The 57671-nt window shown below is 56.4% G+C and carries 46 protein-coding genes (1 of these 46 running past the window's edge); 28 read left to right on the top strand and 18 right to left on the bottom strand.

Features of this window, described 5'->3' with window-relative positions:
* On the bottom strand, window positions 1-747 hold the 5' portion of the coding sequence (locus ABLQ08_RS24685; protein ID WP_352947804.1) for a PhzF family phenazine biosynthesis protein. The gene continues 93 nt to the left of window position 1, outside the view; the window shows 747 of its 840 coding nt (coding positions 1-747); the start codon lies at window positions 745-747; its stop codon lies beyond the left edge, outside the window.
* Between the two features lie 148 nt (window positions 748-895).
* Window positions 896-1753 (bottom strand): LysR family transcriptional regulator, encoded by an 858-nt coding sequence (locus ABLQ08_RS24680; protein WP_352947801.1) that lies wholly within the window; start codon window positions 1751-1753, stop codon window positions 896-898.
* Between the two features lie 96 nt (window positions 1754-1849).
* On the opposite strand from ABLQ08_RS24680, the gene ABLQ08_RS24675 reads away from it, so the two are divergent.
* A complete protein-coding gene (locus tag ABLQ08_RS24675; RefSeq protein WP_352947798.1) occupies window positions 1850-2230 on the top strand; it encodes a tautomerase family protein in 381 nt (126 codons plus the stop codon).
* 27 nt (window positions 2231-2257) lie between these two features.
* Here ABLQ08_RS24675 and ABLQ08_RS24670 read toward each other — a convergent pair whose 3' ends face one another.
* Window positions 2258-3931, bottom strand: coding sequence for a carboxylesterase/lipase family protein (locus ABLQ08_RS24670; RefSeq protein ID WP_352947796.1), 1674 nt, complete (start codon window positions 3929-3931; stop codon window positions 2258-2260).
* Window positions 3932-4147: 216 nt separating this feature from the next.
* On the opposite strand from ABLQ08_RS24670, the gene ABLQ08_RS24665 reads away from it, so the two are divergent.
* Window positions 4148-5065 (top strand): complex I NDUFA9 subunit family protein, encoded by a 918-nt coding sequence (locus tag ABLQ08_RS24665; RefSeq protein ID WP_352947793.1) that lies wholly within the window; start codon window positions 4148-4150, stop codon window positions 5063-5065.
* Between the two features lie 126 nt (window positions 5066-5191).
* On the opposite strand, the gene ABLQ08_RS24660 is transcribed toward ABLQ08_RS24665, so the two are convergent.
* Window positions 5192-5644, bottom strand: a complete 453-nt coding sequence (locus tag ABLQ08_RS24660; RefSeq protein WP_352947791.1) for a GIY-YIG nuclease family protein — start codon at window positions 5642-5644, stop codon at window positions 5192-5194.
* Between the two features lie 140 nt (window positions 5645-5784).
* Complete coding sequence (locus ABLQ08_RS24655; protein ID WP_352947789.1) at window positions 5785-6033, bottom strand: DUF1127 domain-containing protein; 249 nt, start codon at window positions 6031-6033, stop codon at window positions 5785-5787.
* A 179-nt stretch (window positions 6034-6212) separates the two neighbouring features.
* Here ABLQ08_RS24655 and ABLQ08_RS24650 point away from each other — a divergent pair, with 179 nt between their 5' ends.
* Entirely contained in the window at window positions 6213-8195 is a 1983-nt protein-coding gene (locus tag ABLQ08_RS24650) for a BTAD domain-containing putative transcriptional regulator (RefSeq protein ID WP_352947786.1), read from the top strand.
* Between the two features lie 109 nt (window positions 8196-8304).
* Here the strand turns inward: ABLQ08_RS24650 and ABLQ08_RS24645 are convergent, their stop codons facing one another.
* Window positions 8305-9177 carry a LysR substrate-binding domain-containing protein gene (locus ABLQ08_RS24645; protein WP_352947783.1) on the bottom strand — a complete coding sequence of 291 codons (873 nt, stop codon included), beginning with the start codon at window positions 9175-9177 and terminating at the stop codon, window positions 8305-8307.
* 209 nt (window positions 9178-9386) lie between these two features.
* On the opposite strand from ABLQ08_RS24645, the gene ABLQ08_RS24640 reads away from it, so the two are divergent.
* Complete coding sequence (locus tag ABLQ08_RS24640) at window positions 9387-10226, top strand: isocitrate lyase/PEP mutase family protein (RefSeq protein ID WP_417714955.1); 840 nt, start codon at window positions 9387-9389, stop codon at window positions 10224-10226.
* A gap of 330 nt (window positions 10227-10556) precedes the next feature.
* On the opposite strand, the gene ABLQ08_RS24635 is transcribed toward ABLQ08_RS24640, so the two are convergent.
* Together ABLQ08_RS24635 and ABLQ08_RS24630 are read right to left on the bottom strand one after the other, a co-directional pair.
* A complete protein-coding gene (locus ABLQ08_RS24635) occupies window positions 10557-11297 on the bottom strand; it encodes a GNAT family N-acetyltransferase (RefSeq protein WP_352947780.1) in 741 nt (246 codons plus the stop codon).
* Window positions 11298-11440: 143 nt separating this feature from the next.
* Window positions 11441-12220: a DeoR/GlpR family DNA-binding transcription regulator gene (locus ABLQ08_RS24630; RefSeq protein ID WP_352947777.1), complete on the bottom strand. Its 780-nt coding sequence runs from the start codon at window positions 12218-12220 to the stop codon at window positions 11441-11443.
* Between the two features lie 221 nt (window positions 12221-12441).
* Here ABLQ08_RS24630 and ABLQ08_RS24625 point away from each other — a divergent pair, with 221 nt between their 5' ends.
* The 5 genes from ABLQ08_RS24625 (at window position 12442) to ABLQ08_RS24605 (ending at window position 19849) form a co-directional block, all read left to right on the top strand.
* On the top strand, window positions 12442-13383 hold the full coding sequence (locus ABLQ08_RS24625; RefSeq protein WP_417714950.1) for an ABC transporter substrate-binding protein: 942 nt from the start codon (window positions 12442-12444) through the stop codon (window positions 13381-13383).
* A gap of 111 nt (window positions 13384-13494) precedes the next feature.
* On the top strand, window positions 13495-14517 hold the full coding sequence (locus ABLQ08_RS24620; protein ID WP_352947771.1) for a quaternary amine ABC transporter ATP-binding protein: 1023 nt from the start codon (window positions 13495-13497) through the stop codon (window positions 14515-14517).
* Window positions 14514-16508, top strand: coding sequence for an ABC transporter permease (locus ABLQ08_RS24615; RefSeq protein ID WP_352947769.1), 1995 nt, complete (start codon window positions 14514-14516; stop codon window positions 16506-16508). Before ABLQ08_RS24620 ends, ABLQ08_RS24615 begins: the two co-directional genes overlap by 4 nt.
* A 3-nt stretch (window positions 16509-16511) precedes the next feature.
* Complete coding sequence (locus ABLQ08_RS24610; RefSeq protein ID WP_352947766.1) at window positions 16512-17393, top strand: choline/ethanolamine kinase family protein; 882 nt, start codon at window positions 16512-16514, stop codon at window positions 17391-17393.
* Between the two features lie 8 nt (window positions 17394-17401).
* Complete coding sequence (locus ABLQ08_RS24605; protein WP_352947763.1) at window positions 17402-19849, top strand: GcvT family protein; 2448 nt, start codon at window positions 17402-17404, stop codon at window positions 19847-19849.
* 177 nt (window positions 19850-20026) lie between these two features.
* Here ABLQ08_RS24605 and ABLQ08_RS24600 read toward each other — a convergent pair whose 3' ends face one another.
* From ABLQ08_RS24600 to ABLQ08_RS24575, 6 genes are all read right to left on the bottom strand, one after another.
* The gene (locus ABLQ08_RS24600) at window positions 20027-22048 is read right to left on the bottom strand and encodes a putative 2-aminoethylphosphonate ABC transporter permease subunit (RefSeq protein ID WP_352947761.1); all 2022 of its coding nucleotides are present in this window, start codon (window positions 22046-22048) and stop codon (window positions 20027-20029) included.
* Window positions 22045-23190 carry a putative 2-aminoethylphosphonate ABC transporter ATP-binding protein gene (locus ABLQ08_RS24595; RefSeq protein WP_417714949.1) on the bottom strand — a complete coding sequence of 382 codons (1146 nt, stop codon included), beginning with the start codon at window positions 23188-23190 and terminating at the stop codon, window positions 22045-22047. The genes ABLQ08_RS24600 and ABLQ08_RS24595 overlap by 4 nt, the downstream gene beginning before the upstream one ends.
* Before the next feature lie 81 nt (window positions 23191-23271).
* Window positions 23272-24291: a putative 2-aminoethylphosphonate ABC transporter substrate-binding protein gene (locus ABLQ08_RS24590; RefSeq protein WP_352947755.1), complete on the bottom strand. Its 1020-nt coding sequence runs from the start codon at window positions 24289-24291 to the stop codon at window positions 23272-23274.
* A gap of 282 nt (window positions 24292-24573) precedes the next feature.
* Complete coding sequence (locus ABLQ08_RS24585) at window positions 24574-27030, bottom strand: GcvT family protein (protein WP_352947752.1); 2457 nt, start codon at window positions 27028-27030, stop codon at window positions 24574-24576.
* 87 nt (window positions 27031-27117) lie between these two features.
* Window positions 27118-27870 carry a DeoR/GlpR family DNA-binding transcription regulator gene (locus ABLQ08_RS24580; RefSeq protein WP_352947750.1) on the bottom strand — a complete coding sequence of 251 codons (753 nt, stop codon included), beginning with the start codon at window positions 27868-27870 and terminating at the stop codon, window positions 27118-27120.
* Between the two features lie 126 nt (window positions 27871-27996).
* Window positions 27997-29010 carry a C-terminal binding protein gene (locus tag ABLQ08_RS24575; protein WP_352947748.1) on the bottom strand — a complete coding sequence of 338 codons (1014 nt, stop codon included), beginning with the start codon at window positions 29008-29010 and terminating at the stop codon, window positions 27997-27999.
* Window positions 29011-29530: 520 nt separating this feature from the next.
* On the opposite strand from ABLQ08_RS24575, the gene ABLQ08_RS24570 reads away from it, so the two are divergent.
* From ABLQ08_RS24570 to ABLQ08_RS24535, 8 genes are all read left to right on the top strand, one after another.
* Window positions 29531-30157 (top strand): LysE family translocator, encoded by a 627-nt coding sequence (locus ABLQ08_RS24570; protein ID WP_352947746.1) that lies wholly within the window; start codon window positions 29531-29533, stop codon window positions 30155-30157.
* A gap of 536 nt (window positions 30158-30693) precedes the next feature.
* Complete coding sequence (repA, locus tag ABLQ08_RS24565; protein ID WP_352947743.1) at window positions 30694-31935, top strand: plasmid partitioning protein RepA; 1242 nt, start codon at window positions 30694-30696, stop codon at window positions 31933-31935.
* Window positions 31935-32939 carry a plasmid partitioning protein RepB gene (repB, locus tag ABLQ08_RS24560; RefSeq protein WP_352947740.1) on the top strand — a complete coding sequence of 335 codons (1005 nt, stop codon included), beginning with the start codon at window positions 31935-31937 and terminating at the stop codon, window positions 32937-32939. The genes repA and repB overlap by 1 nt, the downstream gene beginning before the upstream one ends.
* Before the next feature lie 362 nt (window positions 32940-33301).
* Window positions 33302-34576 carry a plasmid replication protein RepC gene (repC, locus tag ABLQ08_RS24555; protein WP_352947739.1) on the top strand — a complete coding sequence of 425 codons (1275 nt, stop codon included), beginning with the start codon at window positions 33302-33304 and terminating at the stop codon, window positions 34574-34576.
* Between the two features lie 597 nt (window positions 34577-35173).
* Window positions 35174-36175 (top strand): Gfo/Idh/MocA family protein, encoded by a 1002-nt coding sequence (locus ABLQ08_RS24550; protein ID WP_352947736.1) that lies wholly within the window; start codon window positions 35174-35176, stop codon window positions 36173-36175.
* A gap of 3 nt (window positions 36176-36178) precedes the next feature.
* Window positions 36179-37753: an acyl CoA:acetate/3-ketoacid CoA transferase gene (locus ABLQ08_RS24545; RefSeq protein WP_352947734.1), complete on the top strand. Its 1575-nt coding sequence runs from the start codon at window positions 36179-36181 to the stop codon at window positions 37751-37753.
* The gene (locus ABLQ08_RS24540) at window positions 37750-38517 is read left to right on the top strand and encodes an enoyl-CoA hydratase/isomerase family protein (protein WP_352947731.1); all 768 of its coding nucleotides are present in this window, start codon (window positions 37750-37752) and stop codon (window positions 38515-38517) included. Before ABLQ08_RS24545 ends, ABLQ08_RS24540 begins: the two co-directional genes overlap by 4 nt.
* 2 nt (window positions 38518-38519) lie before the next feature.
* A complete protein-coding gene (locus ABLQ08_RS24535; RefSeq protein ID WP_417714948.1) occupies window positions 38520-40040 on the top strand; it encodes an aldehyde dehydrogenase family protein in 1521 nt (506 codons plus the stop codon).
* A gap of 8 nt (window positions 40041-40048) precedes the next feature.
* Here the strand turns inward: ABLQ08_RS24535 and ABLQ08_RS24530 are convergent, their stop codons facing one another.
* Window positions 40049-41098 carry a LacI family transcriptional regulator gene (locus ABLQ08_RS24530; protein ID WP_352947725.1) on the bottom strand — a complete coding sequence of 350 codons (1050 nt, stop codon included), beginning with the start codon at window positions 41096-41098 and terminating at the stop codon, window positions 40049-40051.
* A gap of 274 nt (window positions 41099-41372) precedes the next feature.
* On the opposite strand from ABLQ08_RS24530, the gene ABLQ08_RS24525 reads away from it, so the two are divergent.
* From ABLQ08_RS24525 to ABLQ08_RS24475, 11 genes are all read left to right on the top strand, one after another.
* The gene (locus tag ABLQ08_RS24525) at window positions 41373-42617 is read left to right on the top strand and encodes an ABC transporter substrate-binding protein (protein WP_417714947.1); all 1245 of its coding nucleotides are present in this window, start codon (window positions 41373-41375) and stop codon (window positions 42615-42617) included.
* Window positions 42618-42757: 140 nt separating this feature from the next.
* The gene (locus tag ABLQ08_RS24520) at window positions 42758-43663 is read left to right on the top strand and encodes a carbohydrate ABC transporter permease (RefSeq protein ID WP_352947722.1); all 906 of its coding nucleotides are present in this window, start codon (window positions 42758-42760) and stop codon (window positions 43661-43663) included.
* A 26-nt stretch (window positions 43664-43689) separates the two neighbouring features.
* Window positions 43690-44583 carry a carbohydrate ABC transporter permease gene (locus ABLQ08_RS24515; RefSeq protein WP_352948345.1) on the top strand — a complete coding sequence of 298 codons (894 nt, stop codon included), beginning with the start codon at window positions 43690-43692 and terminating at the stop codon, window positions 44581-44583.
* Window positions 44584-44587: 4 nt separating this feature from the next.
* On the top strand, window positions 44588-45697 hold the full coding sequence (locus ABLQ08_RS24510) for an ABC transporter ATP-binding protein (protein ID WP_352947720.1): 1110 nt from the start codon (window positions 44588-44590) through the stop codon (window positions 45695-45697).
* 3 nt (window positions 45698-45700) lie between these two features.
* On the top strand, window positions 45701-47185 hold the full coding sequence (locus ABLQ08_RS24505; RefSeq protein ID WP_352947717.1) for a GMC family oxidoreductase: 1485 nt from the start codon (window positions 45701-45703) through the stop codon (window positions 47183-47185).
* Window positions 47182-47940, top strand: a complete 759-nt coding sequence (locus ABLQ08_RS24500; protein WP_352947714.1) for a 3-ketoacyl-ACP reductase — start codon at window positions 47182-47184, stop codon at window positions 47938-47940. The genes ABLQ08_RS24505 and ABLQ08_RS24500 overlap by 4 nt, the downstream gene beginning before the upstream one ends.
* 19 nt (window positions 47941-47959) lie before the next feature.
* Complete coding sequence (locus tag ABLQ08_RS24495) at window positions 47960-49552, top strand: GMC family oxidoreductase (RefSeq protein WP_352947711.1); 1593 nt, start codon at window positions 47960-47962, stop codon at window positions 49550-49552.
* On the top strand, window positions 49549-49863 hold the full coding sequence (locus tag ABLQ08_RS24490; RefSeq protein ID WP_352947708.1) for a Dabb family protein: 315 nt from the start codon (window positions 49549-49551) through the stop codon (window positions 49861-49863). The genes ABLQ08_RS24495 and ABLQ08_RS24490 overlap by 4 nt, the downstream gene beginning before the upstream one ends.
* Window positions 49864-49895: 32 nt before the next feature.
* On the top strand, window positions 49896-51059 hold the full coding sequence (locus ABLQ08_RS24485; RefSeq protein ID WP_352947705.1) for a dihydrodipicolinate synthase family protein: 1164 nt from the start codon (window positions 49896-49898) through the stop codon (window positions 51057-51059).
* Window positions 51060-51061: 2 nt separating this feature from the next.
* Window positions 51062-52072 carry a LacI family DNA-binding transcriptional regulator gene (locus tag ABLQ08_RS24480; protein WP_352947702.1) on the top strand — a complete coding sequence of 337 codons (1011 nt, stop codon included), beginning with the start codon at window positions 51062-51064 and terminating at the stop codon, window positions 52070-52072.
* Window positions 52073-52209: 137 nt separating this feature from the next.
* A complete protein-coding gene (locus ABLQ08_RS24475) occupies window positions 52210-52818 on the top strand; it encodes an HAD family hydrolase (RefSeq protein WP_352947700.1) in 609 nt (202 codons plus the stop codon).
* A gap of 70 nt (window positions 52819-52888) precedes the next feature.
* Here ABLQ08_RS24475 and ABLQ08_RS24470 read toward each other — a convergent pair whose 3' ends face one another.
* The 3 genes from ABLQ08_RS24470 to ABLQ08_RS24460 all read right to left on the bottom strand — a co-directional run.
* A complete protein-coding gene (locus tag ABLQ08_RS24470) occupies window positions 52889-54580 on the bottom strand; it encodes a BCCT family transporter (RefSeq protein ID WP_352947697.1) in 1692 nt (563 codons plus the stop codon).
* Window positions 54581-54645: 65 nt separating this feature from the next.
* Window positions 54646-57114, bottom strand: coding sequence for a CoA transferase (locus ABLQ08_RS24465; protein WP_352947693.1), 2469 nt, complete (start codon window positions 57112-57114; stop codon window positions 54646-54648).
* 10 nt (window positions 57115-57124) lie between these two features.
* Window positions 57125-57671 (bottom strand): thioesterase family protein (locus ABLQ08_RS24460; protein WP_352947691.1); only part of this gene is annotated, 547 nt, incomplete at its 5' end.

Below are 57671 nucleotides of genomic sequence, written 5' to 3'. Positions count from 1 at the left end.
TCTTCCGATCTTTGTTCCCTGGGAAATCAAGAGCGATTTTTCCAGACGCCCGGTTTCCCTGAACCAACAGGCGATGGCTGCGTTCAGCGAGCCGGTGATCGGATCTTCGCTCATCCCGCTGGAGGGTGCCAGCATACGCACCTCATAGTCGGTTTCCCTGTCATCGTTGTTCTTCCCGATCAGGCCGATTGCCTTGTACTCCGGCCATCGGACGTTGCTGGAATCGACCGCCAGAACACTGTCGGCGCAATCCAGTTCAAAGACCTGCCAGACTGGGCCGTTTGTCAATTCAGCTGTGGTCAGGACCTGATCATCCTGCAAACCAAGGCGATCCATTATTCGCGCTTTCTCGCCGTCCCTCATGGATTTGATTTCTGTTGGCGGCGCTGCGAAAGCGGGAGCGGGTCCGGACATGTCTATCTCAACAATGCCAACGCCGCACTCCTGCCTGACGACGTTTGGATTGCCCGGAACACCACCCGCCTGAAGCCAGGTGATACAGCTGCCAAGGGTCGGGTGTCCTGCAAACGGCATTTCTCTCAAAGGTGTGAAAATTCGAACCCGGTAATCGGCCCTTTCGTCTGTCGGTTTCATCAGGAAAGTCGTCTCTGCCAGGTTTGTCCAGCGGGCGAAGCCTTGCATCTGCTCGTCAGTGAGACCGTCTCCATCGACAACAACAGCGAGAGCGTTTCCTTTTGTCGGCACGGATGTAAACACATCACATTGAACAAACCGGCGTGACTTCATCGTTTCCTATTTCCTCTGATTGTCTCTGGCAGAGCGTGTTCGATTTCCGAGTTAACAAGCCGCACGCGACCTGCGCGTCTGTCGCGTTCTCCGTCAACCTGTTGGACACCACAATGCCTGGCCTGGAACATGTCCCCGGAACAGCAAATTAATTCTGAACCGCGCCTTTGAATGCGGCTGAAAGTGCTTCAATGGCATCGCGTGGTCTTTGGTCTTTGACCCTTGTGTGAAGGACGATCGGCAAGGAGGGCAAGTCGGGAAGCCCAAGCCTTGGGCCAACGTCGACCGCTCCGAAAGGCAACATGCGGCGCGCCAAAGCCGAAACGCCGAGCCCTGCCATGACGGCGGCGGACACCGCCGCAACTCCGCCTCCTACAAAAACTTCGGTCCAGAGAATGCCGGCTTCATCAAGAAGGTCTCCTGACATGATGCGTACACCGCAAGGTGCCGGCATTGTCGCGACAGGCAGCGGTTCGTTTGCACGATGTTGCCAATTTCTCGAAGCAAACCAACTGAATTTTTCTTCAGCAAGATGTTCACCGTCGCTTCTTCCGTCATGAAGGCGCACGATAACGGTGTCCAGTTCGTGCCGGTCGAAGCTTTTCAGAAGATCACTGGAAGACCCGATCCTTATCTCAATCAGCAAATTGGGATCCTGCGCATTCATGCGCGCTATCAACACCGGAAGCTCAGGTCCAGCAACATGATCGCTGATGCCGATCGTCACCCGTTGCCGGGTGGCTGTCAGGGCGGACAGTGCACGATCGTGTTTTTTCAGGAGCTCACGGGCATGTTCCAGAAATGTTGCTCCTTGTGCCGAAAGCTGCACATAGCGAGGGGTGCGTTCAATCAGTTTGCAGCCAAGCCGGTCTTCGAGCCTCTTGAGTTTCAGACTGACCGTAGATTGGGTGGAGCGGGTCGCCTCGGCTGCACGCGTGAAGCTGCCCAGTTCGGCAATGCGAACAAAAGTTCGAACCGCATCAAGATCAAGAGGACGATTAGTCATTTAAAATCTCAATTTTTGATATCGAGATTCATTGCATATCAAAATGATAGCGCAGCATCTAGGGTCAATTCCGGACAAGCCAGAAAGGAACCCGCGATGCCACTCGTTCAAATCTCAATGTGTTCAGGAAAGTCTGACGCCTTTCGTCAGGCAATTTTCGACGGAATTTATCATGCGTTAAATCAGGAATTTGATGTGCCGGAGGATGATCAGTTCATGACGATTACCGAGCACTCTGCCGCAAACTTTCGTTACGGGGCGACCTATCTGGATATTGCCCGCAGTGATGATCTTGTCTTCATTCAGATATCAGCGAACAACACCCGCAGTACGGAGCAGAAAAAGGCGCTCTACAGACGCATCGCAGCCTTGCTCGGTGAAGATCCCGGTCTCAGACCACAAGACGTTTTTGTCAATCTGGTAGAGGTTAGCAAAGAGAACTGGTCGCTTGGACTGGGTGAGGCGCAATACGCATAACGCAAACCTGCTTGATCATCCGGGAAACTATTGCTTCGTCTTTTCGTGAAGACGGTCATAAAGGCCCGGCAGGTTGTAACCGAGCGTGTCCCAGAAGGCGCAATTGGCGTCCGTCGTTCTTCCACGACTGATCGGGTCGTTCAAGATCTGCACGCGCTTCGAGCCGGCTCTGTAACGCGGCCAGTCGGGCGTTCTGGTAGAGTTTGGCGTCCCGGTGGTGGCGAAATGCGTCCAGTAGTCCACCATGCGTTCAGAGAGGCGCTTTTCACCAGGCGAGAACTCTGCCTTAACCGGAGGACTTTCAACCGTCACAGTGGTTTGCGAGCCGAAAACGAAGGGAAGTTCCATCTCGTGACATACGCGGTCTTCGCCGGGGGCGCAGAGCTTGTCGCGCGGCATGATGTCGTAAGACGGAACATGGGTGAAGAAGTAACCGTAGACAGGCCGGTTCGACCGGTTCATCACATGCCGGTTGGCGCAGGTGAAAAGATAGTCCGTCAGCACATTGGAGAACTGCCAGGTATTGTCACCGTCGATCGGAGCGTAGCGGTCAATCGCTTCGACCTTTTCAGCCAGCGGCTTGGAGAACAGCAGGTCGAGCACCAGACGGTACTCGATCCGCGGGATTTGACGCCCCAGCAGGCCGAGCCTTGCTTCCTGGGCAAAAATCACGCCTTCATCGCGGTTGGTGCCGATGATCGTGGACTTGCCGATCCTGTCCTGGTTGGGCTGCTTTGTGAGGACCTTGCCGTCGAGTACCGGCGACCATGTCAGCTGGCCGCTGAATCCGGCCAGATAGGACGTCAGGCGCAGTCTGAGTGACGACTCGTGCTTGACGACTTCACTTGCAGGGCGTTGGCGCAGACAGTCCGTATCGCCTTCGCGGCAGCCGAGAGCGGACCGCAGGCGTTTGCCGAACCTGCCTGCTTCTGCGAGGGATTTATATGGCAGTCCGTATGGATTGCTCTCCATGATCGCAGTGCGGAAGTAACGCCGGCTGGTGGGAGACGTCAGATGCAGTGCGGTCGACATTGCGCCGGCACTTTCACCAAACAGGGTCACTTTGGAGGGATCACCACCGAAAGCGGCAATATTGTCGCGTACCCAACGCAGCGCCAGTTGCTGGTCGAGGAAACCGTAATTGCCTTCAAATCCATCGATCCCGGCCAAAAACCCGAGTGCGCCAAGCCGATAGTTCAAAGTGACGACGACGACATTGCCTTTCTCCGCCAGAACCTTGCCGTCGTAGACCGGATTGGCGCTTGATCCGAAAAAGAAGGCGCCGCCATGAATGAACACCATCACAGGCCGGCGTGCGCCGCTTCCGGCAGGTGTCCAGATGTTGAGGCTCAGACAATCCTCGCTTTGCGGAAAAGGTGTGCGTTTTGCAGGCTGCGGGCAGACCGGGCCGAAGCCGGTCGCCTGGTATATGCCCGGCATTTTCTCGGCGGGTGTGGGCGGTGTCCAGCGCTTGTCGCCGGAAACCGGGCCTGCGTAAGGAATGCCGAGGTAACTGCGTAGGCGTTTGTTGCCGTCCACAAACAGTCCGCAGACATTGCCGCTGGTCGTTGCGATCTCCGGTGCTGTGCAATCCGGTTTGGGATTTGTGGTGGCCTGACTTTGTAGAAGGTCGGTATTGACGCAGCCGGACACGGAGATGAGAGCCGCCGCAACAGCACCTGAAATCCTCAACCATCGCATGTGCAATCCCCCACCGACCGAGTTGCAACTCAAGGCAGTATGGCATCATTCGTTGGAAACTGAAATCGGGCGGTGCTGACAGCTCAACCGAGAGGGATTTCTCTTCAATGATTGTACCGCTTTCAGGCACAGGAAATTCAGGGGCAAATTGAGGCAACCTGCACGGCCGCTCGGCTTTATTTCGTTTTGGATGCATAATGACTGGCAACGCAGAAGGTGCGGAGGTTGGTCGCTTTGACGGCTGAACGCGAAGTAATTGTCCTGGGTGGGACAGGGTTCCTCGGGAGGCGAGTTGTCCGGAGGTTGCTGGACCACGGGCATCGCGTCGGTGTTGGAACACGCTTTCCCGAAAAACTGGCCCGGATTTCTGCGCGTTGGGAACAAGAGGTCCGCCCGATTGAAATCAACCTTTCGGATACAGATTCAATCTGGAACGCTCTCAGTGGAGCAGGGGCCGTGATCAATTGCATTGGGCTCTATGTCGAAACGAGAGCGGACACCTTCCAAAGTGTTCACGTGGACGCGGCGAGAACTGTTGCAAGGTGCGTCAGGGAGACAGAAAATTGTAAATTGGTCCACGTGTCAGGGATCGGTGCCAGGCGAGATTCCCCTTCCGACTATATCCGCGCGCGCGCCGAGGGAGAGGAGGAGGTTCGCAGTGTTTGCCCCGCGGCAATCATCCTGCGCCCGAGTGCCATGTTCAGCAGGGACGGCGCTTTTTTTGGTGACCTGGACGCGATCATTCGGCGCCTTCCTGTTGTGCCGCTCTTTGGTGATGGAGCCACGCGGCTTCAGCCTGTTTTTGTCGGCGATGTCGCCGAAGCTGCCTGTCGTGTTCTGGATTCAGACGCGGCCACCGGAACAGTTTTTGAGTTAGGCGGACCCGAAATAATCTCCTATCGAGAGATCGTGAAGAGGCTCGCCGCACGTGCCGGCCGACGTCGACTGCTCCTGCCTGTGCCTTTCGCGATTTGGCGCGTCCTCGCGGTGCTGGCAAACCAGTTGCCAAATCCTCCTTTGACCCCTGCGCAGGTCGCGCTGATGGAAAAAGACAATGTTGTTGGCGGAGATGTCGCAACATTTGCTGACTTGTCGCTCTTGCCGCGATCTGCCACCGCAATGGATCTGGTCTAGCCAACGGACTGAGCGGGTTTTCGCAACTCGAGCCTGCAGTCTCGGAGAAGAACCCCATTTTCATTTCTGTAAGTGTGTTTCTCGTTGAATTTGCGAAGGGGTGTGATCCGACAATCGGATGGGTGTTTAGTCCGGTGCTGCCATCAGCAGGTGACTGTCACAACGTCTGCAATCGGTGCTGCCGAAGCCTGCGAGGGCGATCTTGAACCAAGGCGTTGCAAGAAGCCCATCTGCCAGCTCGCACTCGTTTCCGTCTGGAACGGCCAATGCCGCCATGGCGATGGTTTGCACTGTCAACCTGTCGACATGCCAATGGAGTTTCTTCTTCTCCCGAAAATGTCGCTTCAACCGTGCGGCAAGACCACCACTGCCGCGAGCGCTGCCCAGGTAGAAATACCAGCCAGGCATCAACCGCCCCCGACATGTCCGGTTGATCTCGAGATCAACCGGGCCGCCCAGACAAAGAGCCAATGCGTAGGCTCCCTTGTCCCGCGGAATTGCATCGGGATTGTCAGGGAAAGTCCAGACGCCATCAATTTCTGAAGCCGCGATATGTTCACGAAACTGGGTCGATATCATGAGGTTGATGCATGCTCCACTTCAGCGACTGGCTCCACCTGATGAAATTAGAATTTAGTCCCGTTTGCTGTCACTGTTGACGTGACCTGGCATTTCCGTCGCTGCGTGACCGATGAGCGGAATGCCTGAAAGTGAGCATTCTAGCGCATGGACATCAGGCTCGTCATGAGGGTCGTGCCTACTTGAACAGTCTTGCCTCCTTTGACATCTTCCGGATTGATCCCGATGTCCTTCAGCCGGTCTTCATCAAGTTTTTCCAGAATGTCGCGATTGGCTCGACGGCGAAGCGCTGTTCCGATCGCTCCGATCAGCTTTCGGGCAAAGAGCTGTTCTTTCACGTTCTTGTTGAGAGTTCCGGACTCGGTTGAACGGATCACGGTGATACTCATTGTTTTGCTCCATCTATGGCTACTGACCCGGGTGATGGAACAAGCATCGCTCGCTGCCGTTTGCGGAGCGGGCTGGCAAATGCAAAAGCACAATAAAAAGAATGGCCTCGGCGTGAAATTTACGTAAAATCCGGTCTTCCAAGCTGTCGGAGGCGTGGTGGCGATGGTAGGGATTATCAATGAGTGTAGACCTGCTTGGCGGTATCCAGCTGAAGGACGGGAACGGTTGCGAGTGCCAACTGCCGACAAAGAAGGCAGCTTTGGTTCTGGCCGTTCTTTGTCTGAAGGGAGCATCCGGCGTCACGCGCACATTGCTTGCAGAACTGATTTGGCCGGACCGGTCCGAGGGGCAAGCCAAGTCCTCCCTGCGACAGGCACTAACTGCGATCAGGAAAATATTGGCGCATTGCCTGCCGGAGTTTTCGTTGGAGCCGTCTCTCGACAAACTGCGTCTTGTTGGGCCGGATGATCTGATCGACATCCGCAGCTTTTCCAGGAATGCGAACTCAATTGATCCCGACGATCTTGCTGTGGCTGCTGTGCGCTATGGCGGTGATCTTCTGGAAAATGCCGATTTACCGGTGCCGCTCGCCGAGATGGTAACTCCGTTGCGCGTGCAATTGAGGCATCAGGCGTTGGTGCTGGTTGAAACACTGAGCAGGCAGGCTGCTCCCGGCACCGAACAGTTTACTGCATGCGAAGCGCTCGCAAACCGGCTTGTTGCGAGCGACCCGGCGGCCGAGGAGGCTCACCGTGCGCTGATCCGCTTGCGCTTGTCTGAAGGACAGACCAACGCTGCACGGCGCCAGCTCGAGCAATGCAGCGAGGCAGTCAGGCAGCAATTAGGGGCTGAACCGGAAGAAAGCACGCTGGCATTGTTGCGGATGGCGCAAAGAACGGGAGCCGACACTGATCAGCTCTTTCAATCGACGTCGGCGCAAGCGAGCGTGCATCTGCCCCAGGGGCGACCCGGCCCGTCTCTCGTCGTAATGCCATTCGATACACTTGGTCCCGAGGAAGACGATTTCTTTGCAGATGGTGTGGTTGATGAAATTACGTCGGCGCTCTCGCGCATTCGCGAATTCTTTGTCATCGCCCGGCAGACCGCTTACACCTACAAGGACCGCTTTGTAGATGCGCGGCAAGTTGGGCAGGAACTTGGTGTGCGTTATCTCGTCGAAGGCACTGTGCGCCGAGGTGGCGACCGGCTTCGCATAACGGTTCAACTTGTCGAGACCGAAAATGGCACCCAACTTTGGTCAGACCGTTTTGAAGGCGACCTTTCGGAACAGTTCGAGTTGCAGGATCACATTGCATCTCGTGTCGCGGGCGCCATTCATCCCAGCATCCGTGCGTCTGAGATCGATATCGCCCGTCGAACAAAGCCGGAAAATCAGCAGGCCTATGACTTCGTTATGCGTGCTCTGCCGCATTTCTGGGCTCATCGGGACGAGGGAAATCGTAAGGCACTTGCATTGCTCGACAAGGCTCTGGAACGGGATCCCGATTACGGAGTTGCCCTGGCCTACAAGGCTTGGTGTCATGCGCAGCAGGCCTGCTACCTGTGGTCCGAGAATCCGAAACGGGACAAGAGCCTGGCGATATCGACAGCAAATCAGGCCGCCTTGTGCGTCAGCGATCATGCCGCGGCTTTGACCGCGATTGGCGCTGCCTACACCATCGCGTCAACCGACAGGGAACTGGCAGAATCCTTCATCTTGCGGAGCCTTGACATGGACCCCAACAATGCCTGGGGTTGGATGCGTCTTGGGTGGCTCGGGGTCTTGTTCAACCGTACGGAAAACTCGCATGAGTGTTTCCGCAAGTCCATAGAGCTCAGTCCCCGCGACCCGTTTCTGTTCAATGTCTATTTCGGCATGTCGGCGGCACATGCGCGTGAGAATGACTTGCCAAAGGCGATAGAGCTTGCGGAAAAAGGTTTACGAGCCGGCCCTGGCGTCACGTGGGCCTACAGAATGCTGGCCGCATATTGCGCACGGCACGGGGACGAGAAGAAATCCAAATATGCTATCGAAAAACTGATTGAGCACAATCCGGGACTTACGATGGAACGGCTTCGCGCCGGATTGCCGCAAGGCTATGTTCTGAGCGACCCTGAATACTTCGAGATACTCAGCGGCATTGGGCTTCCGGAGAAGTGACGGCCCTGCTCCAAAGTGCGTACTTCAAGCCGAAAGTCCAGGGACGATATGGCTGGCGCAAAAGCGGTAGTTGGGAAGACTGCAAAACTTCTCAGGATAGGTCGCAATTTCACGACGCGCGACGAAGCGCTACTTTGCCGAGTTTCTCGACCATGAGATCTGCAACAAGCGCCACATGGGCTTCCTCAGGACCTGACTTGTGTACGGAGATGGCCACCTCCGTGAGGGGGGGCAGCCCCGCTTGTCCATCGATGATTTTAAGAGAGCTTGGAATGACCGAAGCCTCCATCACAGAGACACCGGATCCTTCCAGCATCGCTTGTTCCATCAGGCCGATGCTACGGGTTGAGTAAGCGACACGCCAGCTACGGTCTGTCCCTTTGAGGGCATCCAGCGCAACGTCTCGGCAGACACAGCCGGATGGGAACAGGACAAGCGACAGTGGATCTTCGGGCTGATCTGTAAAAGTCGGAGAGGCCACCCAGTGAAGCGGCTCGTACCTTGCAATCTGCCCGGCAACCGCGCTCGGGTGATGGGTCGCGATGACAACATCGAGCTGCCCATGTTCAAGCATCGGCAAAAGATCACAGGCGTTGTCGCAGGTCACTTCGAACTGGAGGCGTGGATGATCTTTTGCCAACGCTGAAAGAATGGGAGGCAACAGATAGGTTGCGTAATCGTCCGGCGCACCGATCCGGACGAGACCTTCAGCCTCCGGCCTTTGAATATGCGACAGCGCGGCATCGTTCGCAGACAGGATGCGCTTGGCGTAGACCAGCAGGGTTTCACCTGCATGCGTGATGGAAACCGACTGGCGGCTGCGCTCGAACAGGCGCTTCCCGGCGATCTCTTCAAGCCGCTTGATTTGCAAGCTGACGGCCGACTGAGTACGGCCGACGGACTGACCGGCCTGCGTGAAATTTCGATGTGCCGCAACGGCAACGAAAGACCGGAGCAGTTCGATTTCGAGATCGCGTTTCATGAACCTATCATTTCATAAACTCATCACGATTAGCAATATTATTCGTTTTTCTTATCTGGTGCCGAGAGATACGTTTGCTGCAGGAGGAAGGTGAAATGCTTGATCTGATCGCTCAGTGTCTGTTCGAAGCAACGCGCATCACCCCTGTCGGCAATGCTGTTCCAACAGGTGCCACTGGTGAAAATCGACGGGACAAGATGGTGGATCCCATCGACCTCGTGCGGCACAAAAGGGCGGAATTTGCAAAACTCCACACGATTAAAGGCGCGTTTCTGATGCCGAACGCGTGGGATGCCGGATCGGCGCGTCTGCTTGAAAAGCTAGGGTTTCAGGCTCTGGCAACCACAAGCGCAGGATTGGCGTTTTCATTGGGGTTGCGAGATTCCAGCGGTAGCCTGTCGCGCGGACAGGTGATCGATAATGCCGGTGCCATTGTCGAAGCGACGAACATTCCGGTTTCGGCGGACCTGGAAGACGGATTTGGCGCTTCACCGGAAGATTGTGCGCTGACCATTCGCGAGGCCGGGCAAGTCGGTCTGTGCGGTGGAGCAATTGAAGATGCAACCGGCAATCCAGACCAGCCGATTTACGAGTTCGGTCTGGCTGTGGACCGGATCCGGGCTGCGGTTGAAGCCAAGCCTCATTCCGACTTCCTCGTAACGGCACGGGCCGAAAACTTCCTGTACAACCGACCAGATCTTGAGGATACAATTCAACGATTGCTGGCGTTTGAGGAAGTTGGTGCGGATGTGGTCTATGCACCGGGTCTTCCCGACATCGAAACCGTCAGGGCGATCTGTAGCGCCGTTTCCGTTCCGGTGAATGTTGTAGTCGGGCTAAGCACCGCGAATTTCACGGTGGGCGATCTCTCCGCGGTGGGTGTACGGCGCATCAGCACCGGCGGGTCACTCGCCCGGGCAGCTCTCGGCGAAATGATCAGGGCTGCCTCCGAGCTCAGGGAAACGGGAACGTGCGAGTACGCAGCAAACGCGATCTCGGACGCTGATGCCTCTGCTCAGATGCGCCGAATATCTCGAATGGTGATGTAGTTATCATTGAACGCGTCAACTGGCTGGCTTGCGTCGTTGCAAGGACGACAATTTCTCCACTCAATGGGCTGGAGGCGTTTCGGTTCTGTGAAACCCCGCTTGAAATGAAGGGAAAACAGCTTCTGATGGCGCGGAGCACAAATGAACAAGGCGCCTCGCAAATCCGGATTCTGGAAGACCTGCGAGGCCAGTTAGGTTGCAAAGGCTATCCAACCATGGACGCGCATAACCTTGAGGAAGGGGGTTGTAAATGACGGTTCTGGCGACAGCGGTACGGCTGAAAAAATTCGCCGGCAAAAATAATAATTTCGATGACAGAAGTGCGGAGGGTTACCGCTTGGGAGGCAATCTGTAGTGGTAGCTGTAGACTTCCTCGAAGCCCAGGCTGGCGTATAGAGAGCGTGCTACCGAATTCTGCGCATGGACTTGCAAATAGGCTTGTGTTGCTCCCCCGGCTTGCCCCCAGTTCATCAACGCTTGCGTGACAGCTCGTCCGTGGCCTTTTCCCCGGGCCCGGGGTGATACAACAATGTCGAACAACCCGACCATGCCACGTTCACGCACGGCCAGTCCAAAGCCGACTGCTGTGCCGTTCTGGTAGACGGTTGCGAACGCTGCCGGCATCTTGATGGCGTGGACGATTTCTTCATGTACAGGTCGAAGATCCACCGAGATCTGATTGGCGTCGGCAACGCTGCTGAGCCAATCTGATGAAGGGCTTTTCCTGATCTCTATCTGCTCCGGCAATCTTGCGTTTTCGATCGGTGCGAGCAGGACCAGAGACTGGTCGAAAAAAGTGTATCCGCGGTCCTGAAGCAACGCGTCGCATTCAGGTGGCGCCAGTGGGGACAGGCGAAAGATCGGCGGCAAGTCGCATCTGGCGTAAAAGGACTCTGCTTCGCAGACAATCTCTTCGAATTTCGACCAGGGAGCGAGCGCGTTGACCGAATTCGAACGCTTGGTGCAGCCGCCGGAGATACGAAACACCCATCCGCCCACCGAAACAGTCTGCAAAGCTGGCCAGGCGTTTAGCGCGACTTCTTCGAGTGTTCTAACATCAAGTGTCGTCATTTACGCGGTTCCACAAGTCCATCAAATGCTAGTTATGGCAGCACTTTGGAAATGCCGCACGCACGAACTTCATCGCTTCCAGCTTGGGATCGAGAGAAGATTGGTGGAAGTAAAGCGGGGAAGCCCGGGAGGAACCTCTTATTTCAGCTTTCGTCGACCACGATCAGATCAATATCGTTCTCGTCCAGCATCTGGCAAATATCGTCTGCGGGCTGAACATCTGTGAAAAGAAGGTCGATCTGATCAGCTGTTTCCAGGGTAACCGGTGCGCGTTTGCCGAATTTCTCTCCATCTGCGACCACAATGCGGACTTGTGCATTTCCGATCGCGATGTTTGCAAGATTGGCTTCTTGCAGGTCGTGCAGCATGAAGCCCTGGTCTGCATTGATGGCACCAATCGAAAATACGGCGAAATTCACATTCAGACGGCGGACAAGGTCCTGCGCCTCAACGCCAAATGCCCCTCCGTCATGCGCGCGCAGTTCGCCACCGGCCATGAACACTCTGTTGCCGTTGCGCATGGACAGGGTCTGCGCCACGAAAACCGAGTTTGTCAGGACAAACAGGTTCTGATGGTTTTTAAGGGCAAGGGCGACGTAGGCGGTCGTAGAACCAATATCGAGGAAAATGGAATCGCCGTCGCTCACGGTCTTCGCCACCGCCCTGGCAAGAGCTTCCTTTGCATGGACCTTCTTGTCGAGACGGCTTTCGAAAGTCGGTTCCAGAATGTCCTCGATGAGATGGACGCCGCCATGCACCTTGCGGACGATTTTCCTGTCTTCAAGTGTTCTGAGATTCCGGCGGATCGTTTCGAGTGTGACGCCAAGCTCCTTGGCCAGAAAACTGACACGGCAAGAACCGCCCGCGCGCCGCAGTTCTCGCAAAATTTCTTCTTCTCGTTGGTTTGTCGTTTTCGGGGTCATAAGCCGCTGCTCAAAATCGAATTCCTCAGTCAGGTCCTTCGTTTACAAGGAATCTTGCACAAAGCAATCACATGGATGTCACATACCTATATGTGGCATTAGACCATTTTTTTATGGCTTTGTGTGGTTTTTTGTTGATCTGATTCACTTTAGAGAGTTCAATAACCACATTGAATGTGACATTTTAGAACAAAAAGCCACATTGGGAGGAGGAGATGAGGATGCAAACTGTAAGATTGGGCGCATTGGCGATGTCGCTGGTTACTTCGGTATCCATGGCTTGGGCGGTGGAATCGACTGATCCGATAAAGCTGACGCTGCACGACTGGTCGGGGCAATTGATCAACACCAAGATCATGGGAAGTATCCTCAAGGAGGCCGGATACAATGTGGAATATGTCCAGGCCGACTATATTGCCCAATTCGCGGGTCTGAAGAATGGTGACCTGCATCTGGCGATGGAAATCTGGGAGACCACGGGCCGTGAGGCACTGGATGAAGCCACGGGGACCGGCAAAGTCGTGAATGTGGGTGAAACCGGTCTGATGGCAATCGAAGAATGGTGGTATCCCACATATATGAAAGAGCGCTGCCCAGGGCTTCCGAACTGGGAAGCTCTGAAGGATTGCGCCGAGGAATTCTCCACTGCCGAAACCGCGCCTTCCGGACGTTATGTCGGCGGGCCGGTTACCTGGGGCGGATTTGACGAAGAGCGTGTCGAAGCGCTTGAGCTGGATTTTGAAGTCGTGCATGCGGGCACTGATGCAGCATTGTTTGCCGAACTGGAATCCGCCTATCAGCGCGAAGACCCGATCATGCTCTGGGTATATGTGCCTCACTGGGCACCGGCAAAATATGATGGTGAATTCGTTGAGTTCCCGCCCTATTCGGCGGAATGCTATGCTGATCCGTCCGTGGGTGTTAATCCGGATCTGGCCTATGATTGCGGCAAGCCGCGCGGACCGATCTGGAAAGCTGCCTGGTCGGGTCTGAAGGAAAAGTGGCCTGGGGCATATGATGTCATCGAGGCTTACAACATTTCCAATGACGAGATGAGCGCCATGGTCGGCAAGGCCGATCTTGAAGGTGTCGACATCGACACCGTAGTTGCGGACTGGATGACAGCCAATAAGGATCGTTGGTCCGGCTGGATCGCTCAATAGTCTGAATTAGCCAGGGCTCGCGAAGGGTCGCGCAGCCCTGGTTTCAGGGTTAAATTTCTCCATCTCAATGGTCGCGCCTCCTGAAACGGAGAGCGGATGCGGAGCTCGTCTATGAAGTCGAAGGCCAAGCTTTCCTGCCGCAATATCTGGAAATTGTACGGAGCAGATTCAGAGGCCTTTCTGAAGCAGCATGTCTCACCCAGTGGTGACGACCTAGAGCGCGCAGGCATGATCGGTGCCGTCCGCAACGTTTCCCTGGAGATCTCCGAAGGCGAGATCTTCGTGATCATGGGCCTTTCCGGTTCCGGTAAGTCGACGCTGGTTCGCTGCCTGTCGAGATTGATCGAGCCGACAGGCGGCGAGGTGTTGTTTGATGGCATTGATCTTCTGCGCGCCAATGAAAGGGAGTTGATCGAAATCCGTCGTCACAAGATGGGGATGGTTTTCCAGCACTTCGCGTTGTTGCCACACTTGAGCGTGCTGCAGAACGTCATGTTTCCCCTGACCGTTCAGGCGGTCGGCAAGGCGGAGGCCGAAGCGAAGGCGCGAGACGTTGTTGAGTTGGTCGGGCTCAAGGGACGCGAAGACAATTTTCCGCGAGAGCTGTCAGGCGGACAGCAGCAGCGGGTCGGTATCGCGCGGTCTCTGGTGACCGAACCTGACCTGTGGTTCCTTGATGAGCCATTTTCGGCGCTCGACCCGTTGATCCGGCGCGAGATGCAGGACGAGTTCCTGCGCCTGCAGGCGCGCCTTCACAAGACCATCGTCTTCATTACCCACGATTTTGACGAGGCGGTACGTCTTGCCGACCGCATCGCGATCATGAAAGACGGTGAAGTTATTCAGGTGGCAACGCCGGAAGAGCTGGTGATGAACCCGGCCACCGACTATGTGGCTGAATTTACCCGTCATATTCCACGCTCCAAGGTTCTGACAGTGGGCGGACTGATGAAACCCGAGCTGAGAGGCGAGGGAAATCCCGTCTCCGTTACTGATCGAATTTCCGATGTCGCAGAACGCATCATCGCCTCCGACAGGCCTTTGCCGGTAGCTGACGAAACCGGCCGTATCGTCGGATCTGTCGATCGTGTCACGGTTGCCAGCACTTTGTTCGACGGCGGAAGCTCGCAATGAAAAAGCGGCTCGAAACGCAAACGGTTGTCACCTGGACGCTGATCGTTGCAACGATCATCATCGGCTACTACGGACGCGATCTGGCAAAGTTGTTGGACGCGCGTTGGTTGATCAAGTTCCCCTCCGCCTGGGTCGTTCGTTTCAACGTGGAAATCTCCGCCGCCATGAAGTGGCTGGTCGAAGACGCAGCCATCGGGCCGGTCTCATTTACCGACGTGACACGCGGCATCGCCTGGTTGATCGAGCAACCTTATCACCTGAGCCTGGCACTGCTGGCCGACGGGTTTGTCGTTGGTCAGGGAGCTGAGGCCACGACCGTGCTTCCTGCCATAAGCTGGATCGTCGTAACGGCGGCGGTCATAGCATTAGGGCAGTATTGCCGTGACTGGGGATTGGCGGCCCTTGTTGGAGCCTGTTTTCTGTATCTCGCGGTCTTTGGTCAGTGGGACAGTGCAATGGTTACGCTGGCTTCCGTGATCATAGCCGTGCCGATCGGTGCCGGTGGTGGATTGCTCCTGGGTATCTGGGCCTATCGCCATCCATTGGGTGAGCGCATCCTGTCGCCAATCCTGGATTTGATGCAGACCATCCCAATCTTCGCCTACCTGGTGCCCATTCTGTTCATGTTCGGCTTCGGTCCGGTGTCTGCCCTGGTCGCCACGATCATCTACGCAACACCTCCCATGGTGCGCATCACCACTCTGGCGCTGAAATCCGTCGACCCGGAAATTCTGGACTTCGGCCGAATGGCGGGCACGACCCGGCGCCAGCTGACCTGGCGGGTTCTGGTGCCTTCCGCCTCCCAGACCCTGATGGTCGGCGTCAATCAGGTGATCATGCTGACCCTGAACATGGTCATCATCGCATCGATGATCGGGGCGGGCGGTCTCGGGTTCGATGTCTTGGCCGCCCTGCGGCGGCTCGACATCGGCGCCGGTTTTGAAGCGGGCATTGCCATTGTCGTTCTTGCAATTGCCGTTGATCGGCTCAGCCAGGCCTTTGCTGAACGCATCGGCCAGGTCGACAAGCCTGCACCCGGGTCCTGGGTGTCGCGTCACAAGCGCACGACGCTGGTCGGAGTTCTTCTCCTTCTGACCTGGGTCTTGGGCCAGTTTTCGCCGCTGCTCCTGAAATACCCGGAGAGCCAGACCATCACGACAGGTGCTTTCTGGAACGATACGGTCAAGTACCTTAATGTGAACTACTTCGACGCACTGGAAGCCGTGAAGATCTTCTTTCTGACCTGGTTCCTGCTGCCGATCAAAAAAGTCATGCTCGGAATTCCCTGGCCGATGGCAATTGCATTGCTGTCACTGCTTGGTTGGCGTGCAGGTGGCTGGAAGCTTGGAGTGCTCTGCCTCGCGTTGTCGGGATTGATTGCGATATCCGGGCTTTGGACCAAAGCCATGGTGACCGTCTATCTGTGTGGTGCATCCGTCATTCTCGCAACTGTGATCGGAATACCGCTTGGGGTTCTGGCTGCCTTGAACCGGCATGCCGGAACGGCGATCAACCTGTTTATCGATACGCTGCAAACGCTGCCTAGCTTCGTGTATCTGATCCCTGTGGTAATGCTGTTCCGCGTCGGCGATTTCACGGCGATGATCGCGATCGTACTTTATGCCTTGGCTCCAGCGGTCCGGTACGCAGCTCATGGCGTGCGCAGTGTCAGCAAGGATCTGATAGAAGCCGGGCAGGTTTCCGGTTGCACACGTTGGCAATTGCTGCGGCACATCCGTCTCCCCATGGCGCTTCCCGAAATCCTCCTGGGGCTGAACCAGACCATCATGCTGGCACTGTCCATGCTCGTGATCACCGCGCTGGTCGGCACCCGGGACCTTGGTCAGGAGGTCTACATTGCCCTGACCAAAGCCGACACTGGACGCGGTCTGGTTGCCGGCCTTGCTATCGCCTTCATCGCCATAATCGCCGATCGTCTTCTGAAAGCCGGAGCCCGCAATGCGCGCATCCGTTTCGGACTGGAGAGCTGAGCCATGAAACAATCCGAATTGATCTCCCAGATCCATGCGCTGCCCATTTGGCAGGGAGATGTCACGGCCAAACCGCTGGCTGGAGGCATAACCAACGTCAACTATCTCGTTGAAGACGGGAGCGGCAAATATGTCGTGCGCGCTGGTGATGACATTCCCCTGCACCAGGTGATGCGCTTCAACGAACTCGCGGCCGCGCGAGCAGCTCATGCAGCTGGCCTGTCCCCGGCGGTAGTTCATGCATCTGATAATCTGGTGGTGCTGGAATACATCGAAAGCCGGACGTTGACCGAAGCCGATGTGCGCAATCCGGAAATGCTGCCGCGTGTCCTCAATCTCGTCAAAGCCTGCCATCGGAAGGTACCCGAGTTCCTTCGCGGTCCGGCATTGGTTTTCTGGGTTTTTCACGTCATCCGCGATTACGGAGCAACGCTTGTCGACCGCAAGTCAAGTTACAGCCAGATGCTGCCGGAACTTCTTGAAATGGCAAGCAAGCTGGAACAGGCCGCAGGACCGTTCGACATTGTCTTTGGCCACAATGATCTCCTGTGCGGAAACCTGTTGGATGATGGCCAACGGCTCTGGCTGATCGATTTTGACTATGCCGGGTTCAACACGCCTCTCTTTGATCTCGGCGGTCTTGCTTCCAACAACGGCCTGAGCGCTGAGCAGGAAGACTGGATGCTGGCAACCTACTTCGAATGCCAGGTCACCGACGACCTGCGCCACAGGTACCAAGCCATGAAATGCGCATCGCTGCTGCGGGAGACCATGTGGAGCATGGTTTCGGAAATAACCTCCGCCATCGATTTCGACTACGAGGCCTATACGGCCGAAAACCTCGCACGCTTTCGTGCGGCGTATGAAGACTTTCAAGTGAGTTGAGGACTGACATGACCAAACTTCCCTCTACCGCCAAAGCCGTCATCATTGGCGGCGGCATTATCGGTTGCTCAACCGCCTACCATCTCGCCAAGCTCGGCTGGACGGACACGGTTCTTCTCGAGCGGAAGAAACTGACATCTGGCACGACCTTTCACGCAGCCGGGCTGGTTGGACAATTGCGTTCGAATGCCAACATCACGCAGCTTCTCGGATATTCCGTCGACCTCTACAACAAGATCGAAGAGGAAACCGGTCTTGGCACGGGCTGGAAAATGAATGGCGGTCTGCGGTTGGCGTGTAACGAAGAACGCTGGACCGAAGTGAAACGTCAGGCAACCACAGCGCACAGTTTCGGTCTGCCGATGGAGCTGCTGACGCCGAAGGAAGCGCAGGACCTGTGGCCGCTTATGGATATTTCCGATGTGGTCGGCGCAGCCTTTCTGCCGACAGACGGTCAGGCCAATCCGTCCGACATCACCCAGGCGCTTGCCAAGGGCGCGCGCATGGCCGGTGCCAAGATTTTCGAAGACACCAAGGTCACCGATATCGAGATCGAAAAGGGCAAGATCCGGGCTGTCATAACCGAACACGGCCGTATCGAGTGTGAAAAAGTGATCTGCTGTGCCGGGCAATGGACGCGTGATTTTGCCAAACGTTTCGGCGTGAATGTGCCTCTGGTGCCGATGGAACACCAGTTCATGGTGACGGAGCCTTTCGAAGGTGTGCCCTCCAATCTTCCGACCCTGCGCGATCCCGATCGTCTGACCTACTACAAGGAGGAAGTTGGCGGCCTGGTCATGGGAGGGTACGAACCCAACCCGATCCCCTGGGCGGTTGACGGAATTCCGAGAGGTTTTCACTACACGCTGCTCGACAGCAATTTCGATCATTTCGAGCAATTGATGGAACTGGCTCTCGGCCGGGTTCCGGCGCTGGAAACAGCGGGTGTTCGAATGCTCACCAATGGCCCAGAGAGCTTCACTCCCGACGGTAATTTCATTGTCGGTGAAGCTCCGGAGCTCAGCAATTTCTATGTCGGAGCCGGTTTCAATGCCTTTGGAATTGCTGCCGGAGGCGGGGCCGGCATGGCGCTCGCTGAGTGGGTGCACAAGGGAGAGCCTCCCTTCGATCTATGGTCCGCCGATATCCGCCGATTTGGCAGACCGCATTTCGATACGGACTGGGTGCGGACCCGCACGGTTGAAGCTTATGGCAAGCACTACACGATGGCCTGGCCGCATGAGGAAAACAAATCCGGCCGTCCTTGCCGCAAGTCGCCCCTCTACGAGACCCTGGCGGCGCAAGGCGCATGCTTTGGCGAAAAGCTGGGGTGGGAACGCCCGAACTGGTATGCGGACGCATCCCTTGGAGAAACTCCGACAGATGTTTACAGTTTCGGCCGCCAGAACTGGTTCGAGGCTGTCGGGCGCGAGCACAAGGCAGCACGCGAAGCCGCAGTCATCTTCGATCAGACCTCGTTTGCCAAATTCGCATTGAAGGGTCCGGACGCCGCCGCCGCGATGAACTGGATCTGCGCCAATGATGTCGACAAGCCGGTCGGTTCACTGACCTATACCCAGATGCTCAATGACAAGGGTGGCATTGAATGTGACCTGACCGTTGGACGTGTCGCCGAAGATGAATTTTACATCGTGACCGGTACCGGCTTTGCCACGCATGACTTTGACTGGATCAGTCGAAACATTCCAGACGGCATGAACTGTCAGCTCTTTGACATTACGTCTTCCAATGCGGTCCTGTCTTTGATGGGCCCGAAAGCGCGTGATGTTCTTGAAAAAGTCACGCGTGATGATGTTTCGAACGACGGCTTCAAGTTCGGCACCATTCGCACAATCGGCATTGCCGGATGCCCGGTCCAGGCCCTCAGGGTGACCTATGTCGGCGAACTGGGTTGGGAGCTGCATCTGCCGGTCGAATATGCCCAGACCGTCTATTCCGCCCTGCAGGAAGCCGGCGCGGAACATGGTTTGGCAAACGCGGGTTATCGCGCCATTGAATCCCTGAGGCTGGAAAAAGGATATCGCGCCTGGGGCAGCGATATCGGCCCGGATCACACGCCATTTGAATCCGGACTTGGCTGGGCGGTCAAACTGAGAAAGAACGTGGACTTCAAGGGCCGGGCAGCTGCCGAAGCGCAAAAGGCAAATGGCGTCAAAAAGATGCTTGCCTGCTTCACGGTCGACCCGAGCGTGGTGTTGCTCGGCCGTGAAACGATCTATCGCAATGGCCAGCGTGTCGGCTGGCTGACGTCGGGCGGCTTCGGTTACACGGTCGGCAAATCCATCGGCTACGGCTATGTGCGCAATCCCGATGGAGTCGATGCGGAGTTTGTGAAGTCCGGCACATATGAGCTGGAAGTGGCAACAGAGCGGGTTGCCTGCGAGGTCACCCTCGCACCGCTCTATGACCCGAAGATGGAACGCGTGAAGTCGTAAGCGCGACGTTTAAAATCGTCAGGGGTTTCTTGGCTGAACCGCACATGAAACCTCTGGTGAACGCTCCCTCTGGGATCAGCCTGAATGAAAAGAACCATCGGACCTGGAAATCGGGTCCGATGGTTTTTCTTGTCGAGCGTATACCCCGGTCTTCGTGAAGGGCAGACCTTCGACCCGCTATCGGGATCGCCAGGCCTGCGTCCGTTTCAAAATGCCCTTGGAAGCAATCAGATGAATGATCCTGGCAGCGGCGTTGGTATAGAAGATCATCATTCCCATCGCTGCCGCGGGGGCAATGTCGCCAGCATCATCCATGTTCAGGACCGCGATCGAGGCAAGCGTTGTCTTTGGTGAATAGAGGAAGACCACTGCGGAGACGGTCGTCATGGCGTTCACGAACAAATAGATGGAAATATCCAGAATTGCCGGTAAGCAAACCGGCACTGTCACACGAGCAAACAGCTTCATGGTCGGCTGCTTCAGAGACGCCGAAACAGCTTCGAACTCGCGGTCCATCTGTTTCAATGCCGTCACGGCCGTCAGGTGAGAGACGGTATAGAAATGGGTGACAGTGCAGATCACCAGAATCGTCATCGTACCATAGATGACATTCAACGGGTTTGACGGACTGTTGAAGAAGAAGATGTAGGCAAGTCCCAGCACCATGCCGGGAATGGCCATTGGCAGCATGGCGAACATCTGGAACAGGGATCGACCCATCCTGAAACCGTTGGTTTTTTCGACAAGATAGGCTCCGAAAAAGACAACCGAGGTTCCGATGACCGCCGTTAGCAGCGCAAGTTCGATCGAGTTGTAATAGGACCCCCAACCGCCGCCATCCATCTTGTCGAACTGGTAGTTGTTCAGACTGAGGCTCAGGTCATAGGGCCAGAACTTGACCAGCGCCGCAAACTGGCAGACCGCGAGCAGGCCGACGATAAAGAGCGCAACCAGTGACGAATAGATCAGAAAGATCCGGTCCATCTTCGGGTTGGGCGAGGGCGCGTAAGGGACCGAGCGCGCCGATAGCAGGGCAACCTGCTTGGATTGCACGATCCGGTCGATGGCGAAGGCAAGGATGGCCGGGATGACCAGAACAACCGACACCACGGCCCCCATTTCGAAATTCTGTTGACCGATCACCTGCTTGTAGATATCGACCGCCAGAACGTTGAACTGGCCGCCAATCACCTTTGGCAGGCCGAAATCCGTGATCACCAGATTGAAGACAACGAATGTCGCGGAGATCAATCCGTAGCGTGCTCCGGGAACAGTGACGGTCCAGAAAGTCCGCCAGGGCGTCGAGCGGAGCGACGTTGCCGCCTCATAGAGGCGGGAATCCGAAATTGCCAGCGCGGTCGAGATGATGATGAAGGCATGGGGGAAGGTGAAGAACACCGACCCGATGACAATGCCGATCGGGCCATAGATCGAGGCTCCGAAGAGGAGTCCCTTGAGCATGCCCTGATTGCCGAACAGATAGACGAGCGCGATACCCGGCAACAGCGAGGGAACCAGGATAGGCATCATTGCGATCAGGCGGAAGACACCCTTGAAACGCATACAGCTGCGATTCAGCGCATAAGCGAACCAGAAAGCCAGCGAGACCGTGATGACCGTGGAGATGACCGCAATCACCAGGGAGTTCTTGATTGAGTTGAACAGCGCTGGTGTCGAGAAGTAATTGACGAAGTTGGCGATGCCCGTGGACTTCACCGGCCGGAGCTGGACGCGCCGGAATGTGTTGCTGTCGAGCTCTACCCAATCGAGATTGTTGTGCAATGTGGAACCGACAAGGAAGCGTCCGCCTTCGGTGCTGTTTCGGATCTTGTAGTGGACCGGGCTGCGGAAGCTGAAATCCGGAAAGAATTTCGTGACGCTCAATCTGCTGTCGGAGCTGCCGGCAAGGTCTGAAGCATCATAGGCATTCGATCTTTCGTTCAGCTGCGTACCGGTCAGGATCGTTCCGTCGAAAATGCCCGCTTCATCACTGACCTGAAATTCGTACTGAGACAGGTCGAACTGGTAGGTCGAAAAGGATTTGGAGAGCATCGCCCAGAGCGGGAAAGCCAGGCTGATCAGCAAATAGAGAGCGATGACGATCATGCCACCGCGCATGATGATGTCATCACGGCTCAGTTTCGGCTTGATTTCCGGGCCGGCCGGCATCGTGTCCGGCGCTGTGTCGAGCGCACTCATGCCGGGACCTCCGGGCGCTCGAAGGCCATCAGGCGATCTGCAGGAAGCTCAATCACCATGTTCTTGCCTTCGCCAAGATCAAGACGGCGGACAGCGTTGATCGAGAAATCTGCAAACAATTCAGAGCCGCCAAAACGTTCGTTCTGAAGCCGGCAACGCCAGAACGAACCGAGGAATTCCATTTCCTGGAGAAGAACGTCGATGCAATTTCGATTTTCGTCGCTCGGCTGATATCCGGCTTCATGCGGAATGACGTCCTCCGGACGGATCGCGGCAACAACCTCATCGCCATCCCGAAATGCGTGCGCGTGACAGGCAAACGTTTTCTCGCCGACGCTCAGGCGTCCACCCTGGGCAACCCTGGAGTTGATCTGGTTCATTTCGCCAATGAAGTCGGCAACGAAGAGGTTGGATGGTTCGCGGTAGATTTCGGTCGGAACGCCCACCTGCTCGATCACGCCATGGTTCATCACCACGATCCGATCGGCCATGCTCAAGGCTTCTTCCTGATCGTGGGTCACCATGATCGTGGTCACACCCAGCTTGCGCTGTAACTCCTTGATCTCATGGCGCAGGTGAACGCGCACCTTGGCATCGAGCGCAGACAGAGGTTCGTCCAGAAGCAACAGACCGGGATTGGTCGCGATCGCGCGCGCCAGGGCAATTCGCTGCTGCTGGCCACCAGAGAGTTGAGCCGGATATTTCTTGCCCTGGTCCGGCAAACCTACCAGCTCCAGGAGTTCCGCGACGCGCGTCGTGATTTCGGATCTGCTGCGGCCGGCATTTTCCAGACCAAACGCGATGTTCTTCTCGATCGTCAGGTTCGGGAACAACGCATAGGATTGAAAGACAATGCCGAAGTCGCGCTCGGATGGGGGCAGGTTGGATATGTCCTGTCCCGCCTGCTTTATTGCTCCCTTGGTCTGGAGGTCCAGACCGGCAATCGCGCGCAGCAAGGTCGTCTTGCCGCAACCGGAAGGGCCGAGGAAACAGACGAATTCGCCCTCATTGATGTTGAGCGAAATGTCCTTGAGCGCCATGAATCCGCCAAAGGCTTTCCAGAGATTGTCGATGCTCAGATAAAGATTTTCCGAGGCGGCTGTCTGGGTCACGGCGGAGGTCCTTACGTCATAATGTTTCATGGCGTTCCGGGGGCTGGCAAATTGGAAAGAATAAGACGAACAAGACGAGCGGAGGCGCAACCACCTCCGCTCTTCATCTGGTTACTTCGCTTCCGACTTGCCGTCGTAGCGTGACTGCCATTCCTTCAGGATGGCATCGCGATTGTTCGCAGCGAACTCGAAGTCGTTTTCGATCATCGCGTCCAGCAGCCCTTCGGGGAAATGCTCAACCGGTTTCGCAACACCCGGATAAGCGACAACCGCATAGCCGGAATTGTACATTTCGTTGGCTTCCTTGGTCACCGAGAAGTCAAGGAGTTTCTGGGCAGCTTCCGGATTTGCGGTTCCTGCGACGATGGCAGAGGCTTCCATATCCCAGCCCACACCTTCGCTCGGTACGATGATTTCAAGCGGTGCGCCAGCGGCTTTGGATTTTGCGCCACGGAATGCGAAGGAAATGCCGATCGGGATTTCACCTGCCGCCGCCAGCTTGCATGGCTTGGAGCCGGAATGAGTGTAGCGCGCAATGTTATCATGCAACGCATCCATGTATTCCCAGCCGCCTTCTTCACCGAACATCTGCAGCCAGCTGGAGACGTCCAGAAAGCCCGTTCCGGAGGAATTCGGGTTTGGCATGATGACGTGGCCCGCATACATCGGATCCGTCAGGTCCTTCCAGGAAGTTGGCGGTTTCAGTCCGGCTTTTTCGGCCTCTACCGTGTTGTAGCAAACCGAGGCCACCCAGGCGTCCATACCAACCCATGCCGGGGGATTGTCACCGTCGACGAATTTCTTGTCGAGTTTGTCAACTCCGACCGGGGCGTAAGGTTCCAGCATGCCTTCGGACTTCAACAGAAGCAGCGATGTTGCCGCAAGGCCCCAGATGGCATCCGCCTGCGGGTTGTCGCGTTCGGCCAGAAGCTTTGCTGTGATAATTCCGGTGGAGTCCCGAACCCAGTTTATCTTGATGTCCGGATAGCTTTCGTTGAATTTCTCGGCGTAGCGCTTGAGGTCTTCTGCCTCGACGGCGGTGTAGACTGTCAGCTCGGTTTCGGCCGCTACCGGGGCAACCAGCAACATGCTCGCCGCCAAGGAAGCCAAAAAGGTCCTTGTATTCCTCATCACGTTCTCCTCCATTCGGTAATCAGAAATTGGAAATTCTTTGTCTCCTTCATCCTGAAGCAATCAGTTTGGCAGGTTCTCAGCACAAAAAAAATCGATTATGTCTACCATATCATAGGCTGAGCTTATGGCGCTTTCTGACGCAATTGCAACTTGAGCAAAAAGAAGAGTATCCCGGTATTGGATTTAAAACACCAGGATACAATCAAAATTCCCTTAGGAGGCTAATCGTGCAGCTCCGCGCCGTCGCTTCGATGGGAAACTTTATTTAAGTTCAGGTGCTTATCCGAAACGCGCCCGTTCACCGCGCGGGTCATACGGCGTTCGCAAATATGGAGTTGCCGGATGCCTTACACCTGCAAGATCAATTTCCCAGTCGTTCGCCGACAGATACTCGGCAGTCACGTTTTGAGGTGCGTTGAGCTGAACCAAAGCAGTCGACGCACCAAGGGTATGACCATAGGCGGCAGAGCGAACCTCGCCAATGACAGTGCCGTTGCAAAGGACAGATTCGCCGCCCCAAAGCTGTGGTGAACTGTCTTTCAACACCATCTGCACAATACGGGTGTTCAGATGTTCCGGGTCAGACTTGGCGGCAAGAAGAGCGTCCTTGCCAATGAAATCGCATGTTTTTTCAAAGTCGACGGCAAAACTCAATCCGGCCTGCAGAGGTGTGATGTCAGGGGTAAGTTCGCGGCTCCATGCCCGAAAGCCTTTCTCAATCCGCAATCCTTCAAGGGCGTAGTACCCGGCATCCCGGATGCCATGGGCTTGGCCGGCCTGCATCAGGTCCTCGTAAACTCCGACGGTGAATTCGACAGGAACAATCAACTCCCATCCCAATTCGCCGACATACGTCATGCGGTTGGCAAGCACTGCTGCGTATCCGAGATCGATCTTGCGCACGGTTCCAAAGGGAAAGGCTTCATTTGAAAGATCGGACTGCGTGACCTTGGCGAGAACGTCGCGCGAAGCCGGTCCCATCAGGGCCAGAACCGACCAGGCGCCGGTCACATCTGTCAGAAATACATGGGCTTCTGGATCGACGTTGTTGCGCAGCCAGTCAGCATCCCGAACTGCCTGCGCAGAACCGGTGATCAGGAGATACTCGTCCTGCTTCAACCGCAAAGCCGTCAGGTCGCTTTCATAGCCGCCGCGCTTGTTTAGAAGACCGGTATAAACCGTTCGGCCAATTTCGATGTCGATGTTACCGGCGCAGATTCGGTTTAGCTGATCGCAGGCATCGCGTCCCTGCACAAGCAGTTTGGCGAACGAGCTCTGATCGAACAAGGCAACACCCTCCCGTGCCGCCTTGTGTTCTTCGCCAACCGTCTCGTGCCAGTTCTGACGGCCAAAGCCATACTCGGTCTGGTTGCCCGGGGAGGTCGCGAAATAGTTGGCGCGTTCCCAACCCATCTTTGATCCAAATACGGCGTTCTTTGCAGCAAGACGGTCATAAAGAGCGGAGCGCCGGAATGGACGGGCGCTGTCCAGCTCCCGGTTCGGCCATGGCATGGCATAGTGCAGGCCAAGCACTTCCTTGACACGATCGTGGAGCCACGTCGGGTTGTTGTTGAAGTCGGCGAACCGCCGGATGTCGACGGCAAACAAATCCATCGTTGGAGCACCTTCGACGATCCACTCCGCCAGAGCCTTGCCGGCACCGCCGGCGCTTGCAATTCCCATCGAATTGAAGCCGGCCCCGACAAAGAAATTCTTTACCTCGGGAGTTTCTCCCAAGAGATAATTATTGTCCGGAGTAAAGCTCTCCGGTCCGTTGTAGAACTCCCGTACACCCGTGTTGCCCATCTGCGGCACACGGACAAGAGCGTTTTCCATCAAAATCTCAAACTGATCCCAGTCGTCGGGTAGCAATTGAAAGAAGAAGTTATCCGGAATGACTTTCATTCCCCAGGGCTTGGCTTCCGGCTCGAAGCCTCCCATGACGAGACCGCCGGTTTCTTCCTTGAAATAGATATAGCCGTCCGGGTCTCTTAGCACCGGCAAATCGGGATTCACGCCCTCGATCTGTTCGGTCACGATATACATGTGTTCGGCTGAGTGCAGAGGTACGTTGGCACCGCACATTTTGCCGATCTGTCGCGCCCATTGACCTGCGCAATTGACGACGACCTCAGCCTCTATACAGCCCTTGTCGGTGACCACACCGGTAATCCTGTCTCCGCGGGTCAGAATGTCTGTGACCTGGATCCCTTCAATCACCCGCGCACCGCGCAGGCGCGCGCCTTTGGCAAGAGACTGTGTCAGATCCGTCGGGTTCGCCTTGCCATCGCCCGGCATCCAGAGCCCGCCTTTTAGGTCATCCACTTGCATGACCGGCCATTTGTCAGCGGCCTCTGCCGGCGTAATGACCTCGACTTCCACGCCCTGCGCTCGTGCGGCGGCTGCCGTTCGCAGCAGCATCGTCATGCGTTCGTCGGAGCGGGCGACCGTAACCGAGCCGCATTCCTTCCAGCCGGTGGCCAGTCCGGTTTCCGCTTCAAGCTCGGAGTAGAGATGCGTTGAATACCGGATCAGGTTGGTCATTGCCGGTGTGCTGCGCAATTGGCCTACCAGTCCGGCTGCATGCCATGTTGTTCCGCAGCTGAGTTGCCCCTGTTCGAGGAGGACAATGTCCGTGTGACCCATTTTTGCCACGTGATAGGCAACTGAGCACCCGACGATACCACCGCCAATGATTACGTATTGCGCGCTTCCGGGAAGCTTCGTCTCAGCCATCTTTTGATCTCCAGCATCAGGAAAGGGTTTCCGCTGGAGAGTTTCATATTTGGCAATATTTGGCAAATATTTTCAAGTTATGGCAAGTTAGCTGCCAATTTGAAGCTGCAAATCGCTTAGAACATTTGACAATTCGGATGGAGGGGCAGCGTCGGTTATCAGCAATGTCCCGTCTTGAAACCGTGGCATGACGATCTTGCCAACAACGCCAAACTTGGAGCTGTCTGCCAGGATCATTGCGGTTTCCGCCTGCATTAACATGCGTGCGCGCAGATCTGCGGCATCCCGGGTGAAATCGGTAAAACCAGCCCGTTCGCTGATCCCTCCGGCGCTTATGATCGCAAACTCCGCCCTGTATCTGGCGAGGTTCTCGAACACTTCCAGCCCGAATGTCGCCATCTCGGCGGGGTCCATCCGCCCCCCCAGAAGCACGACCTCGCGGCAAGCCGGCGCAATCAGTTCAGCAAGTTTCAGATCGTTGGTAACTACCTGCAATTCCTTGCGATGATTGACCAATTGGCGCGCAACTTCGAGGGTGGATGAGCCGTTGTCGATGATGATTGAGGCTCCGTCAGGGATCATCGACGAAACATGTGCTGCGATTTTGGACTTGCCGTCGGCATTGCGCTGAACGCGATCCCTCATCGGGGCTTCTTTTGAAACAACACGCGCCGCACCACCGCGTACCTGCGCAAGCTTTCCTTGACCGGCAAGAAACTCTATGTCCTTGCGCACCGTCTCCCGCGACACTCCCAGACGCTCCGTCAGCGACCGGATGGAAACGGCCGGGTGCAGGTTCACCTCATTGAGAATGACTGCGTATCGTTCGTCTGGAAGCATGTTGGCACTTTCTCATTTTGCAATGTTTAAAATGCCAAATTTTGCCAAGCTGAGCAAGGCCCGGATTCCTGGCGTGCAACTCTTGTCGAAAACAGCGCGTTTGTCGTGAAGTTGCCAATATGCACGTCAGCTTGAGAAAGTTACGCCTGCCGATTGTGCGCGAAGACGCGGATCTCTCGATTTGACCTGAACCGGATGCCCGTTGAGCAGCTCCTGGCACCGGTCCAATGTTTCGGTCTCAAGTCTAAGCATTGCCTGCTCGGTATAGAAGGTGAGGTGTGGCGTCAGAATGACATTGTCCCTGCCAAAGAGCGGACTAAGTGGATGATCCTTCAAGGCGAGCGGTTCCATGCTGAAGACGTCCAGTCCGGCGCCGGCTATCCAGCCCTCGTCAAGCGCCTTGATCAGTGCCATTTCATCAACGATCGCTCCTCGCGAAACGTTGATCAGACAGGCGCTGGGTTTCATGGACCGCAATTCGGCCTCTCCCAACAGATGCCGGGTACCGTCATTTAGCACCGTGTGGATCGAAACGAAGTCGGACTGCTCCAGCAACTCCTGAAGCGTCTCGCACTTGCGGGCGCCGTGTTTGGTCATCTCCTCGCTCGACATGCCGGGATTGTAGGCGACGACATTTGCCCGGAAGCCCGCTCCGGCCATTCTGGCCATGCTGCGTCCGATCTTTCCCAGACCGATAATGCCGACAGTGCTTTCGGCGAGATCCCGCCCGATCCATTCGGGTTCAGGCCAGGCCCAACCTTCGGCTTGCATCTGCCGACCCAACGCAGGCAGGCGCTTTGCCAGCGAGATCATCAGTGAAAATGCACCTTCCGCAACCGTTTCTTCCGCATATTCGGGAATGTTGACGACCGGAATTCCGTGCTCGATGGCGGCTGGAATGTCGATTGCGTCAATGCCGACACCATATTTCACGATGCCGCGCAGGTTCCTTGCGGCCTCGATCACCCGGCGGGTAATCGGCGTGTAGCATTTCAGCAGAAGGTCTGCGTCAGCGACTTCGCGTAGCAACTCGTCTTCGGCAATACCGTCGGGCAGAAGAACCAGATTGTGACCGGCTTTGCGTAGCTCAGAATCCACGACAGGAAGCTGGAGTTCCCGGTCCGTCCGAACGATTTTCATGAAACAATCTCCAATTCAACTGCATCAGTGGTTGCGGCATTCTGATCTTTGAAAACGCGCGCTAGGTTCAAGGTCGATTGACGTGGATGCGAACAGTTTTCTCATCGCTGACCGGAGATACTGACAAACTGGGCTTCTGGCGACGTCAACCTTGCTCCGTCAAAAAAATGCGAGGCTTGGCAAGCCTCGCAGTCTGGGGAGGAACACCTTGGACCGTTCCGGCCAAGGCGGGAAAAATTCGCGGGTGTGAAGAGGATCTTCACTTTGAAGACAGCCTTTTGTCGAAGCTAAAACTCCATCTACCAATCAATTGTGCGGCGAAATTATCTATTCCCAAAATCATGATTTTTGATTGATCGATAGGGTGGGCCTATAGACTGGTTTGCTTCAGCAGGACGGCTTTGTTGCAGGTCATACTCCCCTTGGTTTCTTCGTGCTTCCCTTGGACTGAACCTGATTGTCTTCAATTCGAAGCTGTGGTTTTTTGGGCGCGAGAGTAAGAGAATTGGAGGGCCAGTCCGTGATAGATCCGACCACACTCATGACCTATGTCGCTATCGTGCTCGGCTTTGTCTTTATTCCTGGCCCGGCAACGTTTCTGACATTGGCACGAGCAACGAGCTCAGGAACGAAGGTCGGTATCGCGACAGGGGCGGGAATTGCCGCGGGGGATCTGCTCCACACTCTGATGGCCGTTGTTGGGCTTTCAGCGGTGATTGCGACTTCGGCGCTGCTCTTCAGCATCATCAAATATGCAGGCGCTGCCTATCTCGTTTATCTGGGTATTCGCGCGATACTTGAAAAAGCGCCTACGGACCTTGCAAGAGGGGCGCTTCGGATAACCGCACGCCAGGCATTCCATCAGGCGATCCTCGCGGAAGTGCTGAATCCTAAAACTGCGCTGTTTTTCCTGGCGTTTCTGCCGCAATTTGTGCAGCCGGGAAGTGGCTATGTCGCGGTCCAGTTGACTGTTCTCGGGCTGGTCTTTGTGCTGCTTGGTCTTTTGAGCACAGTGATCTTTGCAATAGGTGCGGGAAGTCTCGGCAGTTTCCTACGCCGTAATCCGACTGTTTTGAGGTGGCAGGGCAAAGTGGTCGGCAGCATCTATTGCGGTCTGGGCGCCCGGTTGGCGTTACAGGAACGGTAAGGCGCTTATGGCGAAAGAGTCACCTCAATCGACACTTGTAATTTCCTGAGGCCGACGCGGAGAATTCACCTGCTGGTGGAAGGAAACAAGGAGGCGAATCCTTCAATGATTGCCTGCTGTCAAAAATGTCAGTGCTTCTGACAGATTCGATTCTATTTCTTTGTGAACCTTACCTAAGGCCATGAATTCAGGAACCAGTTGTTTCCATCCAAGGGATTCTTTTCACTCTCGTTTTCCCCGGGCGGAAGGATTCACGGTAGCGACTCATCTGGATAAACAAACGTGAGCAAAAGCTGGTTCAATTATCTGAAAACGTTAATGAAAAGTATATTTTAGGAGCATGGCTCTTGGTCTTGCGCATAGCCGTTCTGGTGGGGAGCCCCGATTGAAATCCGGTGCTGTCAAGTCGAGCGTAGCGTTCGGCAACGCGCTGTTAAGATCTTGTTAACTTAAAATATCTTGCACGGAATATGGGATTTAGGCATCTATGACGGAGTATTTGAGCTAAACGGATATCAAACCGTCAGAGAGCATCAATGGCTTTAAGCGAGAATTTTACCGGCGAACGCGATACAATTGCAAAGATCGAGGATTTTACTCAGAGGCTCTCCGATCGTCTGCAAACTATGCGCGAGATGGCATATCCGCCGGAAGCGCAAAAAGTATATGGCCGCACGTTCTCGACAACGGATCTCGTTCGCCTCCTTGGTGTCCCTGAGAGCACGCTACGCACTCTGACGCTGGAGGGCCGTGGTCCTCAGCCGCACCGCTCGGAAAACAATCGCAGAATTTATACCATCGAACAGGTTTGGGAGCTGCGCGCGTATCTGGCGGATCTGAGGCCGGACGATGCACTCCGGCTTCTGCCTCATCGCCGACCCGGCGAGAAATTGCAGGTGATCGCAGCGGCGAACTTCAAAGGCGGCAGTTCCAAGACCACAACATCGGTGCACCTGGCGCATTACCTTGCATTGCAGGGATATCGCGTTTTGTGCGTCGATCTCGATCCGCAAGCATCCATGACAACAAAGTTCGGAATTCAACCGGACCGGGATCTTCGTTCGGGCGAAGACGAGGACGAGCGGACCGACACCACATACGACGCCCTTCGTTACGACAATTACCGTGTTCCCTTTGCCGAAGTAATTCGCGAGACCTATTTCCCCGGCATCCATCTGGCCTGCGGAAACCTACGCCTGATGGACTTCGAATACGATACGCCGACCGCGTTGGCCGAACGCACAACCGACGAGCTTGGGCTCTTTTTCCAACGGCTGGATGCTGTGATCCAGTCGGTTGAAGAAAACTACGATGTCGTTGTGCTCGATACGCCGCCTTCATTGGGGTACACGACCATGGCGGCTCTCTACGCCGCGACGGGGCTGATCATTACCGTTCATCCGGCAATGCTCGACGTGTCCTCATGCTCCCAGTTCCTGAAGATGATCTCGGACGTCACGCACACGCTTTCGGAAGGTGGAGCCGTATTCGAGCATGACTTCACGAAGTTTCTTCTGACCCGGGTCAATCCGAATGACGGTCCGCAGAAGATCATGTCCGGAACGATGCGCGACCTTTTCGGCACCGACGTATTGGTGGCCGAAGCGATCGAGTCGACAGCCATTGCATCGGCGGGCGTTGCCAAGAAAACGCTTTACGAGATTGAGCCGGGTGAAATCGGACGTGAGACCCTGAAGCGTGCACTTGAAAGCGCAGACCGGGTGAACGCTGAAATTCTGGAGATGATCAAGCAAGTTTGGGGCAGGGAGGGTCGCTGATGAAAAAATCAATCGTAAAAATGATGTCGGATGCAACCGCAGCTGCCGCGCAAAAGAAAGATCCGTCGAAATCGGCTGCGAACCAGCGTGTGACGGCACCGGTCGTGAATTCCATGGGCCGGGCTTTGTCGCATATGCGCGAAGACAGCATCGTGTCGCTGGATCCTTCCAAAATTGACCCGAGTCCTTATTCAGACCGGTTCGAGACGGATGAAGAGGCCGCAGCAGCCCTTGACGAACTGAAGCTCTCGATCGGAAATGAAGGTCAAAAGATCCCTATCTTGGTTCGACCGCATCCGGTTGAAAAGGATCGATACCAGCTGGCCTACGGACACAGGCGTTTGTTGGCCATTCAGTCCCTGATGGCAGATGCGGCCAAGCCCGAGAGCGTCAAGGTCAAAGCCCATGTCCGGAAACTGACGGATGCCGAGCTGATTAAGGAACAGTCGCTTGAGAATGGCGTGCGGGAGAACCTGACTTTCGCCGAAATGGCGCTATGGGCGGTTCAACTGCGCGAGGCAGGTCTCAAGCAACGCGAGATGCAACCGCTGCTCGGCCAGGGGCAGGCAGTGATTTCACTGATGTTGAAAGTTGCTGATGGCGTTCCGTCCGACATCATCCGTGCGATTGGCCGGGCAAAGAATGTCGGCCGTCCAGCCTGGATGGAATTTGCCAAGTTGTTTGACGATCCCAAATCGGAAGAACGAATCCGGAGAATTCTAGAGAACGATAATTTCCGTCGGGCTCCGGCGCAGGAAAAACTGGCGATCGCGACAACGGCGGCGCGCGGCCGGGCGGCTAGGCCGCCGGTGGTTGATGCGACTTCGGCCGAAATCATGTCCAACGGAACAATTGTTGCCAAGGTGAAGAAAACGGCATCGGCGACCACGTTCTCCATTCCGAAGTCCGAAACGGAGTTTGCGGCCTGGCTCAGCGAAAATCTCTCAGACTTTCACGACGATTTTCTGAATGGCCGGACGAAATCAGGTGGTGGAAGCAACTAGAAAACGGTCCGTGATTGAGAAACTCAGTTCGGACAGGTGATTGACGAGAGCCAATTTTCTCAGCCTCACAATCACCGATGAAGACAGGAACGGAAGTTCAGAGCGAAAAGGAATTTTGGCGACGAAAACATCAAGCTAGAAATGAAAAGAGACCGAAACGGCGGCAACCGTTCAGTCTCTAATTCACGGTTCAACTTGGAAAGCCCAAACAGGAACCTCGACACACTTCTGTTTAGGCTAATTCCGAATCACGTGCAAGATCTGTCTTGTGCGAACGGTGGATTTCTGCCGGTATTTTCCCGTTGAACCTCCCGAGTTGAATAACGCCGCACGTTGATACGTGCCGGTGAACGGGGGTTATTATGCCTACTGTTTCGAACGTTTCTTCCTTCAGGAAGGTGACGCCGGGGATGCTTGCGTCCCAACGCCTGGCAATGTCCAACGACATTCCCGATATCGGCAAATCCGAAGTTGCAATTGCCCTGAAACGAGCAGCTCAACCTCTGGGACTTGCTTCAACTGCCTATCATGTACTGGATATTCTTCTTGGTTTGTCAAAACCGGAGGACTGGAAGGGTGGAAATCGGCCGGTTGTGGCGATTTCCAACGAAAAACTGGCAGCCTATGTCGGAAGGAGCGAGCGGACGGTTATTCGAGCCATTAAGCAGCTCGTTGAGGCTCAGGTTTTGGCCTATCGCGACAGTTCCACCGGCCGGCGGTGGGTTCACCGCAACGATACGGGTGAAATCACCTATGCATATGGCCTTGATTTCACACCTGCACGTGTTCGCTACCACGAAATCAAGAAACTGGCTGATGAATGGCAAGCCAAACTCAATGCCGACAGGGAAGCTCGACGGTCTGTAACCAAGGTTTCCAGGGCGATCGTGGATATAGTCGAAGCGACGGACGATGTTGATTTGAGTGATTTCCATGATCAGATGATGGCCATCCTTGAAAGTACAATGACCGTCCAAAAGAAAGCTGCTGACCTACAGAATCTTTACGACCTGCTTGTCGAGGCACTGAACAAGGACTGGAAAAATAAGGATCAGCCAGCAAAAAATGAAAATATGTCATCCGAGTATGACACAGATGTCACCCCCTTATTTAATACAAGCTCTCAAGACTCTTGTTTAAATAAAAGGCCATCCGCTAACGCGGAAGAACAATTTAACAAGCCTAACGCCGCCTACGGCGACGAAATAGCTCCTGAAAGGGAGCAAGCGGAGCGGGGTGGGGCTAAAACACCTCTTGATCGCGAGCAGAAGCGTCCAAAAGGGAGGTTTTCCGACCATTCGGGAACTCTAGACAGCGTTTCGATCTCTTTGCTGGAAAGTGCGTGTACGGCCGTTCAAAGTGATTTTGGACTATCCTTTGACAGCTGGCCGGAGTTGTTGTCCGCCGCCGAGGTTCTCAGGCTCGGTATCGGATTGAGTGAAACAGCTTACGCGGATGCTTGTGGGAAGCTTGGCCGGCAGACAGCAACGGCGATATTGGCGGTTGTTGCGGAAAAAGCGTTGCGCGATCCCAACAAGATAAGCTCGCCTGGTGGATACTTCCGGGCGTGCTGCGATCGCGCGGCGGAAGGCAAGTTGGCCTTGGCGCGCTCATTGTTCGGACTGGCAGCAGGCTGATCCGGTGGTCGCCGTGAAAACAGCGGGTTTTGAAAGTCGGCTCGAGCTGGCAGCCGCCGCATTGGTTTGCTCTTCCTCGTGCTGGCCATCGCTTCCGCGGCCGGCGCGCGGGAAAAACAACGTTCGCAAGGCGATGAATGGTGTTCGGACCAATCGCAAGGTTCTGCGTTTGCACGAGGTCTTGAATACTGAGGCACCTGGGTTAAGTGCCCGACAAAACCGGATTTTGGTGCAGACGGCAGAGCGCGCTTGGTAAAGTTTCGTCGTAATACAGATTTTGATGTAGGGGCGGAAAATAGCGAGCAAGCTGAAGTTGCTAAACCAGCTCAACTCCTTTGCCAAATGGATCGATGAGCAAATCAGGCCGCGAGTTGGGAGTACATCCGGGCTACTGGCTTGAACGTCGTCTTCTCTGTGATTTTCAGGGGAGATTAAGCCGAAACATCAATGGCTTGCACTTTCCCTGAGCTAACTGATGCGCTCATTGTCGGATCAAACGGGTTCGAAGTGAGTTGATTTGCCTTGACAGTATTGGAACGTTCCAGTAGAACTCGATTCAACAAATTGGAACGTTCCAAAAGATTTCGGGAGGACTTCATGCGTTGGGCTCTGATTGGCGCGAGCCGGATAGCGTCGAGCTACATGATTGACGCAATTCGGGCGCAGGACGGTGCGGGCATTCAGTCCGTTCTAAGTTCCAGTTCGGAGCGTGGTGCTGCGTTTGCTCGGGAGCACGATATTCCCGAAAGCTTTACAGATCTCGATGCGCAGCTCGCAGATGATACGGTCGATGCGGTGTACATATCGACGACCAATGAGAAGCATTATCCGCAGGCTTTGGCGGCAATCGAAGCCGGCAAGCATGTGCTGTGCGAAAAACCCCTGGCCATGACGTTGGACGATGCGGCGCGGATGGTTCGTCTTGCCGCCGAAAAGGGCGTGGTTTTTGCAACCAACCATCATTTGCGCAATGCCGGTTCGCATCTGGCGATCCGGGGCCTCATTGAGGACGGACGTATCGGCGAGGTACTGAGTGCGCGGGTTTTCCACGCGGTCAACCTGCCTGAACACCTCAGAGGCTGGCGCATAAATGACGCGGCCGCAGGTGGCGGCGTCATTCCTGACATTACAGTTCATGATGCAGACACGGTCCGTTTCCACCTAGGAGAAGATCCGATTGAGGTCGTCGCCAAGGCGGGAACGTCGGGAATGGGGCAGGGCGTAGAGGACAGCGTAATGTCTGTCTGGTCCATGCCTTCGGGGGCGATGGTACAGGCGCATGAGAGTTTCACCCACCAGTTCGCCGGAACCGGTATCGAAATTCACGGATCGAAGGGGTCGGTTTTTGCAAGAAACGTAATGACCCAGGAACCAGTCGGTCAGATCCGGATTGTGACCGCCGAGGGAGAACGGAACGTCCCGTTTGACGGTCATAATCTTTATCATCGGTCGCTGGGTTTGTTCACCGGCGCTGTTGCGGGCAACGGACGCCCGTCCGCTGATGGTGTTGATGGCGTAAAATCACTCGCAGTTGCTCTGGCGGTCCGCGAAGCGGCTCAGTCCGGAAAAGCAGTCCGCGTTGACTATGGAGGATTTTGAGAAATGACTTCCAAGATCGTTTCCATGGAAAAGGCTGCGGGAAGAATTGCCGACGGCGCTGTGGTGACAGTTTCCTCTTCCTCCGGCCTCGGATGTCCGGACAAGGTTCTTGAGGCCATTGGCCAAAGGTTCGACCGCGAAGGGCATCCGAGGAACCTCACCACATTGCACCCGATTGCTGCCGGAGACATGTATGGGATCAAGGGCATCGACCACATCGCGAAGGATGGCCTTTTGTCGACCATCATCGCCGGGTCTTATCCCTCCGGGCCGTCTTCAATGCCGATGCCGGAGATCTGGCGAATGCTGGTGGACAACCGGGTCGCGGCCTACAACGTTCCTTCAGGCATCATGTTCGACATGCACCGGGATGTTGCCGCAAGACGACCGGGTATTCTGACCAAGGTTGGGCTCGATACGTTCGTTGACCCGGTTCGGCAAGGCTGTGCCATGAATGACGCGGCATCGGCAAAACCGATTGTTTCCCGCTTTGAAATGGCCGGCGAAACCTGGCTTCACTTCCCGAATATCGTACCTGACGTCGCGATCATTCGCGCAACGACCGCTGACGAAAGCGGCAACCTGACTTATGAGCATGAAGGCGCATATCTCGGCGGCCTGGAGCAGGCCATTGCAGTGCGAAACCACGGCGGCCTTGTGATTGCACAGGTCAAACGTGTCACAGCTGCCGGTTCCCTTCGACCTCACGATGTGCGTATTCCCGGGCATCTGGTCGACCTCATTGTTGTCGATCCGGAGCAACGTCAGACCACGGAAACCGACTACGATCCGGCAATCTCCGGTGAAATCATGCGGCCCTGGTCCAGTTTCTCCCTTGCCGAACATGGTATTGAGAAGGTCGTTGCGCGCCGCGCGGCCATGGAACTCGTGAAAGGTCAGACAGCCAATCTCGGTTTTGGCATTTCGGCGATGGTCCCTCGGGTCTTGCTTGAGGCCGGGCGGGAAAAAGCGGTGACCTGGGCGATCGAGCAGGGGGCGACCGGTGGTATGCCTTTGACCGGCTTTGCCTTTGGTTGCGCGTCAAACGCCGATGCCTATATGCCGTCCCCTCAGCAGTTCACGTACTTTCAAGGCGGTGGCTTTGATGTTTCCTTCCTGTCTTTCCTCGAAGTTGACCTGGAAGGAAACGTGAATGTCTCCAAGCTCGGCAAGAAACCTTACCTGACTGCCGGTTGTGGCGGCTTCGTCGATATCACGGCAAATGCACGCAAGATCGTGTTTTCCGGTTTGTTTGAAGCCGGAGCCGAGCTTGACCTGACCGACGATGCTCTGGCTGTGAAATCGCCTGGAAAGTTCACGAAGATGGTCGATGAAGTCGAGCATGTGACATTCTCCGGCCGACGCGCCCGTGAATTGGGGCAGGACATTCTTTATGTCACCGAGCGCTGCGTTATCAAGCTGACTGACAGCGGGCTGATCGCCACTGAAATCATGCCCGGTATCGATCCCGGACGGGACATTGTCGACGCTTCCGCGGGACGAGTCAGACTTGCCAACAACCTGAAGGAAATGCCGAAAGCGTTGCTGCGAGACGTGCCGATGGAGTTGAGCTTGTGAGCGCGCTGCATCTGATACGCCATGGCACCGTTGCCGAGTTGCGGCTCGACAATCCGGCGAAACTCAACGCCTTTACAGCCGAGATGCTGAGAGCTCTTGAGCCGTATTGCGAGGAGCTGGAGCGGGATGCTTCTGTTAGAGCTGTTGTGATTTCGGCCGAAGACAGCAAGGCATTTTGCGCCGGGGCCGACATTCTCGCCTGGTCTGAACTTGAGCCCTGGGATTTCGCGCGGCACTGGATCCGCGATGGCCATCGAATATTTGACCGTGTCGCACGGCTTTCAAAACCGACCATTGCCGCAATAAACGGTCATGCATTTGGCGGCGGCCTCGAGTTTGCCGCAACGACCGATATCCGCGTCATGTCGCCGACTGCGACCCTGGCCTTGCCGGAAGCCTCTGTTGGAATTGTACCGGGATGGTCGGGTACACAGCGACTGATTCGATTGTTGGGTGAGCCCTTGGTCAAGGAAATGGCGCTGTTCGGCCGCCGCATTTCTGCAGAGCGCGCCCTTGCGGCCGGTTTTGTCGCCGAAATTGCAGAAGATCCAAGAACGGCCGCTTTCGAGATTGCCGAACAAGTTGCCGGCACGTCCGGCAATGCAATCGAAGTAGCCAAATACATGATCCATGCCGCTGCAGGTGAAGATCGAAATGCCATGATCGAGGCTCTTGGGGCCGGCATGATCAGTCCGACTGAAGATCGCAAGGAAGGCGTTGCGGCCTTCCGCGAAAAGCGCAAACCGAATTTTTCTGGACGATGACGATGAGCGAACTGAACGTGGTTTCCCTGAGCGAGGCACAACTTCCGGCCGAGCCGTTCCGAGCCCGTCACCTGATCAATGGCGAGTGGCAGGCAAGCGCGGACGGGGCGACCTTCGAACGCGTTTCGCCTTCCCATGGCAAAGTCGTCACGATTGCCGGCAAAGGCGGTCCACGTGATGTCGACGCGGCTGTTTTCGCCGCGCGCAAGGCATTCGACAAAGGGGGGTGGTCCCGGACGAGCGGCAAGGAACGTGCGACGCTTTTGTTGAAGATCGCCGATCTGATTGACCGTGAACGGGAACGGATTGCGTTCCACGAAACACTGGAGTCGGGCAAGCCGATCAGCCAGGCCATGGCCGAAATCGAAGGTGCTTCCGACTTGTGGCGCTTTGCAGCCTCTCTGGCGCGCACCATGCATGGCGACAGCCACAATTCCCTGGGAAGCGACATGCTTGGTGTGGTTCTGAAGGAACCCATCGGGGTCGTTTCGATGATCACCCCCTGGAATTTCCCATTCCTGATCGTGTCTCAGAAGTTGCCATTCGCGCTGGCGGCTGGGTGTACTGCGGTCATCAAGCCATCCGAGATGACCCCGGCAACCACGGTTATCCTGGGTGAATTGTGCATGGAAGCCGGCGTGCCGGCAGGCGTGGTCAACATCGTGCTCGGTTATGGAGATCCTGTCGGAACCGCGATGACCACGGACAAGCGGGTCGACATGGTGACCTTTACCGGCTCGACAGGGGTTGGAAAAGCCATTGTCAGTGCAGCGTCCGGCACATTGAAGAAAGTATCGCTGGAGCTCGGCGGCAAGAATCCGCAGGTTGTTTTTCCCGATGCGGATCTTGAAAGCGCGATCGATGCGATTGTCTTTGGAGTCTATTTCAACGCCGGTGAGTGCTGCAATTCCGGTTCCCGGATCATCGTTCACGAGGATGTCGCGGAAGATGTAATTGCTCGTACCGTTGACCTCTCTCGCCAAGTCCCCTTCGGCGATCCGCTCGACCCTTCCACCAAGGTTGGCGCGATCATAACCGCTGATCATCAGGGCAAGATCGAGGGATATGTCCGGGACGCTGAACAGTCGGGCGCGGATATTCGTCTTGGTGGTGAGGCGCTTGACGTGCCGGGCCTTAGCGGACAGTTCTACCAACCGACGGTAATCGCCAATGTACAAAGCAACATGGCGATAGCACGCGAAGAGGTGTTCGGTCCGGTTCTATCGGTGTTGACCTTCAAGACGCTCGATGAGGCGATCGAACTTGTGAACGACGCCGACTACGGTCTATCTGCCGGGGTGTGGAGCGACAACGTTCATACCTGTCTTGAATTTGCCCGCCGGGCCCGTGCCGGCACGGTCTGGACCAATACCTGGATGGACGGTTTCCCTGAACTGCCTTTCGGCGGCATGAAGGAAAGCGGTCAGGGCCGTGAACTCGGCAAATACGGTCTGGAAGAGTTTCTCGAAGTGAAGACCGTGACGATGCGCATCGGACGCACGCGCGCGCCCTGGGTATCGTGATGACCGACCTAACGGGAAATCGAGAACGGTCCTTCAGGCTTGAGCAAGACCTGCATTTCATCGGTGGGCGCACCGGAAATTCGGGCCAGAAGCACTTTGGCCATGGCTCTTCCGGTGGCGCGAAGGTCCTCGTCGATGGTCTCAATTCGCGGGCGGAAGTGGTTGGAAATTGGCGACGCACGCTTCGCAACCACATCCACCTCGCGGCCCGGCGTCAGACCCATGTCGTTGAGATAGGCAAGCGTAATCAATGCCATAACCTCACCGACACATATGTAACCGTCCGGTGCTTCCGGTCCCGCATGCAGGGTACGCAGCATCGCCGCGATCTCGTCCGGTTCGCTGTCAAGGTCGACGCGTTCAGGGATTGTGACCTTCACGCCAGACGAGATCGCAGCCTGTCGTGCGCCGAAGCGCAAATGTTGTCCGAACGTGTACCGCTCGTTCGGCATGACGATGCAGATGTGCTTTCGTCCCTTCTGAACGAGACGCTCGACCGCCATTCGCACAAAGGCCTCGTTGTCGAAATCGACATAGGGGTGGGGCGTCATGAAGTCTGTCCGACCGTGGGTGGCGAATGGAAAGTCATGTTCAAGCAGATAACGCACCCGGTCGTCGAAACATTCGGTCCGGGTAAAGACAATCGCGTCGGCAAGCGAGTGCCGGCGAATGTGCCGGATCGCTTCCAACCGATCATCGGCAAGGCTGTCAGCGGTGATGTTGATCGCGTAGCCGGTTCCGGAAAGTTCCTCGCTCATGCCGCCAAGAAACTCGGACGTGAAGCTGAGAAACTCGTGCCGGGGGTTGAGAAGAAGGCTGATGACTTTTGTCCGGCCGGTGCGCAGCCTTTGAGCCGCCCGGTTGGGAACATATCCCAGTTTGTTCGCGACCTCTGCAATTCGCTTCCTGGTGGCTTCGGCAATTCTTGGATCGTCGGCCAGCGCACGGGAAACCGTGGTCACCGCGACACCGGCCGCGGCCGCGACCGTGCGAAGGGTAGGGCGCGCGGGCGCCTTGGCTGTGCTTTCTTCGATGGGTTCCAATTTTTTTCGCGACATGCCCGTTCAACTCGACAAAAGCCTTGTAGCGTGGATGACCGCTCAAGTCTAATCCGGGAATTTAAAACGTTACAACAAAAAACCTTGCTGCGCTGCAAAAGGCTTATTTTTCTCATAATAGTATGTAAAACAACAACAAAACATATTTCGAAACATTTTGCTGAAACCATTGACACGAACCCAGTTTGCAACGTTACAATAGATGTTGCGTTTTGACCGGACTGCTGGAAACCAGCACCCGAGACGATTACTGGCACGCTATGGGAGGAAAACTATGCGTAAATTGACCATGATGACTGCTGCTGCTGCCCTGATGGTAGCCAGCACAAGTGTTCAGGCGGAGGACGTTGAAGTTCTTCACTGGTGGACATCAGGCGGTGAAGCAGCTGCTCTGAACGTCCTGAAGGAAGATCTCGAGAAACAGGGTATCGGCTGGCAGGATATGCCGGTTGCCGGCGGTGGCGGCTCTCAGGCCATGACCGTTCTGCGTGCCCGCGTAACGTCCGGCAACCCGCCGACCGCCGTCCAGATGCTCGGCTTTGACATTCTGGATTGGGCCAAGGAAGGCGCTCTTGCAGATCTCAACATCCAGGCCGGTCTCGAAGGCTGGGACGATGTTGTTCCTGCAGCCCTGCAGAATTTTGCCAAGCATGACGGCAAGTGGGTGTCGGCCCCTGTGAACGTCCACTCGACCAACTGGGTCTGGGCCAACAAGGCGGTTCTTGACGAGTTGGGCATTGCCGTTCCGACCAACTGGGACGAGTTTGTTGCCGCTCTTGAGAAGGTGAAAGCCTCCGGCAAGACCGCTATCGCCCACGGTGGTCAGGCCTGGCAGGACGCCACCGTTTTCGACGCTGTTGCAATGTCCACCGGTGGCCCGGAGTTCTACAAGAAGGCATTCATCGATCTGGACGAGGAAGCACTCGGTTCCGACACGATGAAGGAAGCCTTCGACCGCATGGCCGTGATCCGTTCATACGTGGACGACAACTTCTCCGGCCGTGACTGGAACCTGGCAACCGCCATGGTTATCAACGGCGATGCAGCGTTCCAGATGATGGGTGATTGGGCGAAGGGTGAGTTCCTGAATGCCGGCAAGCAGCCGGATCAGGACTTCCTCTGCTTCCGCTTCCCGGGCACGCAGGATCAGGTGACCTTCAATGCCGACCAGTTCGCCATGTTTGCGCAGGGCAAGGAAGTCGGCAAGGAACAGGCAGCTCTTGCAACCGCAATTCTGTCGCCGAACTTCCAGTCCGCGTTCAACGTGGTCAAGGGCTCGGTTCCGGCACGTACCGACGTTTCCGACGAGGCGTTCGATGCCTGCGGCAAGAAGGGCATGGCCGACCTGAAAAAAGCTGCTGATAGCGGCAACCTTTATGGCTCCATGGCCCATGGCCACGCAAATCCGGCAGCCATCAAGAACGCGATGTACGACGTGATCACAGCGCATTTCAACGGCGAATATGACAGCGAAACAGCTGTCGAAGAACTCGTGACCGCCGTTCAGATCAACAAGTGATGACGGCAGGAGAGCGGTGATCCGTCACCGCTCTCTCAAAGCGAAGTGCGGATACGCTCCGCACTCGCAATTTACGGAGTTAGAGCGTGCGATTGATGCCAACATCATCGCCAACAACGTTCTAAGTCGGGGAACCTGAAATGTCTTACTCTGAAACGGCGAACCCACGTGGTTCTGTTGTTGACAGACTGCGTGACGCTTTACCCAAATTGGTGCTGAGCCCGACGGTCGCAATCGTTGCGATCTTCGTTTACGGCTTCATCCTGTTCACGCTCTATTTGTCTTTTACCGACAGCCGGATCCTGCCGAGTTTCGGTTGGGTCGGCTGGCAAAACTATGAGAACCTGTTCCGCATCCGTGCCTGGGACACCGCCGTTTCAAACCTTGTTGTGTTCGGATTGCTCTACATCGTGATCTGCTGCGTCCTCGGTTTGCTTCTGGCAATCCTCCTGGACCAGAAGATCCGTGCGGAAGGCTTTATCCGCACCGTCTATCTTTATCCGATGGCGCTCAGCTTCATCGTCACCGGTGTTGCCTGGAAATGGTTCCTGGATCCGGGTATCGGACTTGAGGCGGTAGTTCAGGGCTGGGGCTGGAAAAGTTTCGAATTCAACTGGATCAAAGACCGGAACATGGCGATCTACACGATCGTCATCGCGGCAGTGTGGCAGACCTCGGGCTTTGTCATGGCCATGTTCCTCGCCGGGCTTCGCGGCATAGACAACGAGATGCTGAAGGCGGCCCAGATCGATGGAGCATCGACCTTTGCCCTTTATCGCCGGATCGTGATCCCGCAACTGCGCCCAGCCTTCATGTCGGCTTTCGTGGTGCTCGCTCACATGGCAATCAAGTCCTACGACCTGGTCATCGCGCTGACCGGAGGCGGCCCGGGCACGTCGACCGAACTGCCGGCGACCTTCATGTATTCCTACACTTTTACCAGAAACCAGATGGGAATCGGTGCAGCCTCCGCCGTCATCATGCTCATGACGATCGCCGCCATCATCGTCCCGTATCTGTGGTCGGAACTGAGGGAGAAAAAGTGATGAGCACCACTCCCAACACCGAAACCATGGCCGCGTCCGGGCTGACGGGTGCTCGAAAGAAATCCGCGCTTTCCGTCAGGCCCGCCCGCGTCATTCTTTATCTGCTGCTGGTATTCTTCTGTATCTACTACCTGCTGCCGCTTTACGTGATGGTGGTGAACTCCCTGAAGCCGCTTTCCGAAATCACGGCCGGTGGCATGATGGCTCTGCCGCAGCAATGGACAATCGCTCCATGGTCGAGCGCGTGGTCGACCGCTCAGGTAGGGGTTGAGGCGACGGGCCTGCGTCCCTACTTCCTCAATTCCATCATCATGGTGGTTCCCGCCGTTGCCTTCTCGACCCTTGTCGGTGCGCTCAACGGTTATGTTCTGACCAAGTGGACCTTCCGGGGCGCAACGGTGCTGTTCGGGTTGCTCCTGTTCGGGTGCTTCATTCCGTTCCAGATGGTTCTGATTCCGATGGCGCGCATGCTCGGCCTGATGGGACTGGCAGGGTCGGTGCCGGGACTGATCTTCGTGCACTTTGTCTACGGCATCGGTTTTTCGACGCTCTATTTCCGCAACTACTATGCTGCGTTCCCGACCGAACTGGTCAAGGCGGCCCAGATCGATGGAGCCGGATTCTTCCGGATTTTCTGGCGCATTCTGTTGCCTTCCTCCGGACCCATCGCAGTGGTTTGCGTCATCTGGCAGTTCACCAATATCTGGAACGACTTCCTGTTCGGAGCCTCCTTCTCAGATTTCGACAGCCAGCCCATGACTGTCGCGCTCAACAACCTGGTGCAGTCGTCTACCGGGGTGAAGGAATACAACGTCCATTTCGCCGGTGCGATCATGGCCGCACTGCCGACTCTTCTCGTCTACATCATTGCGGGCCGGTACTTCGTCCGCGGCCTGATGGCTGGCTCAGTAAAAGGATAAGACCATGGGCTTTCTCGACATCAAGCAGGCAACCAAGTCCTACGGTTCCGTCAAAGTCCTTCACGAGACCAATATCTCGATCGAAGAGGGTGAATTTCTTGTGCTGGTCGGGCCGTCCGGTTGCGGCAAATCAACCTTGCTCAACATGATCGCGGGCCTTGAGGACATCACCACCGGTGAAATCGCGATCCGGGGCCGCAACATGAACGGCATCAAGCCCGCGGACCGCAACATCGCAATGGTGTTCCAGTCCTATGCGCTTTATCCGAACATGACTGTAGGCGGCAACATCTCCTTCGGCATGGAAATGCATGGCATTCCGAAGCCGGAACGTGAAAAACGCATTGCCCAGGTCGCCGATCTTCTTCAGATCAGTCATCTTCTTGACCGCAAACCCGGTCAGCTTTCCGGCGGGCAGCGTCAACGCGTTGCCATGGGCCGGGCTCTGGTCCGCGAACCGGACGTGTTCCTGTTCGACGAACCGTTGTCCAACCTGGATGCGAAGCTGCGCGTCGACATGCGCACCGAGATCAAGAAGCTTCACCAGAAGCTCGGAACGACGATTGTCTACGTCACGCACGACCAGATCGAGGCGCTGACGCTCTCCACCCGGATCGCGGTCATGTTCGGCGGCTATGTTCAGCAGCTCGGCACGCCGAAGGAGATCTACGACAATCCAGCCAACATGTTCGTTGCAGGGTTCATGGGCTCTCCTTCGATGAATCTCTTCCCGGCGAAAGTCGTTGATGCGGGCGGCAAGCCAGCTGCGCAGGTCAGTCTCTCGGACGGCAAGACCGCTGCCATTCCGTTTGCGAATGAAACCCTCGCTTCCAGCGTCGGCCGGGACATCATTCTCGGTATCCGGCCGGAGGCAATCACGGACAGGGACGGCGCGGATCGTAACTCGCAGGCAGTTCATCTGGTCGAAGCGCCGGTGGAAGTCACAGAACCTGCCGGATCAGACACGTTTGTTGTCAGCCAGATCGGCGGCAAGGATGTGACTGGCAGGTTCCGTGCAGACGTCTCGGTCAATGCGGGTGAAGTCTTCCCCTTCGCCTTCAACATGGAAAAGGCCGTCGCATTCGATCCCCAGAGCGAAAACAGGATCGCCTGAGGCATGAGCAATGCGCCGGACATCGTGATAATCGGCAGTGGCATGGGCGGTGCGACGCTCGCGGCCGGTCTTGCGCCGTCCGGTGCGCAAATCACCATTCTTGAGCGCGGGCACCAGATTCCGGATGATGCTCCGGCCCGTGATCCCTGGCGAATTTACACCAACAGTGCATTCCGCTCCCGCGAAACCTGGCTGGATGAAAACGGAACGGCGTTCGAACCCGGCAACTACTATAATGTCGGTGGCAATTCCAAGCTTTATGGCGCGGTTCTGATCCGATACCGGAAAGAGGACTTTGGCGAGCTCCAGCACCATGGCGGGGTGTCGCCGGCCTGGCCGTTTGCCTATGAGGAGTTGGCTCCCTGGTACGATGCCGCAGAACGTCTCTACAAGGTGAGGGGTGACATTTCTTCCGATCCAACGGAGCCTGCTCATTCAACGGCTTATCCATTTCCTCCCGTGCCGGATGAAGATGCGATCCGGATTGCACGGCACCGCCTGGAAGGGGCAGGGGTCAAACCGTTCAGCCTGCCGCTCGGTGTCGATATTGACCGCTGGCTGTCGGCGGGGGAGACAGGCTGGGACGGTTATCCGGATGTTCGATGCGGCAAGATGGACGCGGAAACCTGCGGTCTGGCAGCAGCTCTCGCACATGAAAATGTGGACCTCGTGACCGGCGCGGAAGTCACCTCTCTCAAGGTTGAACCGCAATCAGGGCGCATCAACGAAGTGGTTTTTGTGAAGGACGGCGTTGAAATGCGCCTCCTGCCAAAAGCCGTAGCCTTGTGCGCTGGAGCCGTTCAGTCTGCTGCGCTTCTGCTCAAGTCGGATGTTGCCAACAGCTCTGACCAGGTCGGCCGCTGTTTCATGAACCACAATGCCACGGCAATGATCGCCGTTGATCCGCGCTTCCGCAACGATGCCATCTATCAAAAGACCTTTGGCATCAACGATTGGTACTTGTCCGATGGCAATGGCGGAAAGCCTTTGGGAAACATCCAGCTGCTCGGGCGTGTGACACCGGATATCCTGAAAATTCAGGTGCCGAGGCTCCCGATGGCGGCTGCCCGCTGGATCTCCGGCCATGCGCTCGATCTCTATCTCATCTCGGAGGATCTGCCTGATCCGGAAAGCCGGATACAATTGAGGGACGGGAAAGTTCAGCTCATCTGGCGTCGTAGCAACATGACTGCGCACCACCAGCTTGTGGCAAAGGCGAAGAAAACCTTGAAAAAGGCCGGTTTCCCGATCGTCTTGTCGCGTCTTTTCGACGGCCGGGTGCCTTCCCACCAGTGCGGCACGGTGCGCATGGGAACCGACCCGAAGACTTCTGTACTCGATCCTGACTGCCGGTCCTGGGACCATCCGAACCTGTTCGTCACGGATGCCGCGGCCCTGCCGACTTCAGCTGCCGTCAATCCGGCCCTCACCGTCGCTGCGCTGGCGCTGAGGGCCGCCGAAACAATCAGACAGGAATTGACGCAATGAGCAGGATTGCGCTTGTAACCGGTGGGCAGAGAGGCATCGGCTTGGGCATTGCGGAAGCGTTGATCGGAGCGGGCTACAAAGTAGCACTCGCGGCCAACGTCAAACCTGATGCACCGGAAGTGTGCGAGGCACTGGAACTGCTGGGAGGCAATGCGGCCTATTTCAGTCACGATCTGCAGGACGTTGAAAACTGCAAGAATCTGTTCGATCAGATCGCAGACAGCTTCGGCGCTGTTTCCACGTTTGTTTCGAATGCCGGGGTTCCTGCCAAGGTCCGTGGCGACATGCTGGATCTTCAACCGGACAATTTCGACTTTGTTTTCGGCATCAACCTGAAAGGGGCATACTTTCTGGCGCAGGAAGCCGCGCGGCGCATGCTGAAAATGCCGGAGGAAACATACCGCTCTCTCGTGTTTGTGACCTCGGTAAGTGCGAAGATGGTTTCGATCGAGCGCGCTGAATACTGCCTCTCCAAGGCGGGAGCTTCGATGATGGCGAAACTGTTCGCGGTTCGCTTGGCCCCGCACGGCATAGGCGTATTCGAAATCAGACCCGGCATCATCGAAACTGGCATGACCGCCGGTGTGCAGGACAAGTACACGGCCCGAATTGAGGGTGGTCTCGTTCCGGCGGCTCGATGGGGATATCCCGCCGATATCGGTTCGACAGTGGTTCCGATTGCAGAAGGTCAGATGGCCTTTGCAACAGGTTCCGTCATCAATGTGGACGGTGGTCTCGCGATCCCGCAGCTCTAGAAGTCCCTGAGAGAAGATCATGGAAAAAGGCTACGATTTCATCATCATCGGTGGCGGAAGCGCGGGTTCGGTCGTCGCGGCACGATTGACTGAAGATCCGAATGTTCAGGTGTTGCTGCTGGAGGCCGGCGGCAAGGACTGGCATCCGTTCTATCATCTGCCCGCCGGTTTCGCGAAGATGACCAAGGGCATCGGCTCCTGGGGTTGGCAAACGGTTCCGCAAAAAAACATGCAGGACCGTGTCTTTCGGTACACTCAGGCGAAAGTTATCGGTGGTGGCTCGGCCATCAATGCCCAGATCTATACGCGCGGCAATGCGCTGGACTACGACGAGTGGCGCCAGATGGGCTGCGAGGGATGGGGCTATGAAGATGTCTTGCCCTACTACCGAAAGGCCGAAGACAACGACACGTATGACAACAGGTATCATGGCAAGGGGGGCCCCTTGGGTGTCTCTCAACCCTGTGCTCCGCTGCCCATTTGCGAAGCCTACTTCGATGCGGCAGCCGAACTTGGCATACCGCGCAATCAGGACGTCACCGGCGAAAAACAGGATGGTGTTGCCTACTACCAGCTGACGCAGAAAAATGCCCGACGCTCTTCCGCGGCGATGGCATATCTTGCCCCCAACAGCGGACGCTCGAACCTCCATGTGAAAACAGGAGCCCAAGTCCGCAGGATCATTGTTGAAAACGGCATCGCCAAAGGTGTCGAGCTTGTCGACGGGACGCGTTTGACGGCGGAAACCGAAGTCATTTTATCATCAGGATCAATCGGTTCGCCCCGTTTGCTGCAGCTCTCCGGGATCGGACCGGCAGACCACCTTAGAAGTCTTGGAATTTCTGTTGAATACGATCAGCCAGGTGTGGGGTCGAACCTTCAGGATCACCTGGATCTCTATTGCATTTGCGAGGTGAATGGTCCTTTCACCTATGACCGTTACGCTAAGCCACACTGGTCTGTTGTAGCGGGACTTCAGTATCTTTTCACCAGACGTGGGCCGGTGTCGTCCAGCCTGTTTGAGACCGGCGGGTTCTGGTACGCCGACCCTGAAGCAAGGTCGCCGGATCTCCAGTTTCATCTCGGTCTTGGAACAGGCATTGAATCCGGTGTGGCCGCGATGCCGGATGGTGGTGTCACACTGAATTCCTGTTACTTGCGCCCGCGCTCTCGAGGAACAGTACGGTTGCAAAGTGCCAATCCGGATGACGCGCCACTGATCGATCCGAACTACCTGGATGATCCGCGCGACCGCGAAATGTCCATCCGGGGCTTGAAACTCACACAGGATATCCTTGCCCAGGGACCGCTCAGGAAGTTCATCAAGGCGGAGCGTTTGCCTGGCCCGGGCGTCAAGACAGATGACGACTATTACCGCTTCATTTGCGAGCATTCCAAGACCTCTCATCATCCAGCCGGAACGTGCCGCATGGGATCTGACAAGGAAGCCGTTGTTGACCCGCGTCTACGGTTCAACGGGGTAGAGCGTCTCCGGGTGGTCGATGCTTCGGTCATGCCGACGGTCGTGTCTTCCAATACCAACGCAGCGGCCATCATGATCGGCGAAAAAGCCGCCGACATGATCCGCCAAGACCACGGGGCTCAGTCATGATCCGTCACATCGTCCTTATCAAGTTCCAGACCGGCGTTAGCGAAGAAAAGATCGGTGAATTGTTTCAGGAGCTGCATGCCATCAGGTCTGAAGTGCCGGGCATCTTGAGCATTACGGCCGGGCGGAGCGAAAGCCCTGAAAAGATCGAACGCGGTTACATGCACGGCTTTGTCGCGGATTTCGAAAGCTGGGAAGCTTTGGAAACCTACCAGAACCACCCTGATCACAAGGCTCTTGGCGCCAAACTTGTCGCCAACGCTGTCGGCGGTCTGGACGGCATCCTCGTCCTGGACATTCCCGTCACGTCTTGAATGTGCGTCATTTCTGATTTCTGGAGTAGTCGATGCTGACCCTGCCGACCTATGACAACCGTCTGGAAGAATATTCCCTGACCGGCGACGCACTGATACCGCGGGCACCGCGTGTTCCTTTGACACGAACGGCCTTTGCGGCGGCGCATGTTGTCTCCGACCCTATCGCAGAACGCGACCCATGGGTCGGATCGCCTGCCGTTGACTGGGACAACACCTTGCGTTTCAGGCATTGGCTCTGGGATCAGGGCCTCGGACTGGCCGAGGCCATGGACACGGCCCAACGGATGATGGGCGTCGATTGGCCAACGGCAAAGGAACTGATCGAACGAACCATGCGCGAAGCCAAGGCCCATCCGTTGAAACCGCGCGTTGCCTGTGGTGCGGGAACCGATCAGAAAGAGCTTTCCGATCTCAAGACCAACGAGGACATTCTGGCTGCTTATACGGAGCAGATGGAGGCGATCGAGGCCGCGGGTGGTCAGGTCATCATCATGGCTTCGCGCGCTTTCCCGTCAATCAATGCCGGACCGGAAGACTATGCCGAGGTCTATCGCAAGCTGCTGAGGCAGGCCGCAGCGCCGGTCATCCTGCACTGGCTCGGTGACATGTTCGACCCCGCTCTGACGGGCTACTGGGGATCGCAGGATGTTGGCGCGGCGTCAGATGCGGTTTTGGCGATCATCGAAGAACACAAGGACAAGGTTGACGGCATCAAGATTTCACTTCTGGATCAGGCTTATGAAGAGCAGTTCCGGGCACGTTTGCCGGAAGGCGTGCGGCTTTATACCGGGGACGACTTCAACTATGCCGACCTGATCGAAGGGGATGGCAAGCACTATTCCCATGCATTGCTCGGCGCGTTTGCGGCCATTGCTCCGGTTGCGAGCCAGGCTCTGGAAGCGCTCTCGGAAGGGGATCACGACACCTATCATGCCCTTTTTGCACCGACGGTCCCGCTCAGCCGTGAAATCTTCAAGGCGCCGACGCGGTTTTACAAGGCTGGGATTGCTTTCCTTGCATGGCTGAACGGTGCTCAAAGTCACTTCATCATGCCGGGCGGGTTTCAGTCTTCGCGGGAGATAACCCACTATTCGGAAGTCTTCCGCCTTGCAGACAAGGCGCGTTTGTTGTCAAAGCCGGATGTCGCCGTTGAACGGATGACATTGTTGTTGAAACTGCACGGTATCGGATAGCGATGAAGAAACGGCCAACAATTCTGGATGTTGCAAAACACGCAGGCGTCTCCAAGTCGACGGTGTCGCTCGTTTTGCAGAATTCAACGTTGGTCAAGGAAACGACCCGGGAAGACGTCACCAGATCCATGGAAGAGCTCGGTTATGTCTATAACCGCTCTGCAGCTGGTTTGCGCGGCGCCGCGTCCGGTCTGATCGGTCTGATCATCAACGACCTGCGCAACCCGTTCTTCACCGAGTTCGCGGCGAGTGCCCAGATGACGTTTGCCAGCAAGGGATATTCAACGGTCATTGCCAATACCGATGAAGATGCCGGCATTCAGGCGCAGGTGATCGACTCCATGATTGAGCATGGTGTTTCCGCGTTCGTCGTCTCGCCCGCCTATACTTCGGATGACGGCGCGTTCGACCGCATCCAGCGAGCGGGCATTCCGACGATGCAGGTGCTGCGCCAGCAGGATGAGCGAACCGATCTCTTTCCCTTTGCTTCGCACAATTATGCAGCTGGAGGTGAACTCGCCAGTGACCATCTGATCGGTCTTGGGTGCCGGAAGATAGCCTTTGTCGGTGGCCTGGAGGACAGGCCGATCACGCTTGAACGAATGTCGGGCTACAGCCGGGTCATGGCATCGAACGATCTTTCGTCGAGGACCTTCCATGGCCGTCCGTCTCGCATGTATGGCCGCGAAATTGCGCTGGAGATCGTGGAGCGGCACAAGGATATTGAAGCGGCCATCTGCTTCAGCGATCTGGTTGCGCTCGGCATGCTCAGCGGATTTGCGGAGGCCGGGATTCAGGTCGGCAAGGATTTCAGAATTGTCGGCTTTGACGACATCGAGGAAAGTTCTCTCGTTTATCCCCGCCTCAGTTCCATTCGCTGCGACACGGCATTGTTCGGCAAGAACGCCGCAGAAGCGATGTTGGCCTGGATTGTGGAAGGCAAGCGACCTCCAGACGAGAAGCGCTACGATGTTGCGCTGATCGAGCGGCAATCGAGCCTCGGATTTGAATGAAAGCAGATGCTGCTCTCGTCGTATTCGTTCCTAGCAACGCTCTAGATAACCGGAAGGCTGCATGATTGTTGCAGCTGCCGGACTGACACCAACCAGCGCGAAAGACCCACGCGCGATCTTCTTTGAGAGTTATTGAGATGAAAGATCTGGAAACTCTGATTTCAAAGGCAGAAGCCCTTATTTTCGATTGCGACGGTACACTGGTCGACACGCCGGCGCTCTATGCGAAAGCCTGGCAGGAGGCTTTCAGCAATGCCGGTGCCGATATGCGTCCCGAGTGGTACCTGGAAAGGGCAGGGCTGTCCGAACAGGTGCTCATGGAGGCCTTTGAAAATGACTTTGGCGTAGTTTTGGATCGCGAGAGGATGGTTGCTGACAGCCGATCGTTTCTTCAAAGGAATATCGACAACGTCCAGGAAATTTCTGCCGTTTGCGATATTGCCCGCAGGCACAAGGGGCAAAAACCTATCGCGGTTGCGTCCGGTGGACCTGTGACTGCTGTAAGGCCCTCCCTAGAGGCGACCAACCTTCTCGATCTCTTCGATGCCATCGTCACGGTGGAAGACGTCGCGCATCCAAAACCGGCCCCGGATCTGTTTCTGGAAGCTGCCCGGCGATTGGGTGTAGACCCTGATGCTTGCCTGGTCTTCGAGGACAGCCCTCAAGGCATTGAGGCTGCGCAGAATGCAGGAATGCAGGTTGTCGACGTGAACGAGATGACGAAACAGAACGCTGTTGCGCTTTGACCCGAAAAACTCAGGCGGCCAGCTGAGCCGGCCGCCTGTCTACGCTGAATGATGCTCCGGTCAGACGTGATCAGGCATGCAATTCCTGGCCGATCTTGGTGCCGTCAGGTGCGACTGCAGCAGCTTCAATCGGCGATGCGGAAGGATCTTCCTTCAGCGATTTGTAGAGCCCCCAGGTCATCGCCAGAAGCACGAAGGAGATCGGGAACGCCGCGGCAATCGATGCCGTCTGAAGCGCTTTCAATCCGCCGGCAAGCAACAGAACCATTGCGACGGCTCCGATTCCCATGCCCCATATGATACGGAACTTCTTCGGCGGATGATCGTCACCCATGGAAAGCATGGTAGTGATCACAAGGGTTCCGGAGTCCGCCGAAGTGACGAACCAGGAAACCAGAAGCAACGTCGCAAGTGCGGACAGCGGCCAGGTCAGCCAGCCCATGTCACCCATCCAGGATGTTGTGCCCAGATTGCCGATTGTGCCGTAAAGAGCAGCAGGGAGGTTCCAGGCGCGCACCAGCTCGATGATGCCTGCGCCACCCTCGATGCCCGGTCCGGCCGCGGAGTTCAACTCCTGCCAGATGGCATTGCCGCCAAACATGCACAGCCAGAAGAATGCGATCGCGGTCGGAACGAAGAACACGCCGAGCATGAATTCGCGGATCGTCCGGCCGCGCGAGATTCGCGCGATGAACATACCGACCATGGGTGCCCATGCAATCCACCAGCCCCAGTAGAAGATGGTCCAGCCACCCTGCCAGGCGATGTTCTCATCCGTGCTTGCGGTCCAGAAGCCCATCGGAATGAAGTTCCAGATGTAGTCGCCGAGCGTGGTGATGTAGAAACCCATCAGCCACTTGAACGGACCGACAACAACAAAAGTCGCCAGGAGCAGGATCGACAGCCAGATGTTCCACTCCGATATGATGCGGATACCCTTGCCGACACCGGAAACCGTCGACAGCGTGGCGATGATCGAGACCAGAATGATCAGGACCACCTGCGTCGTGACGCCCGGATCAATGCCGAACAGCACATTCAGGCCGGTCGCGATCTGGCTGCTGCCAAGTCCGAGCGAGGTTGCAATCCCGAAGACCGAGCCGAACACGGCCAGCAGGTCGACGGTATGACCGAGCGGGCCGTAAATGCGATCACCGATCAGCGGGTAGAGCGAGGAACGTATGGTCAGCGGCAGTTTCTTGCGGAAGCCGAAATAGGCAAGGCAAAGACCGACGATCACATAGAGCGCCCAACCGTGGAAGCCCCAGTGGAAATAGGTCACCCGCATGGCGTCTATCGCCCGCTGCATGTTCATGTCCGAATGGCCGTTCAGCTCGGCATGGGGATTGTTCGGATAGCCGAAAGCTCCTGAGTTGTCGAAATAGAAAATCGGTTCGGCCACGCCGAAAAACAGGATCCCGATGCCGATACCAGCTGAAAACAGCATTGCAAACCAGGAAAAGTTGCTGAATTCCGGGCGGCTGTCATCGTCACCGAGGCGCAGGCTGCCCCATTTGGAAAACATCAGATAGAAGCAGAAGAACATGATCGCGGCGAGAACAGAGATGTAATACCAGCTCAGTCCGCTTTCGATCCAGCTGCGCAACGCGCCGTAGACCTTGCCCGCAAAGTCCACATTCAGCACCGTGAAGATAACAAATGCGGCAATCATCGCCTTGGCGGCGAGACCCATGCCGGGATGCAGTCCGGTAAAGAAACCGGACTTGGCCACAAGGTGACCGTTGGGGTGATTTTCAGACATTTTCTCCTCCACTTCTTCATGCCCGCCTTGTTACGTGCATTGTCTGCCGGGTGCCGAAGCCGGCTTTACTCGGGCAAGTATTTCTCCGACCACTGCAGTCCGGCCGAACCGTCCGCCACCATTTTCTCGATCCGTTCCGGGTCGAAGCCGATCCGCTGCAGGATTTCTCTTGTGTGTTCGCCGTATTTCGGCATTGGGTCCGGAATGATGATTTTGCCGTTCTTCGGACGCACCGCATTGGGTGCGACGAGATCGCACCAGCGCCCCATTGGATGTCTGTCATGCCGGATGACGCGGAAGGTCGATCGCTTGAGATCGATGTCCCCCCGGCTTTCATGCTGAAGCGCCGCGTCGCGCGTCTCATGCAGCGATGCAAGTCGAACTGCGGTGGACGCTCCCGTGCCGATGGCCTGCTGCCAGTGCGCCACAGATCGGGTCGCAAATCGCTGTGCAAGCGCTTTCTGAAGATGACCTTCGGGGAGACCTGCCAGGTCAGCGAGTTCAGGAACCCGGGACAGCAGCGCTTGCCGCTCGCGCGGTGCTGCGAAAAAGAACCAGCCGTCCAAGGCTTCATAGCAATGATAGAAAGGCCCCCAACCGAGCCTGTCGCGTCCGGAGGGCTCATCAAATGGCTCACGACCTTCAAAATCGTACATGAACTGCGCCTGGATCAGGTTCCCGGCCGCTGCAAGCGAAGCGCGGGCAACACCGCCCTTACCGGTTTCCTGAAGACGCAAGAGAGCGCCGCCGAGGGCCACACAGGCGCAAAAGCCGGTGAGCACGTCGATTGTACCGAAATGCGCATGTTCTTCCGGGGTTTCCATTCCCCCGCCGAAGCGCACCATGACCCCGGTTGCCGCCTGTGCAAGATCGTCATAGCCCAGATGATCGGATTTGGGACCGCGCTCAGGCCCGCCGAAAGCATCGAGCTGAACCAGGATCAGGCGCGGATTGATCGCCTCCAGCTGATCCGGAGACAGACCAAGACGGTCGCGCTGCTGATCCGTTCCGTTCATGGTGATGACGTCAGTTTCTGCGATCAGCTTTTCAAGCGCTTCTTGTCCGTCGGCTGAGGAAAGGTCCAGAAGAATGCTCTTCTTTCCGCGTTGCGCGTGGATGCCGAAGACAACGGTGTTCCAGGGGTCAACCGAGGGTTCGACCGGCTGAACCAGAGTGACGTCAGCACCGAAGCGGGCGAGCGTCGAGCCAATGGTCGGGCCTGCAATCACGTTGGTCAGGTCAAGCACCTTCAGGCCGTCCAGCCAGGCAGAGCCGTTTGTCGCGCTCGTACCCGTTCGAAATGGCTCGTGTATCAACCGATCCAGGTCAGCTGCCCGGGCAGCTTGCTTTTGAACTGCGTGCGTGTCTGCCGTCAGCCATGCGACATTTCCCATCTGGCGCATCCGGCCATGCTGCGGGTCATCGACTTCAAGGACGAGACCGGAGGCCAGCGCATGGGTATCGGCCATCCACTCTCTGGTGAAACGTTGCGCTGTCGCCGGGGCTTTGGCTGCACCGAAAAGATCTTCCCATTCGCTGGCCGGGCGCGTCAGGAAGGCCTTCTTCATCGCTGTAGAAAGACGCTGGCGGTCTTTCGCGCCGACCGGATAGTTGCGCAGGCTCCAGTCCGCAGGCCAGTCCTTGGTATCCAGATAGGCGCTGAAATCCGGAAGGTCCTTGAGCAGATCCGAAAGACCCAGCACTTCAAGAACCCGCCTGGGGTGAGACTTGACGCTTCCGGACACCACATAAAAGCCGCGACCGTCCGCACAGGTATAGGTTCTGTAAAAGGGATCGAGGAACTCGGAGAGTTCCGAATAGTCCAGATCCATCGGCAGGTCTTGCGCGGCACGGCGGTCGAGTTCGACTTCACGCGGGGACTTGTATCTTTCCGGGTAATCCTCGATCTGCTCGCAATTATAGACCAGGCCTTCAAGCAGGGCCGAGGCGAGGGGGACTTCTATGTGTTCGCCGCCATTTTGTGCGCGCGCCTGAAGCGCAAACAGCACGGACATGGCACCGAAAGAGGCCCCATAGGCGGAAGCAAGCGCCAGTGGCGTGAATGATGGATTGATCCCCATCAGCCGACGGTTGAGGCCCATGTCGGTGAATTGGCCGGTGCAAGCGGCAATGACCGCCTCCCAGGCCGGAAGATGGGCAAATTCCGGATCTTCGGAGGCAAATCCCGGCAGGGAACAGTAAACGAGTTGATCGTTCACCTGCTGGAGTGCTTCCCAGCCGAGACCGAGGCGATCCATCACACCCGGGCGGAAATTCTCGATCATCACGTCGGCGCGCTTGACAAGCTCAACGGCAGTCCGTTGTCCCAGGGGGGTCTTCAGGTCGAGCTCCAGAAAAGTCTTGCCTCGGGACAGCATGTCGGCTGCAGGAGACGACAGGCGAGGTCCGCCTGGAGGATCGATCCGGATTACCTCCGCGCCCATGTCGGCAAGCATCATGCCGACCAGTGGACCTGCGAGATACTGTCCGAAGTCAAGGACGCGAATATGCGACAAAGGGCGGTTTGATGTCACGCTTAAGCTCTCACTCTGCCGCAACTTGCGTGACGGCTTTTTGCCCGACATATCGTCCTGCGCCGTCGGGCATGGCGAGGCGCGCGTGGTCGTTTGCGAAGGCGGCAAGCCTGTCGGCAACCTCCTGGCCCGGCAGCGAGCTGGAGCGGGTCTTCAGATCCACATGCAGCAGCAGCGTCTCGACCGTGGCCGCCACCTGCCCCCCGGCACCTTTCAGGAAGTGGAAGAGCTGCATCTTCTTGCCTTCTCCCTTCAGCACCTGCGTCGTGATCGTCAACCGCTCGCCCGCATGCAGCTCGTCCAGATACCGGATGTGGTTCTCGACCGTGAAGTAGCTTCTGCCGGAGGCAACATAGTCGCCATCAGCGCCGATCAGCTCCATGAACCGGTCCGTCGCCGCCGCCGCCGCCTCCAGATAGTGGGCCTCGTTCATGTGGCCATTGTAATCCGTCCAGCTTTGCGGAACCTGCCGGTCCCCCGTCACCGGAAGCTCCGGGTCGGCTTCAACGCTCAGACCGGCCTCATGCCGGTTGATCACCCCGCCGGCTCCACTGCCG

The sequence above is a fragment of the Roseibium sp. SCP14 genome (assembly GCF_040329475.1).
GTDB lineage: Bacteria > Pseudomonadota > Alphaproteobacteria > Rhizobiales > Stappiaceae > Roseibium.
This window is presented reverse-complemented; position numbering and strand designations above follow the sequence as displayed.

What these genes read in the sequence shown, in the direction of transcription:
- ABLQ08_RS24680 (WP_352947801.1), bottom strand. Translation starts at nt 1,753, where the DNA reads ATGACTAATCGTCCTCTTGATCTTGATGCGGTTCGAACTTTTGTTCGC.
- ABLQ08_RS24675 (WP_352947798.1), top strand. Translation starts at nt 1,850, where the DNA reads ATGCCACTCGTTCAAATCTCAATGTGTTCAGGAAAGTCTGACGCCTTT.
- ABLQ08_RS24670 (WP_352947796.1), bottom strand. Translation starts at nt 3,931, where the DNA reads ATGCGATGGTTGAGGATTTCAGGTGCTGTTGCGGCGGCTCTCATCTCC.
- ABLQ08_RS24660 (WP_352947791.1), bottom strand. Translation starts at nt 5,644, where the DNA reads ATGATATCGACCCAGTTTCGTGAACATATCGCGGCTTCAGAAATTGAT.
- ABLQ08_RS24655 (WP_352947789.1), bottom strand. Translation starts at nt 6,033, where the DNA reads ATGAGTATCACCGTGATCCGTTCAACCGAGTCCGGAACTCTCAACAAG.
- ABLQ08_RS24650 (WP_352947786.1), top strand. Translation starts at nt 6,213, where the DNA reads ATGAGTGTAGACCTGCTTGGCGGTATCCAGCTGAAGGACGGGAACGGT.
- ABLQ08_RS24645 (WP_352947783.1), bottom strand. Translation starts at nt 9,177, where the DNA reads ATGAAACGCGATCTCGAAATCGAACTGCTCCGGTCTTTCGTTGCCGTT.
- ABLQ08_RS24635 (WP_352947780.1), bottom strand. Translation starts at nt 11,297, where the DNA reads ATGACGACACTTGATGTTAGAACACTCGAAGAAGTCGCGCTAAACGCC.
- ABLQ08_RS24630 (WP_352947777.1), bottom strand. Translation starts at nt 12,220, where the DNA reads ATGACCCCGAAAACGACAAACCAACGAGAAGAAGAAATTTTGCGAGAA.
- ABLQ08_RS24625 (WP_417714950.1), top strand. Translation starts at nt 12,442, where the DNA reads ATGCAAACTGTAAGATTGGGCGCATTGGCGATGTCGCTGGTTACTTCG.
- ABLQ08_RS24620 (WP_352947771.1), top strand. Translation starts at nt 13,495, where the DNA reads ATGAAGTCGAAGGCCAAGCTTTCCTGCCGCAATATCTGGAAATTGTAC.
- ABLQ08_RS24615 (WP_352947769.1), top strand. Translation starts at nt 14,514, where the DNA reads ATGAAAAAGCGGCTCGAAACGCAAACGGTTGTCACCTGGACGCTGATC.
- ABLQ08_RS24610 (WP_352947766.1), top strand. Translation starts at nt 16,512, where the DNA reads ATGAAACAATCCGAATTGATCTCCCAGATCCATGCGCTGCCCATTTGG.
- ABLQ08_RS24605 (WP_352947763.1), top strand. Translation starts at nt 17,402, where the DNA reads ATGACCAAACTTCCCTCTACCGCCAAAGCCGTCATCATTGGCGGCGGC.
- ABLQ08_RS24600 (WP_352947761.1), bottom strand. Translation starts at nt 22,048, where the DNA reads ATGAGTGCGCTCGACACAGCGCCGGACACGATGCCGGCCGGCCCGGAA.
- ABLQ08_RS24595 (WP_417714949.1), bottom strand. Translation starts at nt 23,190, where the DNA reads ATGAAACATTATGACGTAAGGACCTCCGCCGTGACCCAGACAGCCGCC.
- ABLQ08_RS24590 (WP_352947755.1), bottom strand. Translation starts at nt 24,291, where the DNA reads ATGAGGAATACAAGGACCTTTTTGGCTTCCTTGGCGGCGAGCATGTTG.
- ABLQ08_RS24585 (WP_352947752.1), bottom strand. Translation starts at nt 27,030, where the DNA reads ATGGCTGAGACGAAGCTTCCCGGAAGCGCGCAATACGTAATCATTGGC.
- ABLQ08_RS24580 (WP_352947750.1), bottom strand. Translation starts at nt 27,870, where the DNA reads ATGCTTCCAGACGAACGATACGCAGTCATTCTCAATGAGGTGAACCTG.
- ABLQ08_RS24575 (WP_352947748.1), bottom strand. Translation starts at nt 29,010, where the DNA reads ATGAAAATCGTTCGGACGGACCGGGAACTCCAGCTTCCTGTCGTGGAT.
- repA (WP_352947743.1), top strand. Translation starts at nt 30,694, where the DNA reads ATGGCTTTAAGCGAGAATTTTACCGGCGAACGCGATACAATTGCAAAG.
- repB (WP_352947740.1), top strand. Translation starts at nt 31,935, where the DNA reads ATGAAAAAATCAATCGTAAAAATGATGTCGGATGCAACCGCAGCTGCC.
- repC (WP_352947739.1), top strand. Translation starts at nt 33,302, where the DNA reads ATGCCTACTGTTTCGAACGTTTCTTCCTTCAGGAAGGTGACGCCGGGG.
- ABLQ08_RS24550 (WP_352947736.1), top strand. Translation starts at nt 35,174, where the DNA reads ATGCGTTGGGCTCTGATTGGCGCGAGCCGGATAGCGTCGAGCTACATG.
- ABLQ08_RS24545 (WP_352947734.1), top strand. Translation starts at nt 36,179, where the DNA reads ATGACTTCCAAGATCGTTTCCATGGAAAAGGCTGCGGGAAGAATTGCC.
- ABLQ08_RS24535 (WP_417714948.1), top strand. Translation starts at nt 38,520, where the DNA reads ATGAGCGAACTGAACGTGGTTTCCCTGAGCGAGGCACAACTTCCGGCC.
- ABLQ08_RS24530 (WP_352947725.1), bottom strand. Translation starts at nt 41,098, where the DNA reads ATGTCGCGAAAAAAATTGGAACCCATCGAAGAAAGCACAGCCAAGGCG.
- ABLQ08_RS24525 (WP_417714947.1), top strand. Translation starts at nt 41,373, where the DNA reads ATGCGTAAATTGACCATGATGACTGCTGCTGCTGCCCTGATGGTAGCC.
- ABLQ08_RS24520 (WP_352947722.1), top strand. Translation starts at nt 42,758, where the DNA reads ATGTCTTACTCTGAAACGGCGAACCCACGTGGTTCTGTTGTTGACAGA.
- ABLQ08_RS24515 (WP_352948345.1), top strand. Translation starts at nt 43,690, where the DNA reads ATGGCCGCGTCCGGGCTGACGGGTGCTCGAAAGAAATCCGCGCTTTCC.
- ABLQ08_RS24510 (WP_352947720.1), top strand. Translation starts at nt 44,588, where the DNA reads ATGGGCTTTCTCGACATCAAGCAGGCAACCAAGTCCTACGGTTCCGTC.
- ABLQ08_RS24505 (WP_352947717.1), top strand. Translation starts at nt 45,701, where the DNA reads ATGAGCAATGCGCCGGACATCGTGATAATCGGCAGTGGCATGGGCGGT.
- ABLQ08_RS24500 (WP_352947714.1), top strand. Translation starts at nt 47,182, where the DNA reads ATGAGCAGGATTGCGCTTGTAACCGGTGGGCAGAGAGGCATCGGCTTG.
- ABLQ08_RS24495 (WP_352947711.1), top strand. Translation starts at nt 47,960, where the DNA reads ATGGAAAAAGGCTACGATTTCATCATCATCGGTGGCGGAAGCGCGGGT.
- ABLQ08_RS24490 (WP_352947708.1), top strand. Translation starts at nt 49,549, where the DNA reads ATGATCCGTCACATCGTCCTTATCAAGTTCCAGACCGGCGTTAGCGAA.
- ABLQ08_RS24485 (WP_352947705.1), top strand. Translation starts at nt 49,896, where the DNA reads ATGCTGACCCTGCCGACCTATGACAACCGTCTGGAAGAATATTCCCTG.
- ABLQ08_RS24480 (WP_352947702.1), top strand. Translation starts at nt 51,062, where the DNA reads ATGAAGAAACGGCCAACAATTCTGGATGTTGCAAAACACGCAGGCGTC.
- ABLQ08_RS24475 (WP_352947700.1), top strand. Translation starts at nt 52,210, where the DNA reads ATGAAAGATCTGGAAACTCTGATTTCAAAGGCAGAAGCCCTTATTTTC.
- ABLQ08_RS24470 (WP_352947697.1), bottom strand. Translation starts at nt 54,580, where the DNA reads ATGTCTGAAAATCACCCCAACGGTCACCTTGTGGCCAAGTCCGGTTTC.